The sequence below is a fragment of the Nocardioides sp. LHD-245 genome (genome assembly GCF_030929495.1).
Classification (GTDB): domain Bacteria; phylum Actinomycetota; class Actinomycetes; order Propionibacteriales; family Nocardioidaceae; genus Nocardioides.
Map to the genome: position 1 here is coordinate 113,031 of NZ_JAVFWN010000014.1, position 53,847 is coordinate 166,877.

The window sequence follows — 53,847 nt, forward strand, 5'->3', positions numbered from 1 at the left end:
TTGCCCCAGAACCAGACGCCGAGGATCTCGGCGACCCGCGGCGGCACCGGACGCGGGGACGGCCGCCACAGCGTGACCGCGGGCCGGACGTCGGCAGCGGCGAAGCCCAGGAACCGCCCCGGCAGCTCCTCGGTACCCAGCCCGGTGGTGGCGTCCGCCAGGGCGACCACGGCGTCGCGCGTCACCGGGTCGACGAAGAGCGACGCCTGGAAGCCCGGCATCGAGCCGGTATGGCCGACGAGGGTGCGGCCTCCGACGGTGAGCCGCCGGAGCCCCAGTCCGTAGTCCTCGGTGTCCGTGGTGGACTCGACCATCGCGGCGAGGGTGGCGGCGGGCAGCACGTCGGGGTGCCCGGTCACCAGGAAGTCCGCCCAGCGGAGCAGGTCGCCGGTCGTGCTCCACAGCTGTCCGGCGGGTGCCATCGCCCCGGTGTCGGTGTGCGGCTCGGCGCTCAGTGTGTGGGCGAAGTGGTCGACGCTGCGCCCCGGTGCGTGGTCGGCCGGCGGATGGTACGACGTGGCCGACATGGCGAGCGGGCCGAGGAGCCGCGCCCGCACGACCTCCCACCACGGGGCGCCGCGCAGCCGCGCGACGAGCTCGCCCAGCAGGGCGAACCCGAGGTTGGAGTAGTGGAAGTACTCCCCTGCCGCCGCGACCCGGCCGGTGCCGTCGTTCGCGGCCATCAGCTCCGCGAAGGAGCCGCCGTCGACCCGCTCCCACCACGCGCCCGACGGCTCGCTCTGCAGCCCGCCCGTGTGGGCCAGCAGCGCACGCACCGTCGTCGCGGCGTAGCCGGTCTCCGGCACGAACCGCCCGACCGGGTCGTCGAGGTCGAGCCGTCCCTCGTCACGCAGCTGCAGGACGAGCACCGCGGTCAGGGTCTTGGTGATCGACCCGATCCGGTACGCCGAGGCGCTGGTCACCTCGCGGTCCGGCAGCACGCTCACGCAGCCCTGCCAGGCCGGCACACCGCCGCGAGCCACCGCCGCCGCGACCGACGGCAGCCGACCCGCGGCCTGCAACGACGCCAACGCGTCGTCGTACGACGTCACGGCCGGTCGGTCCACGGCGTCAGTCGGCGTAGGCGTCGATCGGCGGGCAGGCGCAGACCAGGTTGCGGTCGCCGTAGGCCTGGTCGATCCGGGCGACCGGCGGCCAGTACTTGTCGGGCGAGATGCCCGCGGGGAAGACGGCGACCTCGCGGGAGTAGGCCCGGTCCCAGTCGCCGACCATCGCGCGAGCGGTGTGCGGCGCGTGGCGCAGCGGCGACGCGTCGACGTCCCACTCCCCGGCGGCGACCCCGTCGATCTCGCCCTTGATGGCGATCATCGCGTCGCAGAACCGGTCCACCTCGGCCAGGTCCTCGGACTCGGTCGGCTCCACCATGAGCGTGCCGGCCACGGGGAAGGACATGGTCGGCGCGTGGAAGCCGTAGTCGATGAGCCGCTTCGCAACGTCGTCGACGGAGACGCCGGTCTGTGCGGTGATGCCGCGCAGGTCGAGGATGCACTCGTGGGCGACCAGCCCGGACTCGCCGCGGTAGAGCACCGGGAAGTGCTCGCCGAGCCGAGCGGCGACGTAGTTGGCCGACAGCACCGCGACGGCCGTGGCGCGGGTCAGGCCCTCGCCGCCCATCATCCGGATGTAGGCCCAGGAGATGGGCAGGATGCCGGCCGAGCCGAACGGCGCCGCGCTGATCGCGCCGGTGCCCGCCCGCCGGGTCGCGTCGGGGTGCAGCGGGTGCGTCGGCAGGTACGGCGCCAGGTGGGCGCGCACCGCGACCGGGCCGACCCCGGGGCCGCCGCCGCCGTGCGGGATGCAGAACGTCTTGTGCAGGTTGAGGTGCGAGACGTCGCCGCCGAACCTGCCGGGCGCGGCGTAGCCGAGCAGGGCGTTGAAGTTCGCGCCGTCGATGTAGACCTGGCCGCCGTGCTCGTGGACGAGGTCGCACAGCTCGGTGATCGTCTCCTCGTAGACGCCGTGCGTCGACGGGTAGGTCACCATGATCGCGGCGAGCGTCTCGGCGTGCTGCTCGCACTTGGCCCGCAGGTCGTCGAGGTCGACGGTGCCGTCGTCGTTGGCCTTGACCACGACGACCTTCATGCCGGCCATCACGGCCGAGGCCGGGTTGGTGCCGTGCGCCGAGGACGGGATCAGGCAGACGTCGCGCTGACCCTGGCCGTTGGCGCGGTGGTAGTTGCGGATGGCCAGCATGCCGGCGTACTCACCCTGGGCGCCGGCATTGGGCTGGATGGACACGCGGTCGTAGCCGGTGACGTCGGCGAGCCAGCCCTCGAGCTGGTCGATCAGCCGCCGATAGCCGTCGGCGTCGGCCGCGGGGGCGAAGGGGTGGAGGTCGGCGAAGCCGGTGAGCGAGATGGGCTCCATCTCGGTGGTCGCGTTGAGCTTCATCGTGCACGAGCCGAGCGGGATCATCCCGCGGTCGAGCGCGTAGTCGCGGTTCGAGAGCCGCGCGAGGTAGCGCAGCATCGAGGTCTCGCTGTGGTGGGTGGTGAAGACCGGGTGGGTCAGGAAGTCGGTGGTCCGCTCCAGGTCGCCCGGCAGCGCGCTCGCGGCGGACCAGCCGCCGTTGCCCACCGGCTCGGCGCCGAACGCCTCGAGCACCGCGTCGACCGCGTTGCCGCCGCTCTCCCCCACGCTGATCGCGACCCGGTCGGCATCGACCAGGCGCAGGTGGACGTCGCGCTCGCGGGCCGCGGCGACGACCTCGGCCGCCCGCCCGGGGACCTCGGTGAGGACCGTGTCGAAGAAGGCGTCGTGAACGATCGTCACGCCCGCCGCGCGCAGCCGGTCGGCGAGCAGGGAGGCGGTCGCGTTGACCTGCGTCGCGATCCCCTTGAGCCCTTCGGGGCCGTGGTAGACGGCGTACATGCCCGCGGTCACGGCGAGCAGCACCTGGGCGGTGCAGATGTTGGACGTCGCCTTGTCGCGACGGATGTGCTGCTCGCGGGTCTGCAGCGCGAGGCGATACGCCGGGCGGCCCTCCGCGTCGACCGAGACGCCGACGAGTCGGCCGGGGAGCTGGCGCTCCAGGCCCTCGCGCACCGCCATGAAGCCGGCGTGAGGTCCGCCGTAGAAGAGCGGGACGCCGAACCGCTGGGCCGAGCCGACGACGACGTCGGCGCCGAGCGTGCCGGGTGCCTCCAGCAGCGTGAGGGCGAGCAGGTCGGCGGCGACGACGGCCAGTCCGCCGTGCTCATGCACGGCGTCGATGACCGGCTTGATGTCGGCGACGCGGCCGGACGCGCCGGGGTACTGGACGAGCACACCGGCGACCGGGCCCTCCGGGAGGCCGTCCGCGAGGTCGGCCACGAGGATCTCGATGCCGAGACCCTCGCACCGGGTGCGGACGACGTCGATGGTCTGCGGCAGGGCGTCGGCATCGACGACGAACGGGCCGGCCGCCTTGCGGTTGGCCCGGTGCGCGAGCGCGACCGCCTCGGCCGCCGCGGTGCCCTCGTCGAGCAGCGAGGAGCCGGCGGTGTGGAGACCGGCCAGGTCGGCGACCATGGTCTGGAAGTTGATCAGGGCCTCGAGGCGGCCCTGCGAGATCTCCGGCTGGTACGGCGTGTAGGCGGTGTACCAGCTCGGGTCCTCGAGAACGTTGCGCCGGATCACCGCGGGCGTGACGGTCGCGTGATAGCCGAGACCGATCATCGACTCGCCGGGGACGTTGGCCCCCGCCAGGGCGCGGAGCTCGGCGGCGGCCGTCTCCTCGTCGACGCCGGCGGGCAGGCCCAGCGGCTCGGCGGACCGGATCGACTTGGGGACGGCAGCTTCCATCAGCGCGTCGAGGGACGGGTAGCCGAGGCGGCCGAGCATGACCTCGACCTGAGCGTCGTCAGGGCCGATGTGACGCCGGACGAAAGGGGCAGGGCCGACGGGTGCGTTCATGGCAGGCAGGCTTCCTCAGGGTTCGAAGACAATCGAGCCCTCCCCCTCTGTCGGCGCACCGTCGCACCTCCAGAGTTGCCTGCTCCGCACGGTCCTGGCGCCTGAGAGGTTCCGGGGAGGGATTGCCCCTTCGGCGCAGGCACGGGGCCTGACTCTCCCGTGCAGCATCAAACAGCAGAGACAGGCTACCCCACGTTGCGGGCGGCACGGCGGGCGGCGAGCTCGTCGCCGGCGACCGGCGCGTCCTGCTCGGCCTCGTTGGCGTGCTCGCTCGGCAGCTGGGCGAGCGAGCCCTCGATCTCGCGCCACACCCCGCCGATCGCGATGCCGAAGACGCCCTGGCCACCCTGGAGGAGGTCGATGACCTCGTCGTTGCTGGTGCACTCGTAGACCGAGGCGCCGTCGCTCATCAGCGTGACCTGGGTGAGGTCGTCGGTGCCGCGCTCGCGCAGGTGGCTGACCGCCGTGCGGATGTTCTGCAGCGAGATGCCGGCGTCGAGGAGCCGCTTGATGATCTTGAGGATCAAGATGTCGCGGAAGCTGTAGAGGCGCTGCGAGCCCGAGCCCTTGGCGCCACGGACACTCGGCTCGATCAGGCCGGTGCGGGCCCAGTAGTCGAGCTGGCGGTAGGTGATGCCGGCCGCGTTGCACGCCGTCGGGCCGCGGTAGCCGAGGTCGCTGGGCAGCGGGGAGACGTCATCGGTGAACAGCAGGCCCTGCTCCTCGGCGGCAGCCGTCGCCGCGGTCGCGTCCTGACCGACCTTCTCGGGCTGCTGCTCGTTCACGGGGCCTCCACTGGGCTCAACGGGTCGGACGCCGGGCGTGGCGCTGCACTGCTGTACTTCGACTCTTCAAGGTACGGCGCGGGTGTCGGGCCGGTCAAAGACATGGCCGGGCGTGTCGCGAAAACCCTCACCCTGAGGCTGAGACTGAGCCGTCGCGACCACGCCCTCGATGCTCACCCCTCGGAGCCGAAGTCCTCCGGTGAGACGTGGTCGAGGAACTCGCGGAACGCCTCGACCTCGTCCTCCTCCTCGGCGGGCGCCGCCAGCCCCGCCTCGGCGAGCACGTCGTCTGCGCAGTAGATCGTGGTGCCGGTCCGCAGCGCGAGGGCGATCGAGTCCGAGGGGCGCGCGCTCACCTCGACGCCGGAGGCGAAGACCAGGGTCGCGTAGAAGACGCCGTCGCGGACGTCGGTGATCCGCACCTCGCTCAGCTCGTTGCCGGTCGCGGTGAGCACGTCGCGCATCAGGTCGTGGGTCAGCGGCCGGGGCGGCACCACCCCCTGCTGGGCGAACGCGATCGCGGTCGCCTCGACGGCGCCGATCCAGATCGGGAGGTAGCGCTCGCCCCCGACCTCCCGCAGCAGCACGATCGGCTGGTTGGAGGGCATCTCCACCCGGACACCCATCACGTCGACCTCGCGCATGCGTCCAGCCTACTGCGTCGAATTCGGCGGCTCAGATGCGCCGCAGTCCGGCCTTCACCAGCGTCGCGTGCAACCGCACGGACAGGGCGGCGATCTCGCTGACCGCCTCCTCCGCGCGCGCGCTCGCGGCGGCGTCGCGGCCCTTGCGGGGCGTGACGACCTGCTGGATCAGGCCGACCTCGCGATCGGCCGCGCTGCGGAAGGCGCGCAGGTGCCGGGGCTCGATGCCGTAGTCGGCCAGCTCGCGGGCGGTCTGGGCGATCACGAGCGCGTCCGTGTCGTAATGCCCGGTCGGCGACGGGCTGATCAATGCGAAGGACTCCAGCTGGCCCAGGAGGTCCTCGTCGATGTCGGCCACCTTGACCAGCTCCTTGCGCGAGAGCCGCAACCGGTCGGTACGGCGGAACGACTCCGGCGCCGGCAGCCCGTCGGACCCCAGCGCGACGGTGGGCACGGTGGGCATCACGGGCTCCGGCTCCGGCGGGGCCAGGCCGCGGTCCATGGCGTCGAGATGCTCACCGATCACCTTGAGCGGCAGATAGTGGTCGCGCTGCATCCGCAGGATGTAGCGCAGCCGCTCGATGTCGGACTCGGCGAACTTCCGGTAGCCGGACGGCGTGCGCTCCGGCTTGACGAGGCCCTCGGCCTCCAGGAACCGGATCTTCGGGATGCTGATGTCCTCGAAGTCCACCCGCAACCGGTCGAGCACCTGCCCGATGTTGAGCCGTGGCTCCCGCTCCCCCCGAGCGACGGCAGCCGTCATCAGACGCTTTCGTGCCCCGCGAAGAAGACCAGCCGGTACTTGCCGACCTGGACCTCGTCGCTGTCCTTGAGCTGGACCTTCTCGATCCGGTCCCGGTTGACGTAGGTGCCGTTGAGGCTGCCCGCGTCCTCGACGGTGAAGGTGTCTCCGTCGCGGCGGAACAGCGCGTGCCGGCGCGAGACCGTGACGTCGTCGAGGAAGATGCCGCTCTCGGGGTGCCGTCCGGCGCTCACCTCGTCGGCGTCGAGGAGGAAGCGGCTGCCGGAGCCCGGGCCCTTCTGGACGACGAGCAGAGCGTGCCCGACCGGCAGGGCGTCGACCGCCGCGGCGTCGACCGGGCTCAGCGCCCGGTCGGAGGTCTCGACGCCCGCGCCGCCACCGAACTGGATCGTGGCGGTGGCGTCGGTCACCGGCGCCGGGTCGGGCGCGACCAGGCGGTTCCCGCACTGCGAGCAGAAGCGGGCGTCATCGGGGTTCTGCCGACCACAGGCGGTGCAGAACGGCATCAGGAGCTCCTCACGGTGAGTCTGTCTCGAACCTACCGGATCAGGTGTCGAGCTGGGCCTCGTAGGCGGCGGCGTCGAGCAGTCCGTCGAGGTCCTGGGCCGACGCCGGGACGATCTCGAAGAGCCAGCCGGCGCCGTACGGGTCGTTGTTGACCAGCTCGGGCGTGGCGTCGAGGGCCTCGTTGACGGAGACGACCTCGCCGGTGACGGGCGCGTAGACGTCGCTGACCGACTTGGTCGACTCCAGCTCGCCGCAGGCATCGCCGGCGGTGACGGCGGCGCCGACCTCCGGGAGCGAGACGTAGACGATGTCGCCGAGCGCATCCTGGGCGTAGTCGGTGATCCCGACCCGCACCGAGCCGGCGACGTCGCCGGGCTGCCGCAGCCACTCGTGCTCGGCGGTGTACTTCAGGTCCGCGGGGTTGGTCATGGCCGAAGGCTACTGCCCCTGATCCGGGACCGCATGCGAAGGCTGGTCGCGCCGGACGACGGCCTCGATGTCGATCGTGCGCCGCTCCTCGACCTCGACGGTGGCGCCGTCGTCCTCGAGCTGCTTGCGCGGTCCGAGGGAGAAGTTGATGGCGCCCGCGAGGACGCCCGGCTCGCCGATCGCCTCGATCACGTAGGGACCCTCCACCCGCTCCCCGTCGATCTCGAAGCCGCCGTTGGTCTCGGCGAAGGACGTCTGCGCCACCACCCGCACACTGCCGTTGACCGCGATCGCCTCCGCCCCCACCGTGCGCAGCTCCTGGATCGTGTCGAGCAGCGACGCCAGCCGCACCCGGCCGTCGTCCTCGGTGATCCGCACCCGCAGGCCGGGTCCGGTCACCGGCACCAGCCCGGCGAGGATGTTGAGGTTGTCGACCTCGTCCTCGGCCTGGTCGATCGCCGTCTGTCGCTTGGTCGAGTCGTCGCGCAGGCCCCCGGCGACCTCCTCGAGCCGGTCGATCTCGGCCTCGGTGCGCTGCCGGGTGCCGGCCAGGCCGTCGAGCAGGTCGATCAGCTCCTGCTCCCGCAGGCCGGTGTAGTCGTCATCGACCCCGGTCAGCCGGACCTGGGTGACCGCGCCGAAGCCGAGCAGCGCCAGCAGCACCGCGGCGACCAGCTGCCGGCGCGACGGGCGCAGCAGGGCCGCCCGCAGACGGTCGGTCGGCGTGGCCGGTGTCGCCGGCGGTTCCGTATCGGGGGCCGGCAGGGTCGGGTCAGGCATGGAAGACATGTCGGCGGATCGCCGCCACGTTGGTGAAGATCCGGATCCCGAGCACGACGATGACGCCGGTGGACAGCTGACCACCGACGCCGAGCCGGTCGCCGAGGTAGACGATGCCCGCCGCGATCACGACATTGCTCAGGAAGGACACGACGAACACCTTGTCGTCGAAGATCCCGTCGAGATAGGCGCGCAGGGCCCCGAACACCGCGTCGAGCGCGGCGACGACCGCGATCGGGAGATAGGGCTCGACCGAGCGCGGGACGTCGGGCTGGAACACGAAGCCGAGGACCACGCCCACGACGAGTCCGAGCACCGCGATCACGGCATCTCACCTCCACGGCTCTGGGGTCGGTCGGGTACGTGCACCGCCGACCGTAGCTGGCGCAGCCCACCGGGCGCGGCAGGCAGGTGGAGCTCGTCGACATCCACCGTCTTCTGCTCGAACCCGTACTGGTTGCTCAGCGCCAGGAAGCGCTGACCGGCCTGGGTCTCGACGAAGTACGACCTGAGGGTCCGGGGGTCGCCGATCGCCAGGACGGTGAGCGGCGGGGCGACGCCCACACCGTTGACCTCGATCGCCTCGCCGACGTTGGTGATCCCGCCCCGGGGGTTGAGCCGCTGGCCGTTGACGGAGATCGCCTCCGCGCCGGCGTCCCACAGACCGTCGACGAGCATCGCGAGATCGGAGTCGCGCAGCTTCTCGTTCGCGCCGGCGTACGCCGGGTTGTCGACGGTGATCTTGACGCCGGGCCCGGTCACCGGCTCGAAGCCCGTGAGGGAGCCGAGCTGGGCGCGGCGGGCCTGCAGGTCGGCGTACCGGCGGCCGAGCGAGCGCAGCGTGTCCTCGGCGACCGCGTTGGCGGAGCGGAGCGCGGCGAGCTCGACCTGGAGCCGGCGCACGGTCGCTCGGCGGGCGTCGACCCGCTCGATCAGGCTGGCCCGGCTCGCGTCGTCGACGTCGGCGTTCTGCGAGGTCTGCACGGCGGCGACCGTCACCAGCATCGCGAAGAGGCCGACCACGAGGACCACAGCGACGCGGTAGCCGCGCTGGGGCCCGCGCTCGCCCGCGCCGGAGGCCCGCGCCGCCGCGACCTGGTAGTCGCGGTCGACCGCCTCCTGCGTGATCAGCGTCAGCAGGGGGGTGCGGGCCCGGTCGAGGGTGTCAGGCATGGGTGCGCCGCTCCGTCGTGACGAGCAGCGTGCGCACCTGCCAGGCATAGAGCACGCCGGCCCACCAGTACAGGCCGATCCCCCACAGGGCGAACGCCCAGCCGAAGACCTGGGCCAGGGTGGCGACCGTCCCGTCGCCGTCGCCGAGCAGCAGCAGCGGGAAGGCGTAGAGCAGGTTGAAGGTGGCGGCCTTGCCGAGGAAGTGCACCGGCAGCGCGCTGTAGCCGCGGGTCCGCAGCAACGGCACCAGACCCCACAGGAGCAGGTCGCGCAGCGGCAGGCACAGCGCAACCCACCACGGGATGATGTCGCGCATCGCCAGACCGACGACGACGGCCAGGATGTAGAGACGATCGGCGATCGGGTCCAGCAGCTCGCCGAGCTCGGAGGTCTGGTCGAGTCGCCGGGCCAGCCAGCCGTCGAGGAAGTCGGTGACGCCCGAGAGCATGAGGACGACCAGGGCCAGCACGTCGGCCTCGGGGCCGAGCACCAGCCACAGGAACAGGGGGACGCCGAGCACCCGCACGAAGCTGATCAGGTTGGGCAGCGTCAACACCCGGTGAGCAGCCACGGGCGACACTCTAGTCGCGGGCGGGGTCACAGGCTCGACGACTCCTCGGAGTGGGCCGCGTCGCGGATCTCGCCGACCAGCTCCTCGATCACGTCCTCGAGGGCGGCGACCCCGAGGGTGGTGCCGTCGGGGTCGACGACGCGCGCCATGTGGGCGCCCCGGCGCTGCAGCACCTCGAGCGCGTCGTGCAGAAGCGCGTCCCGGGTCACCGTCGCGAACGGCCGGATCCACCGGTCGGCGACCGGGCGCTGCCGCCGCTCCTCCACGGGCTCCAGCACGTCCTTGATGTGGAGGTAGCCGAGCAGCTCGGCCTCCTCCCCCGCGGAGACCACGGGGAAGCGGCTGAAGCCGGTGGCGGCGCACAACGCCTCCACGTCGGCCCCGGTGGACCCGCGTACGACGGTCGCGAGCGTGTCGGGCCGCATCATCACCTCGCCGACCGTCTTCTCGGTGAACCCGAGGGCGAAGGACAGCCGGTCGTACTCAGCCGCGGCCAACAGGCCCTCGCCGTGCGACTCCTCGACGAGCGCGGCGACCTCCTCGCGGGTGTAGGTGCTGCCGACCTCGTCCTTCGGCTCGATCCGCAGCAGGCGCAGGATGGCGTTGGCGATCGCGTTGATGCCCGCGATGATCGGCCGCAGCACGGTGACGATGCCGAGCATGGGCGGGCCGAGGATCAGCGCCGCCCGGTCCGGCCCGGCGATGGCGATGTTCTTGGGGACCATCTCGCCGAGCACCACGTGGAGGAAGACCACGACGGTCATCGCGATCACGAAGGCGACCGGGTGCAGCCACTCCTCGGGGACGCCCAGCTCGTGGAAGAGCGGCTCGATGAGGTGGGCGAGCGCGGGCTCGCCGACGGCGCCGAGGCCCAGCGAGCAGATGGTGATGCCGAGCTGGGCGCCCGCCATCATCTCCGAGACCCGCTCCATCGCGCTCAGCGTGATCCGCGCCATCCGCGAGCCGGCCTGGGCGCGCGGCTCGATCTGACTGCGCCGGGCCGAGATCAGGGCGAACTCCGCGCCGACGAAGAAGGCGTTGGCGGCCAGCAGGACCACCGCGAGCAGGACGCCACCGAGGTCACCCATCGGTCCCGACCTCCTCGAGCCGCATCGAGAGCCGGTCGATCCGCCGCCCGTCCATGTGGTCGACCGTCAGCACCGCGCGGCGCAGCGGCTCGTCGTCGTCCTCGCCCGTCGCCGGCAGGGGTACGACGGCGGAGTCGCCGCTCTGCGGGATCCGGCCGAGCAGCTTGAGCACGAGCCCGGCGACCGTGTCGTAGTCCTCGCTCTCCGGGAGCTGGACCTCCGTGAGGTCCTCGACCTCGTCGGGGCGCAGGAGACCCGACAGCGACCAGGTGCCGTCGCGGCGCAGCCGGCCGCGGTTGCCCAGCCGGTCGTGCTCGTCGGCGATGTCTCCCACGATCTCCTCGATGACGTCCTCGAGCGTCACGATCCCCGCGTGGTCGCCGTACTCGTCGAGGACGATCGCCATCTGGAAGCCGTCGGCGCGCAACAGTGCGAGCAGCGGGTCGAGGCGCAGCGAGTCGGGCACCAGGATCGGCTTGGCCATCAGGTGCTTGACCTTGGTGGTCGCCCGCTCGTGGAGCGGCAGCGCGACGGCGTTCTTGACGTGGACGGTGCCGACGACGGCATCGGAGTCGTCGAGGACCGGGAAGCGGGAGTTGCCGGACTCGCGGGCCAGGGCGATGACCGCGCTGGCCCGGTCGTTGACCTCGAGGGAGCGGGTCCGGACCCGGGGCGTCATGATCTCGCCGGCGGTGCGGGTGCCGAACTCGACGGAGCGCTCCATCAGCTCGGCGGTCTCGGCGTCGAGCGTCCCCTCGTCGGCGGAGTGCTGGATGAGCGAGGCGAGCTCGGTGGAGCTCCGGGCGGAGCGGAGCTCCTCCTGCGGCTCGACGCCGAGCCGGCGCACGATCGCGTTGGCGCTGCCGTTGAGGATCCGGATCGGTCCGCGGCACACCGCCGTGAAGGCCCGCATCGGGCGCTGGGTGAGGCGGGCCGTGGTCAGCGGCAGTGCGATCGCCACGTTCTTGGGCACCAACTCGCCGATGAGCATGGTCAGCAGGGTGCTCACGGTCAGGCCGAGCCCGACGGCGACCGGGCGCACCGCGCTGTCGGCCACGCCGGCTCCGGCGAGGGGGTCGCGGAGCAGCTCGGCGATCGCGGGCTCGGCGAGGAAGCCGATCGCGAGGTTGGTGATCGTGATGCCGACCTGCGCCCCCGAGAGCTGGGTCGACAGCGAGCGCAACGCCTTCTGCACTCCGGCGGCGGCGGCGTCACCGCCCGCGGCCGCGCGGTCGACCTGGCCGCGGTCGACGGTGACGAAGGCGAACTCGGCCGCGACGAACAGGCCGCACGCGAGCACCAGGAGGATGGCGAGCCCCAGCAGTAGCCAGGCGGTCATCGGGTTCTGCGGCTCCTGCCCACGGTTCGGTACCAGTCGATCAGCTCGGGAGCGTCCAGACTACCCGGACGCCGCGCCGCTCGCGCGGGCCCAGCGCCCGCCGGCGTCCAGCCGTCGAATCAGCCTCGCGGGCACGCCGCCGACGACCGCGTGGTCGGGGACGTCGCCGCGCACGACCGAGCCGGCCGCGACCACGACATTGCGCCCGATCGTGGTGCCCGGCAGGACCATCGCACCGTGCCCGATCCACGAGCCCGAGCCGATCCGCACCGGCCGGTGCGCGCCGAACTGACGGCCGATCGGCACGTCGGGGTCCTCGTAGCCGTGGCTGGCGTCCGAGACGAACACGTCCTGCCCGAACCACACGTCGTCGCCGATCTCGATCGACTCGTGGGCGGTGATGCACACCCGGGCGCCGAGGACGCAGCGCTCGCCGATGACCAGCCCGCGCGCGGGGAGGACGACCTGGGTCGGGCCGTAGCCCACCGAGAGGGTCGCGTACTTCCCGATCAGGGTGTCCCTGCCGACGTGGATCGCGGAGGCGTTGACGACCGCCGAGAGAGGGAAGGCGAGGCAGGCACCCGGCCCGAACGCGCCGAATCCGTCGGCCAGAGCGGTGCCCGGCGCCACGTCTCCCTGGTGCTCGGCCCACCGCCACGCGGCATGGACGGATCGGTTCAGGAGGCGGCGGAGCGGGCGCCGGAGATCGAGCACCGGGCGAGGTTACCCAACTGCAACCTCCGCGGGGCTCCGCCGGTTCGTCCGCCCCGCTCCCGGGGCCGTAAAATCCGGGAGTGCAGAAGCCCGTCATCGCCTATTTCGCCGACGACCCGACCCGGGTCTACCAGCTCCTCCAGTGGATCCCGGTGCTGGAGAGGCTCGATGACAGTCATCCTGTCGGCATCCTGACCCGCGACCCGCAGACCCGCGCGATCGTGGAGGAGCGCACCTCGCTGCCCGTGCTCCTCGCTCCCGGCTTCGCCGACCTCGCCGCGACGTACGACGAGCTCGACGCCAAGGTCGTCGTCTACTGCAACAACTCCATGCTCAACTTCAACTCGCTGCTCGACGGGCGGATGCTGCACGTGCACATCAACCACGGCGAGAGCGACAAGCAGTCGATGGTGTCCAACAACGCCAAGGCCTACGACCGGGTCTTCGTCGCCGGCGAGGCCGCCGTGCAGCGGCACCGCGCCGCGCTCATGGAGCTCGACGAGTCCCGCCTGGTCCGCATCGGCCGGCCGCAGCTGGACCTCCACCCCGCTCCCCTGCTGCCGACGAGCGAGCGCCGGACGGTCCTCTACGCACCGACCTGGGAGGGCGACGCCGACTACAACGACTACACATCGGTCGATGTCTTCGGTGTCGAGATCGCCCGCGCGATCCTGGCGGTGCCCGACGCCCGCCTGGTCTACAAGCCGCACCCGAAGGTGACCACGAGTCAGACCCCGGCGATCCGCGAGGCGCACCAGGCCATCCTCGACCTGGTCGAGCGGGCCGCCGAGCGCGAGCCGGACGCCGGACACGCCGCGATCTGGCACGGCGACATCCTCGCGGTCTTCCCGGGCTGCGACGCGATGGTGACCGACGTGTCCTCGGTCGGCCTGGACTGGCTCTACCTCCGGACGGACAAGCCGATCCTCATCACCGACCGGCACCACGACGCCGATCGGCTGCGCCGCGAGGTCCCGGTCAGCCGCTGTGCCGACGTCGTCGACGCCGACGGCCTGGCCGGGCTCACCGAGCTGATCGCCGATCGGCTCGACCACGACGAGCACCGGATCGCCAGGGCCGCGATGCGCCACCACTACTTCGACGACAACGGCGTCGGCGACAGCACGGTGCGCTTCGTCGAGGCGATCACCGACCTCGTCGCGCTGCGCGACCGGCTCCAGGGCAGGCTGCAGGAGGGAACTGTCGGGGCGGCCTGACAGGCTGGGAGCATGCCCGACACCCGCGAGGTCTACGCCGCCGAGGACCTGTTCGCCGGCTGGCTGGACGAGGCGGCGCGCACGCCGGGCGAGCCGCTGCGGGTCCAAGTCGGTCCCGCCCTGCAGGCGTTCGAGCCCGAGACCGAGCCGCGGTTCACCGACCCGGCCCACGTCCAGGAGTTCGTCGACCGCGTGCTGGCCCACCTCGTCGCCACCGGCAGCAGGTACGACGACGGCGCCGGTCTCGACCTCGCCGGGGTGCCGTTGGTGGTCCGTGCGCGACGGGGCCACACCCGCGCCCACTACGAGTACGACGAGCTGCCCGCCCGCGGCGTCGTCGCGATCCCGCCCCGCGAGGTCGGGGGCGCCTGGTCGCTGCGGGCGGCGGTCGTCCTGCACGAGGTCGCCCATCACCTGGCCGGGGCCGAGGGACACGGCTCGTCCTTCCGCACGACCTTCCTGCGACTGCTCGAGGACATCGGCCGGCCGGTGCAGGCCGACCTCCTCCACACGGCCTACCGGCTGCACGGCCTCGACACCGGCGTCGACGGCGAGGACCGCACCCTGCTCCGGATCGGACGGCTGCTGCGTCAGGCGGAGCGCACGTCCAACGCCGCCGAGCGCGAGGCGTTCTTCGCGAAGGCCCAGTCGCTGGCCACCCGCCACCAGATCGCGCTGGCCGTCGCCCGAGCCACCGCCGGGGCCGAGGAGAGCCGTGAGGACCCGACCTGGGAGACGGTGCTGATCGGCGAGTCCGGCAAACGGTCGCTGGCGCGCTACGTCCGGCTCCTCCTGGAGATCGCGCGGGCCAACGAGGTGCGCGTGGCGATCTACACCAGCAACACCAGGGTCACGCTCTACGGCTTCCCCTCCGACATCGCGGTCGTGCAGGCGCTCTACGCCACGCTGGTCACCCAGATGGTCGCCGACGGCGACGCCCACCTGCGCTCGGGCGCCCACAAGGCCGACCAGCGCGAGGTGTGGGACGCCCGCCGTCGCCGCTGGGAGCTGCGGCCGGTGCACGGCTCGACCGCCCGGGCGGCGTTCTACGAGGCGTGGGCCGATCACATCGGCGAGCGGCTCGCCGCCGCGCGCGCCGAGGCGAGGGCCTCGGCGATCGCCGCCGACGCCCCGGTGACCGCGGGCCCCACGTCGACCGAGCTCGCGCTCCGGGCGCGGGAGGTGGAGGTCGTCGACTACTTCGGACGCATGCAGCGCGACCACGGCATCCGCGGCACCTGGAAGGGAGCAGCCCAGGCCGGCCACGCCGCCCCGGGCTCCCGCGACGCCGGCACCTTGGCCGCGGCCCGGGCCCGCCTCGGCACCGAGCGCGCTCTCAACTCCCGCTGAGCCGGAAGCGGACGATCCACTCGCCATCGCGGCTGAGTATCTCCGTGCGCCGCCACACCCGGCTGCGGCTCGCGCTCTCCTACTGGGGCGCGTCCACGAAGATGTCGTACTCCAGCTCACCCGTGCCCCCGTACGACGACAGGTCGGTGACGCCCGCCTGGCGGAGCACCTCCACATCGAGGACCGCGTTGCCGGTGAACGCGCGGGACGGCCGGGCCAGGACCTCGACCGCGGCGTCGGCCATGATCTCCGGCCTTCGCGCCCGCTGCATGGCCGTGTCGCCGCCGAGCAGGTTCTGCACGGCGGAGGTGGCGATCAGGGTCTCCGGCCACAGGCAGTTGGCCGCGACTCCCGCCTCGGCGTACTCCGCCGCCCAGCCGAGGGTCAGCAGCGACATGCCGTACTTCGCCAGCGTGTACGCCGGGTGCTTGCCCAGCCACTCCGGCGCCAGGTTGATCGGCGGGCTCAGCGAGAGGATGTGCGGGTTCCGGCTCACCCGCAGGTGGGGCAGGCAGGCGCGGGTCAGCAGGTAGGTGCCGCGCAGCTGGATCTGGGTCATCAGGTCGAAACGCTTGACCGGCAGCGCCTCGGTGCTGTCCAGGGCGATCGCCGAGGCGTTGTTGACGCAGAGGTCGATCCCGCCGAAGCGCTCTACCGCGCGGGCGACGGCGTCCGCCACGGACTCCTCGTCGCGCACGTCTCCGACGACGGCGAGCGCCTGGCCGCCCGCGGCCTCGATCTCGGCGGCGGCGGTGTGGACCGTGCCCGGCAGCCGCGGGTCCGGGAGGTCGGTCTTCGCCAGGAGCACGACGTTCGCGCCCTCCCGCGCCGCCGCCAGCCCGATCGCCAGCCCGATCCCCCGGCTGCCGCCGGACATCATCAGGGTCCGCCCCGCAAGTCGCTGCTCAGTCATGGCGGCACCGTTACACAATTGCTACAGCCGCGCCAAGAGCGTTAGAGATAGGTCACAACACCAGCGCTCCAACTGTCGCGCTTCTGTAACATGCTCGCTGTCATGACCGCTCCCGACCTCAAGCCCGTCACCACCCGGTCCGCCCTGCTCACCCTGCTACTGGGCGCCGAGGTCCCCCGGTTGAGCACCCGGGAACTCGTGGCGGCCGCCTCCGTGGTGGGCTTCGCCGAGGCCACCGTGCGGGTCGCACTGTCGCGGATGACCACTGCCGGCGACGTCGTTCGGGACGCAGAGGGCGGCTACCGGCTCTCCGAACGCCTCGCCGCGCGGCAGCGGCGCCAGGAGGAGGCGGCCCATCCCTCGCTCCGGGACTGGGACGGCTCGTGGGATCTGGTCGTCGTGACGACCGCGGGGCGTACCGCCGGCGACCGGGCCGACCTGCGCACGAGCCTCGCCGAGCTCCGGCTCGCCGAGCTCCGCGAGGGGGTCTGGACCCGCCCGGCCAACCTCCACCTGACCTTGCCGGACGCCGTCGGCGCCGTGTGCGAGCGGTTCACCGGCGCCGCCCCCGACACCGGGCCCACCGCGCTGACGGCCCGCCTGTGGGACCTCGACGCCTGGGCGACGACCGCGCGCCGGCTGCTCGCCGCGACGGACACCGACGATCCCGTGCTCCGGTTCACCGCGTGCGCCACCTCGGGGCGGCACCTGCTGACCGATCCGGTGCTGCCCGCGGCCCTGCTGCCCGACGACTGGCCCGGCGACGCACTGCGGGCCTCGCATGTCGCCTACAAGCAGTGGGTGGTCGACATGCGGCGCAGCCTCACCGACGCCGGGGACCGACGCGACGCAGACTCGGGCTGAACCGGCCCAGCGCCAGCCGTCAGAGCCGGTCCCGGCGAGCCCGATCGCCGATCCGGACACCGAGGTCGTCCAACTCGTCGAGCACGTCGCCGGCACCCCAGACCTGGCCGCGCGTGCGGTCCGTCAACGGCCGCACGATCCCGGCCGACACCAGCCGCTCGACCGCACGATAGGCGCTCGCCCCCGGCATACGGAGGCGGTGCTCGACGTCCTCGGTCGTGAAGATCGGCTCGGCCACGAGGTCGTCGACGAGGCGCGCGGCCGCCGTACCGGCCCTGGGGCGGCCGGCCCGCTCATGCCAGCGCGCCGGCATCGCGGCCAGGAGGTCTGCCGTCCGGTGGGCCTCCTCGGCGGCGATCCGGGCCGACCGCGCGAAGGCCGACACGACCGGCCAGGCGTCACCGGCCCGGTAAGCGTCGAGGGCGGCGAAGTACCGCTCGCGCCGGGCGACGAGCGCCGACGCCGTCGGGATCACGACATGCCGGGCGACGCCCCGGTACCGGACGACCGCCGCGGCCACCGCACGGCCGATCCTGCCGTTGCCGTCGGTGAACGGGTGGATCGACTCGAACTGGGCATGGGCCACCGCGGCCTGGAGGACGACAGGCACGTCCACCCGGGTCGCGAAGCGGACCAGGTCGGCCATCAGGGGCTCGACCAGCGCCGCCGGAGGCGGCACGTAGAGCGCTCCTCGCGGCGAGTGGTTCGAACCGCCGATCCAGTTCTGCATGTCCCGCCAGCGCCCGGCGTACGCCGCCTCGCTCGGATCGGCGCTCATCAGCAACCGGTGCGCCCCGGTGATGCCGTCGACGTCGATCGCGCCGTCCAGCAGATGATCGACCGCTCCTCCTGCCGCCACCATCGACGTGGCCGACGCATTGGCCCGGCTTCCGTGGAGAGCTCGGGCGTAGTCCTCGATCGACGCCTCCTCGTGCTCGATCTTCGACGATGCGACCGACTCGGCCCGCAACAGCAGCGTCGCCAGCGGGCGGAGGTGGTCACCGCGGGTCGCGTCGAGAGCCGCGATCGCACGGACCGCCTCGTCGCATTCCGCCGCCAGCGCCGCCGGCACCAGCAGGTCGAGCTCGGCGATCTCCGGCGGGACCGAGGTCACGACCGCGCGCAGCCTCCGGTCGTCCGCCGTGCCGCCGCGGTGGGCCTGCCGCCAGGCGACCTCACGGGAACCGTGCGCGGGAACCGCGAGGCGGGACGCCGAGTCGCGGGCACCGGTGGTCATGCGATCAGGCTACTCGTATTCTCAGTTAGCCTCACTAAATGAGAATAACGGGGCGGTTGTTCTCAGTCCGCCGCCGGCGCCGGCTCGCTGCGGAACCGGTTGGGACGTCCCGCGATGCCGAGTGCGCGCCAGATCCGTCGCGAGACGGGGTTCATCAGTCCCGTCTCCTCGGCCAGCATCCGCACGTCGCCGAACATGTCGCGCAGGAACTTCCGCGACTCGGGGCTCCCCCACCAGACCTCGCGCACGACGTCCTTGGGGATCCCCATCTCGCGCACCGCCTTCGGCCCGGGGACGGCGATCGCGTCGCACAGCACGCGCATCAGGACCGGCATGAGCACTGAGGCGACACCGCGCTGGACGAGGTTGAGACCGGGCGCGCGGTGCTCGAGGAACTGGTGCGCGAAGCCGATGTGCCGGGCCTCCTCGGCCACATGGATCTGGCTGATCCGCTCCAGCAGAGGATGCATCGGAGCTCCGGAGCGCAGCATCACCTTCTGCACATAGTCGATCGGCTCCTCGCCGCCCAGCACGCCGATGAAGAAGATGAAGGGCAGGTGCTTGGCGGCGAACGGGAGGAAGGGACCGAGCGCCCGGAAGAGGCTGTGCGCGCCGGGGACATCCAGGCCGGTCCGGTTCACGAACTCCTGGAACATCTGGGTGTGGTGGCACTCCTCGGTCGCCTCATGCGTCGAGTAGCGGAACTCGGCGCGCCCGTTGGGCAGGCTGAGGCAGTACATCATCAGCCCGGCGATCAGCACCTGCTCGAACTGCAGGCCCACCTTGACGACATTGGTCTGGCGATAGAAGCCGACCTCGATCTGCCGGTCGAGCGGCAGCGAGCGGTACCACTCGGTGCGCCCGAGCGGGTCGACGTCCGGGAGGATCCAGCGCGGGTCCGTCGGATCGATCGCGTAGGCCGGATCGTCCCAGGGCACATCGACGAAGGCGTCGAAGTGGTGCTCGACCGATGCCTCGGACAGTGTCCGCAGCAGGTCCTGGTAGTCCGTCTGGTCCACACCGATGCCACCCATGCCTAGATGCTACCGCTGGTAACAGCTATCGCAAGGGGGTCGGCGATCATCGGGTCGGGTCGTCGCCCACCCGGACCAGCAGCTTGCCGAAGTTGCGGCCGACGAGCAGGCCGCGGAAGGCGTCCGGGACGCTCTCGAAGCCCTCGACGACGTCCTCGCGGTAGCGGACCCGGCCCTCGCGCACCCACGCGGCCATGTCGCGCCGGAAGGGCTCGGTCAGGGTCGGCTCGAACTCGCTCTGGATGAAGCCGCGCACGGTCAGACTCAGGGTCAGCACCCGGCGCAGGTAGGCCGGGAGTCGGTCGGGCCCCGGCGGCGCCTCGGTCGCGTTGTAGTCGGCGACCAGCCCGCAGACCGGGATCCGCGCGTACGGGTTGAGGCGGCGGTTCACAGCATCGGCGACCGCGCCGCCCACGTTCTCGAAGTAGACGTCGATGCCGTCCGGCGTCGCCGCGGCCAGGTCGTCGCGGAAGGTCGGCGAGCGGTGGTCGAGTGCGACGTCGAAGCCGAAGTCCTCGGTCAGGGCGCGGACCTTCTCCGCGCCGCCCGCGATGCCGACCGAGCGCGCGCCCTTGAGCTGCGCGATCTGCCCGACGGCCGAGCCGACCGGTCCGGTCGCGGCGGCCACCACCACCGTCTCCCCGGGCTGCGGGCGTCCGATCTCCAGGAGTCCCGCGTACGCCGTGAACCCGGGCATGCCGAGCACGCCCAGCGCGGTCGACACCGGCGCCTCGGCCGGATCCAGCCTGCGGGTGTGCCGGGCGTCCGCGACGGCATGCGTCTGCCAGCCCGTGTAGGCCAGCACGATGTCGCCGACGGCGCGGCGCTCGGAGCGGCTCTCCACCACCTCGCACACGGTCTGGCCGACCATGACGCCGCCGAGCGGCACCGGCTCGGCGTACGACCGGGCCTCGCTCATCCGGCCGCGCATGTAGGGGTCGAGGGAGAGGTAGACCGTGCGGAGCAGCACCTGACCGTCCGCGAGCGCGGGAAGGTCCTCGGTGACGAAGGCGAAGTCGCTGTCGGCCGGCTCTCCCACGGGGCGGGCGGCGAGGCGGATCTGGGTGGTCTGCACGAGTCGAACCTAGTGCCTGTCCTCAGGCCGTGAAGAAGGCGCGGGTCTCCTCGTCCGCGGGGAGGAAGGTCTCCAGCGCGAGCCCCTCCAGGGCGGCGTCGGTCGCGGTCGTCAGCTGCGCGGACGTGCTGAACATGCGCAGCACCCGGTCGTCGTACCGCAGCTCCATGGTGAGCACCGGACCGCTCGTGAGCGGGTCCAGCCGGGGTACGCCGCCCGCGAGCTCGACGATCTCGGCGACCAGCGCGTGGTGGCGCGGGTCGTGGGTGCGCTCGGCCCGCCCGACGGCTCGGTGGTAGAGGTGACCGGTCCACAGGTCGAGGTTGTCGATCCGGCTCGCCAGTCCGTCCTCGCGCAGGCACAGCCGCACGACGTTGATCGGCGGCTCCAGCAGCTCCGGCGAGCAGTCGGCCAGGAAGGGCGCGATCGCGGCGTTGGCGTCGACGACGTCCCAGTAGTCGTCGAGCAGCAGGGCCGGGTAGGGCAGGTGCGCGTCGAGCAGCCGGCGCAGGCCCTCCATGACCACCGCGAGCGAGCCGTCGTCCAGAGAGTGCTCGGAGTAGCGCGGCGCGTAGCCCGCCGCCAGCAGTAGGCGGTTGCGCTCGCGCAGCGGGACCTCCAGGTTCTCGGCGAGGTGCAGGATCATGTCCGGCGTCGGGTGCGCCCGCCCGGTCTCCACCCGACTGAGGTGCCGGGTGGACACGGTCGATCGGTTCGACAGCTCCTGCTGGCTGAACCGGCGGCGCTCCCGCCACGAACGGAGCAACGGACCCACCGGGGGGCTCTCCACCAACGCGGTCATGCCCGCAGCCTAGGCAGCGGAGGTCGCGGCGCCCATGACCTCGGAGGTCATGATGACGGCGGAGTCAGGACGTCGACCCGCAGCGGAGCACACAGCTCGATGAGCCACATCAGGTCGACACCGGTCGCGAAGGTCCGGCCGAAGCCACCATCGACGGTGAACGCGTCTCCGCAGCGATCACCGAAGAACACGTAGGCCCTGGCATCGTTGCACTGACGCGACATCCAGACGAGGCCGTCGAGCCCCGCGTCATGCGCCGCCTTCGCCCAGGCCACGGTGCCGGCGTACGTGGACGCGGGAGACGAGGTGACCTGGCCCGCGGTCAGACTGAGCCGGCGCAGGCCCAGGCCATGCAGCATCGCCACCCTCAACCGCCGGGACACCACGATCCGGCTCATGACCTTCGACGCATAGTCGTCATACCCGAGCAGGCCGCCACCCACCGGGACGTCGTGGAGCAGGGTCTCCGCCACCGCTCCCTCCTGTGCGGCCGCGGCGTAGAGCACCGGCACCGTGCCTCCGGCCTCGTCCTCGAAGAAGGCGAACCGGGTCGGCGAGCCCACGCCGGGGTTGAACTCGAGCGCGCCGCGGGTGTTGCTGTGCACCCGGTACAGCCGCTCGCCCGCCTCGATGCGAGCGACGGCGGGATCGAACGCATCCGGTGGTGCCGGCGTCACCACTCGACGCCCCACGCCCTTTCGGCGATCGTCAGCACGTCGCCCGGAGCGGACCGGATCAGATCGACCGGACGCCTTCCGTCAAGGTAGGTGGTCGGCCCGCACAGCCACTGCACGATGCCCGTCTCGGATCGCTCGTGGCGGCTGCCGAGCTCGACCAGGGCCGCGATGACCGGCAACGGCTGCCCGTCCTCGCCGAACTGGAATCCGGGATAGAGGACATGGCTGCCGCGCTTGATCGCCAGCAGCCGACCCGCCTTGCGTGCCTGGGCCGCGAGATTGCGCGGTGCCCGGGAGCGCGAGCCGAGCCGCTGGCCGGCCTCGCCCGGGGTCAGCAGCCCGAACTCCTCGGCGATGCGGTCGTACAGGTTCTGCTCGGCCTGGACCGCCCGGGCCAGGGCGGGCTCGGCATAGGTCTCCACCGACGCGAGCGCGAAGCCCAGCGCGCTCGCGCTCGCCCGGATGGTCCGGTCGCTCCTGATGAGGTCGTCCACGGTCGTCATCGTCGCCCCCTTCCATGCAGTTCGTGCACTATCAGGATAGCGCACGAACCGCACGTCCCCCAGGGCGATCCGTGGGCCCGAGCCGGCCCGGCCCCAGGTCGACCACTCCACCGGCTCTTGTCGGAGAGAACGAAGAAACCCTCGCTGACCTGCACTGATGCAGGCCCGCGAGGGCTTCGTCCTTCGGTCGGGCTGACAGGATTTGAACCTGCGACCCCCTGACCCCCAGTCAGGTGCGCTACCAAGCTGCGCTACAGCCCGATGCCCCGTTCGGCGTCACCGCCGGAGCGAACGGAACACTACCGCAGCCGCCCGGGCTTCCCGAATCGGCCTCCGCGGAGTCGTTCAGGAGGCGCCGTAGACCGGCTCGGGCGCCGGACCCGCGGCGAACAGCTCCCGCAAGGCGGGACCCACCTGTGCAGCCTCCCAGCGGACGCCGTTGTCGTGGGAGGCGCCGTGGCTCCAGCCGTTCTCGACGGTGATCACCGACCCGTCGATCTCCACGACCCGGCCGGTGACATCCCCCGCCTCCTCGGAGGCCAGCCAGGCGACGATCGGCGAGTTGTCCTCGGGCAGGGCCATGGCCGAGGTGTCGAAGGCACCCTCGGTCATCCGGGTCCGGGCCACGGGCGCGATCGCGTTCACCGTGACGCCGTACCTGCCCATCTCGGCGGCGGCGACGAGGGTGAGGCCGGCGATGCCCGCCTTGGCCGCGGAGTACGTCGCCTGGCCGATCGAGCCCTGGAGGCCGGCGCCGGACGAGGTGTTGACGACCCGGGCCGCGCGCTGGCGCCCCTCCTTGGCCTCGGCCCGCCAGTAGGCGCCGGCGTGCCGCAGCGGCGCGAAGTGGCCCTTCAGGTGGACGCGGACGACGGAGTCCCACTCGTCCTCGCTGGTGTTGACGAGCATCCGGTCGCGAACGAAGCCGGCGTTGTTGACGAGGATGTCGAGGCCGCCGTACACGTCGATCGCCTGCCGGACCATGGCCTCGGCCGCGGCGAAGTCGGCGACGTCGGCGCCGTTGACGACCGCCTCGCCGCCCATCGCCTCGATCTCGGCGACGACCTCGTGGGCCGGGGTCTCGGTGGTGCCCTCGCCCGCGAGGGACACGCCGAAGTCGTTGACGACCACCCGGGCACCGTGGCGGGCGAGCTCCAGCGCGTGGGCGCGCCCGATCCCTCGTCCGGCACCGGTCACGATGGCGACCCGCCCCTCCAGCAACCTGCTCACTTCGGTCTCCTCTGCCATGTCGTGGCGTCCACGCGGACGCGGGACGGACGTATGCTACCAAGCAAGTGCTTGGTATGGTGGCGGCATGACAGTCACCAGCGTGCTGCGGCCGGACGGGATCCGCGTCGTCACGATGAACGCTCCCCCGGTCAACGCCCTCACCGTGCAGGGCTGGTACGACGTGGCCGCCGCTCTCGACGCGGCGGGCGTCGACCTGGACACGAAGGTCGTCGTCCTGCGCGCCGAGGGCAAGGGGTTCAATGCGGGCGTCGACATCAAGGAGATGCAGCACACGACCGGCTTCGACGCGCTCCTCGGCGCCAACAAGGGCTGCTTCGCCGCCTTCAAGGCCGTCTACGAGTGCGCGGTCCCCGTGGTGGCGGCCGTCAACGGCTTCTGCGTCGGCGGCGGCGTCGGCCTGGTCGGCAACGCCGATGTGATCGTCGCCAGCGACGACGCCTACTTCGGCGTCCCCGAGGTCAACCAGGGCGCACTCGGGGCGGCGACCCACATGGCACGCCTGGTCCCGCAGCACATGATGCGCACGCTCTACTTCACCGCGCGCACCATCCCCGCCAAGGACCTCGTCCAGTTCGGCTCCGTCCTCGAGGTGGTCCCCCGCGACCGGCTCGACGACGCCGCCCTGAAGGTCGCCGGCGAGATCGCCGCCAAGGACACCCGGGTGATCCGGGCCGCCAAGGAGGCGCTCAACGGGATCGACCCGATCGACGTCAACAAGTCGTACCGCTGGGAGCAGGGCTTCACCTTCGAGCTCAACCTGATGGGCGTCAGCGACGAGCTGCGCGACGACTTCGCAGGAACGCACAAGGCCAACGAGCACAGTGTCGGCACCGACAAGAGCAAGGGAGCAGCCCAGTGAGCCGCAAGCCGCGCGACAAGCGGATGAGCATCGATGAGGTGATCGGCAGCCTGGAGAGCGGGATGACGATCGGCATCGGCGGCTGGGGACCCCGGCGCAAGCCGATGGCCCTGGTCCGCGCGCTCTACAACTCCGACCTCACCGACCTGACCGTCGTCAGCTGGGGCGGCGCCGACGTCGGCCTCCTCGCCCGGGCCGGCAAGATCCGCCGGCTGGTCTACGCGTTCGTGTCGCTCGACTCGGTCCCCCTCGAGCCGAACTTCCAGCGCGCCCGCCAGAGCGCGTCGATCCCCGAGATCGTGGAGCTCGACGAGGGCATGTTCCAGACCGGCCTCAAGGCCGCCGCCGAGCGGCTGCCGTTCCTGCCGATGCGCGCCGGCCTGGGCTCCGACGTCCTGGTCAACAACCCCTGGATCACGACCGTCACCAGCCCGTACGACGAGGGGCACGGTCACGAGGAGCTCGTCGCCGTCCCGGCGCTGCGGCTCGACGCCGCGCTGGTCCACCTCAACCGCGCGGACCCGCACGGCAACGCGTCGTACCTCGGGCCCGACCCGTACTTCGACGACCTCTTCGCGATGGCGGCCGACAAGACCTACGTCAGCGTCGAGCAGGTCGTCGACACCGCCGGCCTGACCGTCGACACACCCGTCCAGCGCCTGCTGCTCAGCCGGATGATGGTGACCGGCGTCGTGGAGACGCCGAACGGCGCCCATTTCAGCACCTGTACGCCGGACTACGAGCGCGACGAGAGGTTCCAGCGCGCGTACGCCGCCGCCGCGTCCGGCTCAGACGAGGACTGGCACGCGTTCCACGACCGCTTCCTGGCCGGTGACGAGGCGTCGTACCAGGCCGCCGTCCAGGCCTTCACCGAGGAGACGACCAAGTGAGCGGCAGCGATGGAGCGGGGAACGAGCTCAGCGGCGCTGGCCGCGAGCGCGGGAGTGGCGCGAGCGCAGAACGCACGATGAGTGACTCGACCCGCGCGGACGTGTGCGCCGCCGCGATCGCGGATGCCTTCAGCGAGGACGGCGAGGTCTTCGCCAGCCCGATGGGCCTGCTGCCGACGCTCGGCGTCCGGCTGGCGAAGCTGACCTCCAACCCCGACCTGGTGATCAGCGACGGCGAGTCCGTCCTCCTCGGCGGCACCCCGCCGCTCGGTGGCAAGGACGTGATCGAGGGCTGGATCCCGTTCCGCAGGGTCTTCGACGTCATCGCCTACGGCAAGCGGCACGTGATGATGGGCGCTACCCAGGTCGACCGGGAGGGCAACCAGAACATCTCCGCGATCGGCCCGTTCGCGCAGCCGAAGCGCCAGCTGCTCGGGTCGCGTGGCGCCCCCGGCAACACGGTCGGCCACCGGACGTCGTACTGGGTCCCCAAGCACTCCCCCCGCGTGTTCGTCGAGCAGGTCGACACCGTCTCCGGCGTCGGTCCGCGGCGGGCGCGCGCGGCCGGGTCCGCGGCGTCCCGCTTCAACGACATCCACCGGGTCGTCAGCAACCTCGCGGTCTTCGACCTGGGCGGCCCCGACGACACGATGCGGCTGGTGTCGGTGCACCCGGGGGTGAGCGTCGACGAGGTCGTCGACGCCACCGGGTTCGCGCTCGAGGTCTCCGCCGAGGTGCCCACCACACGCGAGCCGTCCACCGAGGAGCTGCTCCTCATCCGCGAGATGATCGACCCGAAGGGCCTGCGGTTCAAGGAGGTCCCGGATGCGTGAGCAGCGGCTCCGCACCGCGTTCACCGACCTGGTCGGAGTCCCGCACCCGGTCGTCCAGACCGGGATGGGCTGGGTCTCCGGGCCGCGCCTGGTGTCCGGCACCGCCGACGCCGGCGGTCTCGGCATCCTCGCGTCCGCGACCATGACCTTCGCCGAGCTGGAGCAGGCGATCATCGAGGTCAAGGCCCGTACCGACCAGCCGTTCGGCGTCAACCTGCGCGCCGACGCCGCCGACGCGGGTGACCGCTGCCAGCTCCTCATCGACCATGGCGTCAAGGTCGCCTCCTTCGCCCTCGCGCCCAAGCCGGAGCTGATCGCCAAGCTCAAGGAGCACGACATCGTCGTGATGCCCTCCATCGGCGCGGCCAAGCACGCCAAGAAGGTGGCCGGCTGGGGCGCGGACGCGGTGATGGTCCAGGGCGGCGAGGGAGGCGGCCACACCGGCGCCGTCCCGACCACCCTGCTGCTGCCGACCGTCCTCGACGCCGTGGACATCCCGGTCATCGCCGCGGGCGGCTTCTTCGACGGACGTGGCCTCGCCGCGGCCCTGTCGTACGGCGCGGCGGGAGTCGGCATGGGCACCCGCTTCCTGCTGACCCGCGACTCCGCCGTCCCGGACGCCGTCAAGGAGCTCTACCTGTCGAAGGGGCTGACCGACACGGTCGTCACGGCCAAGGTCGACGGCATGCCCCACCGGATGCTCCGCACCGACCTCGTCGCATCGCTCGAGGAGACCTCCGCCGTACGCCGGCTCAGCCCCACGATGCGCCGCACGCTGGAGTTCAAGAGGTCCTCCGGCATGTCGTGGACCGGCTTGCTCAAGGACGGCCGCGCCATGAAGAAGGCGCAGGGCCGCACGCTCGGCCAGATGGCCCTCGCCGCCAACACGCCGACCATGCTCCGCGCCGGCCTGGTCGAGGGCGACACCTCCGCCGGTGTGCTCGCCAGCGGACAGGTCGTCGGTGTGATCGACGACCTGCCGTCGTGCGAGGAGCTGATCGAGCGGATCGTCGTCCAGGCGGCCGCGGAACTGAAGCGCGCGTCGTCGTACCTGGTCTGACGACCTGCCCGAGGGCGCGGCCGGTCAGTCCGGTCGCGTCCTCGCCACGTCCTGCTGCGCGCGCCGCTCGTGGAGTCGCTGCTCGGCGGCCTCCAGGAACTCCAGGCACGGCGCGTCGCTCGCCGGGTGCTTCTCCCGGAGGTGGAAGACCCAGCGGTCCATCGCGGCCATGAACCCGTTGTCGGCGCCCGGGCGATAGGCCGACCACGGCCGGTGCCCCTTCGCCGTGCACTCCGTGCAGGTGACCTTGTAGACGAACTGCTCCTGCGCACCGACCTCGATCCGCACCCGCGCGAGCGGGCCGGCCTGCGCGGCCGCCTTGCGCTCGCGAGCGGATCGGCTCGCCACCATGTGAACCCCTGACGTCGTCGGAAGCGTCGAGCCTAGCCCCACCCGCGACACCTGTCGGACCACTCCCCTAGGGTCGGTCGGGTGAGCCGCCGATGAGCAAGATGGACGCAGTCCGCGCGATGCGCGAAGCCCGGTACGCCGAGGCCCAGGCCCGTGCCGGCGGCACGGCCCCGGCGCCGAGGAAGGCCAAGCCCGCCAAGGCGGCCCCTGCCGCGCCCACGCCCCCCGCGGCGCGGGCCGACAGCCCCGACGACGCCGACGACGGTCTGTGCGGCCACCGCAACATGAGCGGCCGCACCTGCACCCGCGAGCGGGGACACGCGGCCAAGAGCCACCGCTACTCGTGACGGCTCAGCACGACCGCTGGTAGGTCCACGCCCGCCCCATGACCCGGTAGGCCAGGATCTCGTTGACCTCGATCATCCGGTCGTTGGACTCGGCGTTCCAGGTGTCGATGGTGGCCAGCGCCGGCTCGGCCTCGCGCAGCCAGCGCAGCATGTCGGTCTTGAGCAGCAGGCCGAGACGGTGACCGCGGTGCGCCCGCGTGACGGACGTGTCGTGCTGGTCACCCCAGGTCGGCTCGGTCCGGGAGACGGCGACGACGGTCTGGGCCGCGAGCTCCCCGGTCGCGAGGTGGCGGGCCACCACCCGGTAGAGCTGGTCGCCGTGCGCGTCGACAGCGGTCTCGTAGGCCCGCATCCGCTCACCGCTGAACACCTCGTCCTCGTAGTCGAGGTCGTCGGTCGGCGCGTCGTTGATGGCCGAGGCCATCTCGGCGAGCGCCTCGAGGCCGTCGTCGGGGGTCGGGCCGAGGCGGCGCTCCAGGACGTAGCCGGCGGCGTGGGGCAGCGCCTCGTCGTAGCGGCGGTCGAGCGTGGCCCAGTCGATCTCGGCGAGCACCTGACGGCGGTTGATCTCGGCGGATCTCCGGTCCAGTCCGTGCACCTTGGCGAAGCCGTCGGCGGCCTCGGACTCCCAGGCGTCGACGGCGATGCTGGTCCGACCCGCACTGCGCGCCTCGGCCTCGAGCCGGTGGAGCAGCACAGTTCCGTGGCCCCGGCGCCGGTGGTCGGGGTGGACACCGACCTCGAGCCACGCCAGGTGCAGGTTGTCGTACTCGCTGGTCGAGATCGCGGCCCAGCCGACGACGTCCTCGCCCACGCGGGCGAGGTACGGCGTCCCGGGCTCGCCGTCCCAGCCGTGGCGCCACCGGGCATCGGCCCTCGCGGTTGTCATCGCGCGCTCCCAGGGGGCGTCGACCGCGCCGATCGCGTTGACCAGGTCGGTCCAGGCCGCGAGATCCTCGGTGTGGTCAGGGCCGAACGGGTGGATCTCCATGGGAGCAGCATGCGGTGCCGGAGCCGCCGGTTCCACTGGATATCCTGACGGTGTGAACGAGACGACGCCCACCGGACCCGGCAACGCAGGGACCACGCGCCGGCGTCACCTGATGGACCCGAACGCTCCCCGCAAGGCGCCCGATCCGAAGGACATCGAACGCCTCCAGCGCGTGCAGCGCCGGGTCGTCTCGGTGCTGGTGATCACCACGATCCTGCACCTCTCCGTCGGCTTCGTGATCGCGGCCGACCACGTCGCCGACGACCGGACCGACGCCCGGATCGGCCTCAACCTGATCGCCGCCGCCTTCATGGTCGGCGGCATCGCGGCCACGCTGGCGATCAACGGACGCTCCTGGAAGTCGCCCTGGCTCCTGCTCGGCCTGATCCCGGGCATCGTCGGGATCTGGTGGACCGTGCTCTGAGGCACCGCCGTCGCGCCGCTGTCAGGCGGCGTAGTCGTCGGCGAGGACGACCGCGCGCTCAGCGAGCAAGTGGTACTCGGTCTGGCTGAGAGCGGTCGTGCCCGTGCCGGTGACGAGGCGGTACAGGCCGTGGGGCGTGCCCCAGACCCACCGGTCCGGGCCGAGTTGGAACACCGAGTAGCCGAGGTGTGTCTTGGCACGGTGGTGATGGCGCGCCAGCGGGGTGTCGTTGTGGTCACCGGTCTGACCGGGCGGACCATGACCGTCGTAGGGCACGGTGTGGTCGTGATCAGGTGAGCGGCCAGCCCGGCCGAACAGCCCGGTGGCGTGCGGGAACCTGTCGCCCAGGACCCGCAGCTCGGTGCGTCGCCTGATGTCGGTGGGGTACTCGTAGCCGTTGACCGACCTGCCGGCGTGCAGGTCGATGACCGGGGTGACGGTGACGTGGGTGTGACGAGCAAGGAGGTCGCGGACCTGGTCGAGGAGTCGCGGGCCGAGTCGCTCGACCCTGGCCATCGGACCGAGGCCGCCGTCGGTGTCGTGGCTGAGGTGGACCACGATCTCCGCCGCCGCGGGTGCCGGTGCTGACGTTGGCGACTCGTCCTCGTCGCCCGTGTTGCTCTCACCGCCGGCGTGGAGGAAGGCGAGGACGGCGGCGGGATCGGCGAGCATCGCGAACGCCTCGGCCCGCCAGTGGTCCATGCCCGGCGACTCGTCGCCGTCGGGTACGTCGGGGGCCTGCGCGGCCAGCGCGGCGGCGAGGTCCTCGACCATGGCGTGATGGGCCACGGCGTCGGCCTCGTCGATGCGGGCGAAGATCGCGGCAACGCCTGCGGTGCTGTCGTCCGCGTCGACCTGGTCACCGGGCCGGGGCTGGGGGTACCAGACGCCCTTCTTGTCCCGGTTGGCCTTGATCCGCTCGGCATGAGCGGCGGGGTCAGCCTCGATGACTTTGGCCTCGGCGATCGCGAGGATCCGCGATGGGGCCTCGTCCAACGTGGCAGCGACCGCCGTGTCGACGACCGAGGCCTGGTCGCGGTCGAGCCTGCGCGACATCCGGGCGACCCGGCGCACGACCCACACGTCACACCGACCAGCCTGGACCCCGGCCCACACCGTCGGGAGGCGGTGACGCAGGTCCAGGACGTCGGCCAACGCGTTGCGGGTGGCCAGCACGCCCTCGTGGCGGGCGATCGCCATCTCGACCAGCGCGAGGTCCGCAACGCCAGGAGTGCCGTCCCCGCCGAGGGTGACGAGTCGCGGGCCGCCGTACCGGACCGGGACCGCACCGGGCTGGTCCTGCGGATCCCCGGAATGCAGGTCGGCCCACGCGAGCAGCAGTCCGAGTTGGGCGACCTCGGCCGAGCGCCGCGTGCGCACACCGTCTTCGGCCGCGTGGAGCAACTGCTCCGCGGTGGCATCGGCGAGGTCCGAGATCATGCCTCGATCCTACTCGAACACCCGTTCGACTCCAAGCTTCTCCACAGGCCTCGCGACCACCACTCGCGGAGCCTGGCATCAGCCCTCGGCGACGTAGTCGTGCGTGACCGCCTCGATGTTGTTGCCGTCGAGGTCGCGCATGAAGACGCCGTAGTAGCCGGGGTGGTACTCCGGGAAGGGGCGCGGCGCGTGGAGCACCTCGGCGCCGACCGCGACAGCGGCCTCGTGGAAGGCGTGGACGGCCGCGACGTCGGGCGCCCGGAAAGCGACGTGGACCTCGCGCTGGGTCGCCGGCATGTCGTCGTAGCTGCTCAGCCAGAACGCCGGGGCGCCCTCGACTCCGTAGCCGCAGGCGACGCCGAAGTCCATCACCCGGCCGTAGCCGAGCGGGGCCAGCACGGAGTCGTAGAAGGACTTGGCCGCGTCGAGGTCGGCGCAGTTGATGCCGAGGTGATCGATCATGGACACATCGAAGCACCGGCCTCCGACAGCGCCCGAGCGCCGCCGTCGGAGCTAGCTCACGCGCTCAGAGCCGCTCGATGATGGTGACGTTGGCCTGCCCGCCGCCCTCGCACATCGTCTGCAGGCCGTAGCGACCCCCGGTGCGCTCGAGTTCGGCGAGCAAAGTGGTCATCAGGCGGGCACCGGTCGCGCCGATCGGGTGCCCCAGGGCGATGCCGCCGCCGTTGACGTTGACCTTCTCGTGCGGCGCGCCGGTCTCCTTCATCCAGGCGAGCGCGACGGACGCGAACGCCTCGTTGCACTCGAAGACGTCGATGTCGTCGATGCTCAGACCGGACCTGGCCAGGGCGTGCTTGGTCGCCGGGATCGGGCCGGTCAGCATCCAGACCGGGTCGTCACCGCGGACCGAGAGGTGCACGATCCGGGCCCGCGGAGTGAGCCCGTGGTCCTTCACCGCCTGCTCGGAGGCGACCAGGATCGCGGCGGAGCCGTCGCAGATCTGGGAGGCGACGCCGGCGGTGATCCGGCCCCCTGGAGCGAGCGGCTCGAGGCCGGCCATCTTCTCCAGCGAGGTGTCGCGCGGGCACTGGTCGGTGTCGACGACGGTGCCGTCATCCAGTGTGAGAGGCGCGATCTCGGCCCGGAACCGCCCGGCATCGATCGCGGCGCGGGCCCGCTCGTGCGAGGCGAGGGCGAAGCGCTCCATGTCCGCGCGCGAGATGTCCCACTTCTCCGCGATCATCTCGGCCGCGCGGAACTGGCTGACCTCCTGGTCGCCGTACCTCTTGACCCAGCCCGGCGACTCGGCGAAGGGGGTGGTGAAGCCGTACTGCTGGCCCACCAACATGGCAGCGGAGATCGGGATCGCGCTCATGTTCTGCACGCCACCGGCGACCACGAGGTCCTGGGTGCCGGACATGACCCCTTGTGCGGCGAAGTGCACGGCCTGCTGCGAGGACCCGCACTGGCGGTCGATGGTGACGCCGGGGACGTGGTCGGGCAGGCCCGCGACCAGCCACGCCGTCCGGGCGATGTCGCCGGCCTGCGAGCCGATGGTGTCGCAGCAGCCGAGGATGACGTCGTCCACGGCCCCCGCGTCGATCCCGGTGCGCTCGACGAGCGCCCCGAGGGAGTGGGCGGCCAGGTCGGCGGAGTGGACGCCGGCCAGCGCGCCGCCGCGCTTGCCCACGGCGGTGCGCACCGCATCGACGATGAAGGCCTCGGCCATGATCAGGTCTCCTTGTGTTGGTAGGGGCTCAGGCGTGCTGGCTGCTGACGGAGATGACCTCGCCCGTCAGGTACGACGAGTAGTCGCTGGCGAGGAAGACCATCACGTTGGCGACCTCCCAGGGTGCCGCCGCCCGGCCGAACGCCTCACGCTGCTTGAGCTCGGCGAGCAGCTCGGGCGAGGTCACCTTCTCCAGGAACGGGTGCATCGCCAGGCTGGGCGAGACCGCGTTGACCCGGATGCCGTGGGGCGCGAGGTCGAGGGCGGAGCAGCGCGTCAGCGCCATGACACCCGCCTTCGCGGCGGCGTAGTGGGCCTGGCCCTCCTGCGCACGCCAGCCGATGACGGAGGCGTTGTTGACGATGACGCCCTTCTTGCCCGCGGCGACGAACCGCCGGCCGACGGCGCGGGTGGCCCGCATGGTGCCGGTGAGGGTGATGTCGATGACCCGGTTCCAGGTCTCGTCGGTCACCTCGAGGATCGTGTCGGTCCCGCCGAGCCCCGCGTTGTTGATCATGATGTCGACGCCGCCGAGGTCGTCGGCGGCGTCGAGCAGCGCCGTGATGTCGGCCTCCTGGGTCACGTCGCAGACCAGCGGGCGGACCCGCTCGGCACCGAACTCCGCCGCCAGCGTCTCCTCTGCCTCCGCCAGCCGGCGGGCGTGGGTGTCGCTGAAGACGACCGCCTTCGCGCCCTCCTCGAGTGCCCGGCGGACGACGGCCGCGCCGATGCCCGCGCCCGCGGCCGCGGTCACGACGACCACCTTGCCGGCGAGCAGGTCGTGGCCGGGGACGTAGTCCGGGGTGGGCTGCTCGGGTCGCATCGCAGTCATGGATTCAGGCTCCCTTGGGTTCGCGGGGAAGGCCGAGCACCCGCTCGGCGAGGATGTTGCGCTGGATCTCGTCGCTGCCGCCGTAGATCGTGTCGGCGCGCGAGAAGAGGAAGAGCCGCTGGTGGTCGTCGAGGTCGTACGGCGTCCCGGAGTCCCGCGCGAGCAGGCCGTCGCGCCCGGCGACGTCCATCGCCACCTCACCCAGTGTCCGGTGCCAGCCGGCCCAGGCGAGCTTGAAGATCGATCCCGCTCCCCCGCCCGCTGCCGAGTCCTGGCCGCCTTCGACGAGGGCGAGCGCGCGCAGGGCGTAGCTGCGGATCACGGCGAGCTCGGCCTTCAGCGTCGCGAGCCGGTCGCGGACGACCGGGTCGTCGATGGCGCCGTTCTGCTTGGCCCGGGTCACCACGCTGTCGAGCTCGCGGGCGAAGCCGACGGTCTGACCGAGCGTCGAGACACCGCGCTCGAAGCCGAGCAGGCCCATCGCGACGCCCCAGCCGCGGCCGGGCTCGCCGACGACGAGGTCGGCCGCGGTCCGGGCGCCGCTGAAGAACACCTCGTTGAACTCCGAGCCACCGGTCAGCTGCTCGATCGGGCGCACCTCTACCCCGTCCTGGCGCAGCGGGACGAGCAGGAACGAGAGCCCGTGGTGGCGGGTGGAGCCCCCCTCGGTGCGGGCGACGACGAAGCACCAGTCGGACAGGTGCGCGAGCGAGGTCCACACCTTCTGACCGTCGATCACCCACTCCCCGGCCGACTCGTCGAGGCGCGCCCGGGTCTGGACGTTGGCGAGGTCGGAGCCGGCGCCGGGCTCGGAGTAGCCCTGCGCCCACAGCTCGCGGACCGCGACGATCTCGGGCAGGAACCGCCGCTGCTGCTCGGGTGTGCCGAACGCGATGAGCGTCGGGCCGAGCAGCTGCTCGCCGAGATGGTTGACGCCGGCGGGTGCGTCGGACCGGGCGTACTCCTCGTGGAAGATCACCTGCTGCCACAGCGAGAGACCGCGTCCGCCGTGCTCGACCGGCCAGCCGACCGCCGTCCAGCCGTGCTCGGCGAGGTGGCGGTTCCAGGCGAGCCGCTCGTCGTGAGCCTGGTGCTCGCGCCCGGGGCCGCCCAGGCCGCGCAGCGAGGCCCAGTCACCGGCCAGGTGGTCGCCCAGCCATTCCCGGATCTCGGAGCGGAAGGCGCGGTCCTCCGGGCCCTCGGTGAGGTTCATGGCTGGTACTGTACCAAGCAAATGCTTGGTTAGGGCGACGGCCCCGCCTACATTTCTCGTACGACGACTCCACCGCCGATGAGGAAACAAGAACTGACATGGATCTCCAACTGAGCGAGTCCGAGTCGGCCTTCCAGGCCGAGGCCCGGAACTGGCTGGCCGCCAACGTCCCGGCGGAGCCGCTGCCCTCCCTCGACACCCCGGACGGCTTCCGGCTGCACCAGGAGTGGGAGGCGAAGCTCGCCGCGGCGCGCTGGTCGGTCGTGTCCTGGCCGGCGGCCTACCACGGTCGCGAGGCCTCTCTGGTCGAGTGGGTCGTCTTCGAGGAGGAGTACTACCGCGCCGGGGCGCCCGGCCGGGTCTCCCAGAACGGCATCTTCCTGCTCGCGCCGATCATCTTCGAGCACGGCACCACCGACCAGCAGGACCGCTTCTTGCCGAGCATGGCCACCGGCGAGCGGATCTGGGCCCAGTGCTGGAGCGAGCCCGAGGCCGGTTCCGACCTCGCCTCACTGAGGTCGACCGCGCGGCGCGACGACGCGCGCGGGGGCTGGGTGCTCAACGGCCAGAAGATCTGGTGCTCCCGCGCTGCCCTGGCCCACTGGGGCTTCGGCCTGTTCCGCAGCGACCCGGAGGCCCAGAAGCATGCCGGCCTGACGTACTTCCTGTTCCCGCTCGACGCCGAGGGCGTCACCGTGCGCCCGATCGCCCAGCTCGACGGCGAGGCCGGCTTCGCCGAGGTCTTCTTCGACGACGTCTTCGTCCCCGACGCCGACGTGCTCGGCGAGCCCGGCGACGGCTGGCGGGTCGCGATGAGCACCGCGGGCAACGAGCGCGGCCTCTCGCTGCGCTCCCCCGGCCGGTTCACCGCCGCCGCCGACCGACTGCTCGCGCTGTACGACGAGCGGCCGGATCCGCGCGCCGCCGACCGGGTCGTCGACGCCTGGCTCAGGGCCGAGGCCTACCGCCTGTACACGTGGGGCACCGTGACGAGGCTGCGTGAGGGCGGCGACGTCGGTGCGGCGGGCTCGGTCAACAAGGTCTGGTGGAGCGAGCTCGACATCGCCCTCCACGAGACCGCTCTCGACCTGCTCGGCCCCGACGCCGAGGTCGAGTCCACCTGGCTCGACGGCTACACCTTCTCGTTGTCCGGCCCGATCTACGCCGGCACCAACGAGATCCAGCGCAATATCGTCGCCGAGCGGATCCTCGGACTCCCGCGCGAGCCGAAGGGAGTGCAGAAGTGAGGTTCGAGCTCACCACCGACCAGCAGGACTTCGCCGCCTCGCTGGAGTCGCTGCTGGCCGCCGCCGACCCCGTGGCCGTCGCTCGCGCCTGGGCCGAGGGCGACCATGCCCCCGGGCTGCGGCTGTGGCAGCGTCTCGCCGATCAGGGCGTCTCCGCCCTTCTCGTCCCCGAGGACGCCGACGGCATGGGCGCGACGCCGGTCGAGCTGGTCGTCGCGTTCGAGGCGCTGGGCCGCCACGCCGTGCCGGGCCCCTGGGTCGAGGCCGCGGCCTATCTCGCCACCGAGCTGTCCGGCGAGGCCCGGGCAGCCGTCGCCGCCGGCACCGTCGTCACGGTCGCGGTCCCGCCCCACACGCCGTACGCGCTCGACGCCGACGTCGCGCAGACCGTCTACCTCGCCGGCAGCGACGGCGTGCGTACGGCGACCGCGGGCGAGCCCCGCGCGTCCGTGGACCGGACCCGGCGGCTGTTCCCGCTCACGCCCGGACCGGTGCACGACACCGCCGACCGCGCGCAGGAGGCCTTCGACCTCGCGGTGCTCGCGACCTCCGCCCAGCTGCTCGGCGCCGGCGAGCGGGTGCTCGCCGACGCGGTGACCTACGTCAAGCAGCGCAGGCAGTTCGGCCGCGAGATCGGCTCCTACCAGGCGATCAAGCACCAGCTCGCCGACGTGCGGATCGCCCTCGACTTCGCGCGGCCGCTCGTGTTCGGCGCCGCGCTCGACCCGACCCCGCGGTCGGTCTCGGCCGCCAAGGTGGCCTGCGCCGACGCGGCCTATCTCGCCTCGCGCACCGGCCTGCAGGTGCATGGCGCGATCGGCTACACCCAGGAGTTCGACCTCAGCATCTGGATCACCCGGATCCGGGCGCTCGTCACCGCCTGGGGCACGCCCGCCTTCCACCGGGCCCGCATCCTCGAGACGCTGCGGACCTCCTGATGCACTTCGACCTGAGCGAGGAGCAGGCCGAGCTGGCGGCGACCGTGCGCGGGCTGCTCGACAAGCGCGCGGACTCGTCCGCGGTCCGGGCGGCGTCGATCTCGCCCACCGGCCACGACGAGGCGCTGTGGGCGACGCTGTGCGAGCAGATCGGCGTCGCGGCCCTCGCCGTGCCGGAGGAGTACGACGGCGCCGGAGCGAGCTTCTTCGAGACCGCCGTGGTGCTCGAGGAGGTCGGCCGCACCCTCGCCCCGAGCCCGCTCCTGGCGACCACGGTCGCCACCGAGGCGCTGCTCGTCGGCGGCGACGACGAGGCCAGACGACGGCTGCTGCCCCGCGTCGCGGCAGGTGAGATCGCCACGATCGCGCTCACCGACGAGCCGGTGCTCGACGGCGACCGCGCGGCGATCGTGCTCGCCGTGCGCGGCGACGACCTGGTCGAGGCGACCGGCGCCACCGCCACCTGGGTGGAGTCGATGGACCAGAGCGTCCGGCTGGCCCGGCTCGACCTGTCCACCGCCGAGCTCACCGTGATCGGCGACGGTGCCGCCGCGCTGGCCCGGGCCGAGCTGGTCGGCAGCGCGTCCGCCGCCGCCCTCGCGGTGGGCCTCGCCGACCGCGCGCTGCGGATGACCGTCGACTACAGCAAGGAGCGGGTCCAGTTCGGCCGCCCGATCGGGTCCTTCCAGGCGCTCAAGCACCGGATGGCCGACCTGCTGGCGCGCGTCGAGATGTCCCGCTCCGCCTGCTGGGCCGCGGCCTACGCCCTGGCCGACCCCGCCGCGGATCCAGCGGAGGCCGCGTTCCTGACGCACGCCGCCGCGTCGTACGCCCTCGAGACCGCGGCGCTGGCCGCGAGCGAGTGCGTCCAGCTGCACGGCGGCATCGCGATCACCTGGGAGCACGACGCCCATCTGGTGTTCAAGCGGGCGCACGCCCTCGGGCAGCTGTACGGCGCGCCGCACCGGCACCGGGCGGCCATCACACTCTGACGGCCGCCGCGCGGTGCCGGCCGGGATCAGCCCACCGGGCTCGTGCAGCGGGTGCCGCTCACGACCGCCGGCGTGCGGTCCAGCGGCAGCGGGCACGGCAGCACGGTGACCATGACGGGCCTGCTGTGCTTCCTGCCCTTCTTCACCTTGACCCGGTACCAGCGGGTCCCCGGCGGCCCGGCCTCGGTGACCACCGCGCCACCTCCCCGCGTCCGCAGTGTGGCGACCCGCTGCCAGGGCCCGGCCGGAGCCGTCCGGACCTGGAGCACGACCTTGCGCACCCGCCGGGTGCTCGCCACCAGCTGGTAGCTCTCGCCGAAGCCCACCGCGCTCGCCGTCGCGGCCAGCCGGACGCGCTGCTTGCGCCCCTTCTTGGGGCGGCCGTCCAGGAGCCGTGCCGCCACCGGCCTGCCGGCGGTCCGCGCCGCCGCGAGCAGCGACTCGATGGAGGCGTCGAAGGGGGTCGCGAGCAGTATCGAGCGCCCTTCGATCAGCCGGGAGGTGACCGCCCAGATGAAGCCGGTGTCGGCGCTCGCCATCCGCAGGAACCACGGGCCGCCGCTCGAGCCCTGGTTCATCGGGCACGACAGCTGGGCGTCGGTGCTCTGCGGCAGCGGGGTCGACGAGCCGGTGCACTCCTGCCGGGACTGCCCGTCGTACGGCGGCTCGGCGGGCCAGCCCACGATCCGCACGCCGTCCTCCCGGGCGGGGTAGTTCCACGCCAGGCCGTTGCCGCCGACGACGTCGACGAGGTTGCGCCCGTTCAGCGGTGCCACAGCGACCATCGCCTGGTCCCGGGCGAACGCGTCGCACTGCTGGATCCACTCGCTGTGCGTCACCGCGTGGGTGCCGACCCACGAGCCGTAGGGCGCCGCCCGGTGGTCGTAGGCGGGGACGAACAGGAAGTTCGTGAAGTAGGTGCCGGCCCGGCAGCCGCCCAGGAAGCCGGAGACGCCGCCGGAGTTCACGCAGTGACCGGCGGTCACCACGAGGTTCCGCTCCGGCGTGTTCACCGCGGCGGCCGAGCAGACATAGGTCGACGCGCCCTCGCTGAAGAAGAGCTTGCCGGTGCTGCGCGGGCTCGGATCCGCGGCCCGCCGCGCCGTCGGCGCACCCGCCGCCCCCGACACCGCCGATGCCACCGGGAGCGGCGTCCCCGTCGGGTCGAGGTCCAGCGGCACGGCCTGCCGCATCCGCTTCGCGGTCCAGAAGTCGCGGACCCCGTCGGGCGCGAGGGCCCGCACCACCGGTGCCGGGTCCTGGCCGGCACGTGGCGTCGGCGTCGGTCCCGCCGCGGCCGGGGTCGCCGCCGGCAGGCCGACGAGCCCGGCGACCAGGGCGGCCGCCACGACGACCGTGCCGAGCGACGTGCGCATCCTCATCGATCCCCCGACCGTGTCGTCGTCCTCGATCAGGGGCTCAACGTGCCGAGCCGGGGCAGGTCACGAGTCGGTGGTGCGGTAGCGCCCCTTGAAGTAGAGCAACGGCTCGACGACCGCGGCATCGTCGGCGTGGGCCTCGAGGTGCTCGACCCGGCCGACCACGATGAAGTGGTCGCCGCCCTCGTAGACCGCGTGGATGGTGCAGTCCAGGTGCGCGAGGGTCCCGGCGATGACGGGTGAGCCGGTCGCCTTCGCCGGGGTCCAGTCGATGCCGGCGAACTTGTCGACGCCCTTGGTCGCCATCTGGCCGGAGACGTGCTCCTGGTCGGCGGCGAGGATGTTGACGCAGAACCGCCCGGCACGCTGGATCAGCGGCCACGCGCGCGACGAGCGGGCCGGGATGAAGGTGACCAGGGGCGGGTCCAGCGAGACGCTCGAGAAGGACTGGCAGGTCAGGCCCACCGGCTCGCCGTCGCTCATCGTCGTGATGACGGCGATGCCGGAGGCGAAACAGCCGAGCACGTCGCGGAACCGGCGCGCCGCGGCCTGGGCCTCGGGGTCGTCGTGGACCGCGACCTCTTCGCCCGGACGCAGCTCGAAGTCGACCTCGGCGTCACCCAGCCAGGACTGGATCAGCTCCGGGTGCGGCCACGTCGTCCGCGCGTCGGGACTGATCCCCTCGGGAAGGGCATCCCCCGACGGGTTCTGGTTCTCTGCCGGCACGGCTCCCACGGTAGTGGCCCCCATCGTGACGTCCCGTCAGCGCCCGCCGCTGAAGTCATGACCCCAGTACGACACCGCGGTGGACTCGCGCGCGACCCAGCGGGCATCGTCGACGGTCATGCCCTCGGTACCGAACTCGACGTCGAAGCCGCCGGGCGACCTCACGTAGAACGAGATCATCTCGTCGTTCATGTGCCGACCGAGGGTCGCCGACAGCGGCGCCTTGTGCTTGCGGACCCGCTCCAGCGCGCGGCCGACGTGGTCGAGCTCGTCGACCTCGAGCATCACGTGCACGCACTTGCTCGGGTTGGGCATCGGCAGGAACGCCAGCGAGTGGTGGCGCGGGTTGACGCCGAGGAAGCGCAGCCAGACCTTGCTGCCCGGCTCCTTGCCGACGAACTCGCCCGGCATGCTCATCGAGTCGCGCAGCCGGAAGCCGAGCACCTCGGTGTAGAAGCGCAGCGCCTCGACGTCGTCGAGCACCGGCACGACGATGTGGCCCATGCCCTGCTCGGCGGTGACGAACGTGGCGGCGTACGGCGTCACGACGGGCCGAGCCTCGTAGGTGATGCCGTGGAAGAGCTCGAAGACGTTGTCCCACGGGTCGCGGAACCGGACCAGCTCCTGGACCCGGCGCTCGGCGAGCTCGTCGGCGGTGCCCTCCTCGAACTCGACGCCGGCCTTCTGCAGGTGCTCGCGGGCGGCCTGCAGCGCCTGGTGGTCGGCGAGCTCCCAGCCGGTGCAGTCGAGCTGGTCGACGTCGCTCGGGAACACGACCACCCGGGCGGAGACCTCGTCGATGCGCCAGTACTGGTGCTCGGGGTTGGGCCCGCGGCCCTCGGCGAGGCCGAGGACCTTGCCGGCGAAGGTCTTCCAGGCGTCCAGGTCGGTGCTGGCGACCCGGATGTAGCCCATGGACCTGATGTCGATCGTCATGAACGCTCCTCGTGGCGGGCCAGGAAGGCCGTGCAGATCTCGGCGAACTCCTCCGCCGCCTCGATCTGCGCCCAGTGGCCGCAGTTGGGGAAGACGTGCAGCTGCGCCTTGGGGATCTGCTTGAGGGCGACCAGGGCGCCGTCGAGCGGGTTCACTCGGTCCTCGCGACCCCAGGTCAGCAGGGTGTGCTTGCGCAGTCGGTGCGCCTCGCGCCAGAGCATGCCGTCCTCGGCCCACTCCGGGTTCCAGAACGACGCGCCCATCGAGCGCATCGCCTCGAGCGAGCCGGGCGCCGTGGCGTCGGCGTACCGCTCCTCGACGAGCTCGTCGGTGACCAGCGCCTGGTTGACGACCATCGTCGAGATGAACGCCCGCAGCGCCTCGCGGCTGGGGTTCATGCTGAAGTCCATCAGCCGTTGGACGCCCTCGGTCGGGTCGGCGTGGAGCAGGTTCAGGGACAGGCCACCGGGACCCATCAGGACCAGCCGGCCGACCCGGTCGGGGTGCTCCAGGGCGAAGCGCATCGCCGTGCCGCCGCCCAGGGAGTTGCCGAGCAGGTGGATCCGCTCGATCTGCAGTTCGTCGAGGAAGCGCAGCAGGTACGACGCGGAGTGCCGGAAGTAGTTGGCCCCGACCGCCGGCTTGTCCGACCCGCCGAAGCCCGGCTGGTCGACGAGCAGGGTGCGGAAGCTCGCCGCGAACCGTGGCAGCGCCGAGCCGAAGTTGCTCCAGGCCGAGGCGCCCGGGCCGCCGCCGTGCAGGAGCACGAACGGAAGCCCGCCGCCGACCGTCGAGCCGCCCTCGGGTCCGGCCTCGTAGTAGTTGAGGGTGATGTCACCGGCCTTCGCGGACCGGCGCGTCGCCTCCTTCGAGAAGTCCGCCATCAGTACATCCCTGGGTCGACCTTGTGGCCGAACTGCTGGGCGCCGTACATCTGGAGCGCGCGCTCGGGGTCGTTGGCCGCGTGCACCCGGCCGGCGTGGGCGTCGCGCCACGCCCGCTGGAGGTAGGTGCCCTCGGCGAGCGCCCGGCCGCCGGATGCCTCGAACAGGGCGTCGATCGCCTCGATCGCCCGGGCGGTGCCGAGCACCTGGTCGCGCCGCACGCGCAGCCGCAGCTCGAGCGGGATCTGCTCGCCGCGGGCCACGTGCGCCTGCTCCTCGCGGACGTTGTTCATCAACAGCGCCCACGCCGCGTCGATCTCCGACGACGACCGCGCGATCCGGACGGCGGCGAACGGGTCGAGCGACGCCTTCTCGCCGAGGTAGGCCGCCCGGACCCGCTTCTGCTGCATCTCGACGTGCTCGGCGTACGCGCCCCTGGCCATCCCGATGATCGGCGTGGCGATGGTCGAGGTGAAGATCGAGTGGAACGGCAGCTTGTAGAGGTCGCTGGTGTTGACCGCCTGGCCGGGGCCCTTGCACTGGCCGGTCTCCCCCATCGAGAGCGTGAACTCCTCGGGGATGAAGGTCTCCTCGACCACGATGTCGTTGGACCCGGTGCCGCGCAGACCGACGACATTCCAGACGTCGACGACCTGGTACTTCTCGCGCGGGACCATGAAGGTGCGGAAGTCGACCACCTGCCCCTCGGCGTTGAACACGAGGCCGCCGAGCAGGACCCAGGCGCAGTGGTCGGAGCCGGACGAGAAGCTCCACTTGCCCGAGAGCGTGAAGCCGCCCTCGGTCACGACCGCCTTGCCCGTCGGCGCGTAGGACGACGAGAGCCGCACGCTCCCGTCGTCCCCCCACACGGCCTGCTGGGCACGGTCGTCGAAGAGGGCGACCTGCCACGGGTGGACACCGACCACGCTGGACACCCAGCCGGTCGAGCCGTCGGCCGAGGCGATGTCGCGCACGGCGGTGTAGAAGGCGACCGGGTCGGCCTCCATGCCGCCGTACCGCTTCGGCTGGAGGAGGCGGAAGAAGCCGGTCTGCTCGAGCTCCTTGATCGAGGCGTCCGGGATCACCCGGAGCCGGTCGCCCTCCTCCGCGCGCTCCCGGAAGGTCGGGAGCAGGTCACGCACGCCGTCGAGGACGGCGGTCACCTCGGGGGCGAAGTCCTGGTTCATGGGAGCTCCTGTGTCTGCGACAGAGTGGGTGAGCACCCAGATTAGAACAGGTTCTACTTTTGGGGCAAGCCGACGCGGAAGGATAGTAGAACCTGTTACAGTTTTGGCCATGAAGGACTCCTACGACGTCGTCGCGGTCGGCGCCGGCGGTGCCGGCATGTCCGCAGCTCTCGCGGCCGCCCACCAGGGTCTCGACACCGTCCTGGTCGAGGCGAGTGGGCACTTCGGCGGCTCGACGGCGCGCTCCGGCGGCGGCGTGTGGATCCCCGGCAACTACGCGCTGCAGGAGGCCGGCCAGGTCGAGGCCGGTGACCGCGAGGCCGCGAAGACCTACCTCGACGCGATCGTCGGCGACGTGGTGCCCAAGGTCCGTCGCGACACCTACCTCGACCGTGGACCCGACGTGCTCGACTTCCTGCGGGAGAAGACGCCGCTGCGCTTCACCTGGGTCCCCGAGTACGCCGACTACCTGCCGGAGCGCCCCGGCGGCCGGCCGCGGGGGCGCAGTGTCGAGCCGGTGCCGATGGACGCGCGCTTCCTCGGCGACGAGCTCGACCGCCTCCATCCGCCCTACACGAAGGCGCCCGCCAACCTGATCGTCACCCAGGCCGACTTCCGCAAGATCAGCCTCGGCCTGCGCACGATCCGGGGCCCGCTGACGATGCTCAAGGTGATGCTGAAGCGGCTGCTGGCGATCGTGACCGGCAAGAAGATGTTCGCGATGGGCAACGCGATCGCGATCGGCCTGCGCAAGGGGCTCGCCGACGCCGGGGTGCCCGTCGAGTACGACACGGCACTGCTCGACCTCCTCGTCGAGGACGGCCGGGTCGTCGGTGTCGTCGTGGAGCGCGACGGCGAGCGCCGCACGGTCCGGGCCGCCCGCGGGGTCGTCCTGGGCTCGGGCGGCTTCGAGCACAGCCAGGAGCTGCGCGAGAAGTTCCTCCCCCAGCCGACCTCGTCGGCCTGGTCGACCGGAGCGGCGTCCAACACCGGCGCCGGGCTGCTGGCCGGAACGGCGGCCGGAGCGGCGACCGACCTGCTCGACGACGCCTGGTGGGGCCCGACCATCCCGCTGCCCGGCCGGGCCTGGTTCTGTCTGGCCGAGCGCAACCTGCCCGGCTCGATCATCGTGAACTCCGCGGGCGCGCGCTACATGAACGAGGCGCTGCCGTACGTCGAGGCGACGCACGAGATCTATCGCGGCCAGGCCACCGGTGTCGACCACGTGCCGTCGTACATGATCTTCGACCAGACCTACCGCAACCGCTACCTGTTCGCCGGCGTCGCCGGGCGCCAGCCGTTCCCCGGGCGCTGGTACAAGGAGGGCGTCGTCACCCGCGCCGACACGCTGGGCGAGCTCGCCGCCGCCGTCGGGCTGCCCGAGGGCTCGCTCGACGCCACGGTGGAGCGGTTCAACGGCTTCGCCCGCTCGGGCGTCGACGAGGACTTCCACCGCGGCGAGTCGGCCTACGACAAGTACTACTCCGACCCGACGGTCAAGCCGAACTGCTCGCTGGCCCCGATCGCGAAGGGTCCCTTCTACGCCGTCAAGATCGTGCCGGGCGACCTCGGCACGAAGGGCGGCCTGGTGACCGACGAGCGCGCGCGGGTGCTGCGCGAGGACGGCTCGGTCATCCCGGGCCTGTACGCCGCGGGCAACGTGTCGTCCGCCGTCATGGGCAACACCTACCCGGGGCCGGGCGGCACGATCGGACCTGCGATCGTGTTCGGGTATCTCGCCGCCGAGGACATCGCGTCCGCGGAGGGCTCCGCCGAAGAGAGGGGCTGCTGATGCCTATCGACCCGTCCGTCGCGATCGGGGCCGACCTCGGCTCCCGCACCTTCTCCTGGACCGAGTCCGACGTCCTGCTCTACCACCTCGGCATCGGGGCGGGCGCCCGCCCCGGCGACAACCTGTCCCCCGCCACGCTGCGGTACACCCTCGACGACGCGGCCCTGCAGGTGCTGCCGTCCTTCGGCGTCGTCGCGCCGACCTTCCACGAGACCGACCCGCCGCCCCTGGACCTGCCGGGCTGCGACATCAACCTGGCCCAGGTCGTCCACGGCTCGCAGTCGATCTCGACCTCCGGCCCGCTCCCGACGTCCGGGACCGCGACCGTGCGCACGACGATCACCGACATCTGGGACAAGGGCAAGGCGGCCGTCATCTGGCAGGAGGGCGTCGCCACCGCCGGGTCCGAGGGCGCCGGCGAGGAGCTGTGGCGGGTGCGCTCGTCGATCTTCGTCAAGGGCGAGGGCGGCTGGGGCGGTGACCGCGGCTCCGCGGCCGCGGTGGTCGTCCCGGAGCGCGAGCCGGACCACGTGTCGTCCTACGCCGTCACGCCGCAGCAGGCCCTCCTCTACCGGCTCTGCGGCGACCGCAACCCCCTGCACGCCGACCCCGGCTTCGCCAAGGCCGCGGGCTTCCCGGCCCCGATCCTGCACGGCCTGTGCTCCTACGGCATCGTGCTGCGCGAGCTCGCCGACGGACTGCTCGGCGGCGACGCCGCCCGGGTCGGCGGGTTCGCGGGCCGCTTCGCCGGCGTGGTGTTCCCCGGCGAGACCATCCGGGTCGCCGGCTGGCGCGAGGAGGACGCGATCATCGGCTCCGCCACGATCGAGGGAGGCGAGCGGGACGGTGCGCCCGTCCTCGCCGACTGCGTGCTGTCGCCCTCCTGACGGCGGCTGGACATTGCGGTTTGGTCCCAAACCGCAACAATTGCGACCGGAGGCATGCAGTCTCTGCCCAATTGGGACCCGTTCTCGCACGAGAGGATCACCATGCCCACTCGCACCGGACGTACCGCCTGGAACGGCGGCCTGCAGGACGGCACCGGCCAGGTCGAGCTGACCTCGTCGGGCGCCGGCACCTTCGACGTCTCGTTCCCCAAGCGCGCCGCGGACGACGCCGACGGCACGACCAGCCCCGAGGAGCTGATCGGCGCCGCCCATTCGGCGTGCTACGCGATGTCGCTGTCGAACGAGATCGCCAAGGCCGGCGGGACCCCGATCGCGCTCGACGTGTCCGCCGACGTGACGCTCGGGCCCGACCCGGCCGGCGGCTTCCAGCTCACGGGGATCACGCTGACCGTCCGGGCCGAGGTCGACGGCCTCGACGCCGCGGGCTTCGATGCCGCAGCCGGGGCGGCCAAGGTCGGCTGCCCGGTCAGCAAGGCACTCACCGGCGTGCCGATCACGCTCGACGCGGCCCTCGAGGGCTGATGCCGGGACGCTCGGCTCAGGATCGGGCGCCCTCGGCCTTCGCGCGCAGCGCGGCGACCATCGCGTCCGGGTCCTGGGCGGAGTAGACCGCCGAGCCGGCGACGAAGACGTCGGCCCCGGCCTCGGCGCAGCGCTCGATCGTCTCCAGCGAGACGCCGCCGTCGACCTGGAGCCAGGTCTCGACGCCGTGCTTGTCCATCAGCGCGCGGGCGCGACGGATCTTGGGCAGGCACAGGTCGAGGAACCGCTGGCCGCCGAAGCCGGGCTCGACGGTCATGATCAGCACCATGTCGAGCTCGGCCAACAGATCCTCGTAGGGCTCGATCGGGGTCGCGGGCTTGAGCGCCATCGACGCCCGAGCGCCGGCCGAGCGGATCTCCCGCGCGAGCCGGACCGGGGCCTTGGCGGCCTCCACATGGAAGGTCACCGAGCCGCAGCCCGCCTCGACGTACGCGGGGGCGTTGCGATCGGCGTCGTCGATCATCAGGTGGGCGTCCAGCGGCACCGGGCTCACCCGGGCCAGCGCCTCGACCATCGCCGGGCCGAAGGTCAGGTTCGGCACGAAGTGGTTGTCCATCACGTCGACGTGCACCCAATCGGCGCCCGGGATCCGGGCCACCTCCTCCCCGAGCCGCGTGAAGTCGGAGTTGAGGATCGACGGGGTGATCTGGATGTGGCCCACGGACGGCCAGTCTAGGGGTGGCCGCGGTTCGGGCATGATCGAGGCCGTGCCCACCGACCACCACGCGCCGTCCGCCGACGACCGAGCGGTCCGCTCGGTCGTCGACCGCTTCTTCGCCGCCTTCGTCAGCGGAGCGCACGCCGAGGAGCGTGCCGCCGACCTGCGCGCGGTCCTGCTGCCCGAAGCGGTGCTGGTCGGTCTCGCCGGAGGCGAGCCCGCGACGTACGACGTCGAGTCCTTCATCGCACCCCGGGTCGCGCTGCTCGGCGGTGGCACCCTGGACGAGTTCCGAGAGTGGGTGCTCGACGCCCGGATCGACCGCTTCGGGGACATCGCCCAGGTCTGGTGCACCTACGCGAAGTCATGGCGGCAGGACGGGGCCGCCGCGACCGGCGGCGGGACCAAGTCGCTCCAGCTCGTGCGGACCGTCGCCGGCTGGCGGATCAGCGCCGTCGTCTGGGACGACGATCGCCCGGCCGGCGGGTGAGGGCGCACGGATCTCGCGATACCGCTTCGCCGTGGCGCCCACCGGCCGATGCTGGGGGTGGGAACACCACGTCTCCAGGGGAGGCACACGATGCCGATGATGAACAGTGAGGCTCGCAAGCGCGCCGACCACGCAGCAGCGACGGACCCTCGGGCAGAGGTCCGACGGCTGGCCGAGGCCTGGGACCGCGAGGCCGACCACGAGGACGCGCGGGGAAACGGGTTCGCCGCCGTGATCCTGCACGCCCATGCCCGTGAGCTGCGGGCCGCGCTCGACGAGCTCCTGATCGCCTGAGATCGATCCGCGCCGCGACGGGCCGGTCCCGGGGTGAGGCGATCCCTACTCCTCGGCCGGCTCCTCGGGCAGGTCGTCGCGGTCGGCCCAGGCGATCAGCGGGGCGATGTCGAAGGCGTGGTCGTCGATGTCGTGGTGCAGGTCGCCCAGCTCCGCGAACCGGGCCGGGACGGTGCGGATGGTGAAGTCGCGCGGATCGGCGTCGTCGACCTCGTCCCACCGGATCGGCGTCGAGACCCGGGCGTCCGGCAGGCCGCGCACGGAGTACGCCGCGGCGATGGTGTGGTCGCGGGCGTTCTGGTTGTAGTCCACGAACACGGCGGCCGGGTCACGGTCCTTCTTCCACCACGTGGTGGTGACCAGCTCGGGCACCCGTCGCTCGACCTCACGGGCGAAGGCGAGCGCCGCGCGGCGGACGCCCTTGTGGTCGTGCTCCGGCCGGATCCGGACGTAGACGTGCAGGCCCTTGCTGCCGCTGGTCTTCGGGTACCCGACGGCCCCCAGCTCGTCGAGCACCTCGTGCGCGACGTGGGCGACGCGGCGGACGTCGTCGTACGTCGACGCGGGGCCCGGGTCGAGGTCGATCCGCCACTCGTCGGGCTGCTCGGTCGCCCCGCGGCGGCTGTTCCAGGGGTGGAACTCGACCGTCGACATCTGCACCGCCCAGATCACCGAGGCCAGCTCGGTCACGCACAGCTCGTCGGCGGTCCGCTTCCAGCGCGGGAAGAACAGCTGGACGGTCTCCACCCAGTCCGGGGCGCCGGCGGGGAGGCGCTTCTGGTGCACCTTGTCGCCGTCGAGGCCCTTGGGGAACCGGTGCAGCATGCACGGCCGCTCCCACAGGGCGTTGACGATGCCCTCGCCGACGGCGAGGTAGTACTCGACCAGATCGAGCTTGGTGGCGCCGCCCTTCAACATCGGATTGGCCGGGAAGTACACCCGGTCGGGGTTGCTCACTCGCACGACCCGGCTCTCGACCTCGATCTCGACCGCGGGGGACGCCATGGCTGTCGAGGGTACCGGTCAGCCGACGCGGCCGAGCGCGACCAGCGCGAGGAGCAGCGCGGCCAGGGTCGCGTCGTCGGCGATCTCGCCGCGAGCGACGCGCGCGAGCAGCTCGCCGAGGGGCATCCGGTGGACCGCGACGATGCCGTCCTCGAGCATCGCGTCGTCGCCGACATGGGTGAGGCCGCGCGCGAGGTAGACCACCTGGGGTGCGTCCGCGACGCCGATGAGCGCGTTCATCCGGCCGAGCTCCCGCCACTCCGACGCCGCGAGGCCGGTCTCCTCGCGCAGCTCGCGCCGGGCCGCGACCAGCGGGTCCTCGCCGTCCGTGCCGCCGGCCGGCACCTCCAGCGACGACCGGTCGCCGGTCGTGTAGCGGTCGACCTCGACCAGAACCACCTCGTCGGCGTCGGTGAGGGCGACGACGAAGACGGCCGGGTTCCTGACCTGGACGACGCCGTAGATCCCGTCGCTGCCGTCGGGCCGGGTCACCTCGTCCTCGCGGACCCGGATCCACTGGTTCTCGTACGCGATCCGGGTCGAACGGCGCTGCCAGGTCTGCATCGGATCAACCTAGTCGTAGCGTGAGCGGGTGGACTTCGACCAGCCGCCCGTCGTCCGGGTCACCGCCGACCCCGACGAGCTCGACGCCGACGAGTGGCCGATGACGATCCCGGCCGTCGCACAGGTGATCCACGACGGACTCGAGCTGGCCAAGGGCGTGACCTTCGTCGTCGGTGAGAACGGATCCGGCAAGTCCACACTGGTCGAGGCCGTGGCCGTGGCCTACGGACTGTCGCCCGAGGGCGGGACCGCCCAGGGACGGCACACGACCCGGGCGACCGAGTCACCCCTGCACGCCGCGCTGCGGCTCCAGCGCGGGCTGGGCGCGGGCCGCTGGGGGTTCTTCCTGCGCGCCGAGACGATGCACGGCTGGTACACCTTCCTCGAGGCCAACCAGAACCCGTGGGCCCGGCAGCCGGACTCGGCGTACCACGAGATGAGCCACGGCGAGTCCTTCCTCGAGGTGCTCCGTACCCGCTTCGACTCCCCCGGCTTCTACTGCCTGGACGAGCCCGAGGCCGCGCTGTCCTTCTCCTCCACGCTCGGGCTGATCTCCGTCCTGGACCGGGTCGTCGGCGAGGGCGGTCAGGTGCTCTGCGCGACCCACTCGCCGGTGCTCGCGGCGATGCCGGGCGCGACGATCCTCGAGGTCGGCGACTGGGGGCTGCGCCGTACGACGTGGGAGGAGCTCGAGCTCGTCCAGCACTGGCGCCGCTACCTCGACGACCCGCGGCGCTACCTGCGGCACGTCCTGGACTGAGGGGCTCGTGAACCCGCCTGTCACGCGCCACGGTCTTCGGAGCGTCAGGTGGGTGTGACCGACGATCGGCAGGCCGAGGAGTTCACCGCCTTCGTGCGGGCGACCGGCGCCCAGCTCCACCAGGCGGCGATGCTGCTGACCGGCGACCACCACCTCGCCGAGGACCTCACCCAGGCGACGTACGCCAAGGTGTTCACCCGGTGGCGCCGGGTCACGGCGGCCGAGAGCCCGCTCGCCTACGCCCGCACGACCCTGCTCAACACCTTCCTGTCCCACCGGCGGCTGCGGCGCAACGGCGAGCGGCCCCGCGACCTGAGCGACGCCGAGATCGGACCTCCCCACGCTCCCGGCGCCGACCCGGAGCTGCGCGTCGACCTGCTCGCGGCGCTCACCGGGCTCGCGCCGCTCGACCGCGCCGTGCTCCTCCTGCGCTACTGGGAGGACCGCAGCGTCGCCGACACCGCCGCCGAGCTCGGAATCACCGACTCGGCCGTGCGCACCCGCGCGCGCCGTGCCCTGTTGCGGCTGCGCCCCCTGATCGCCCCCGTCTCCGAGAGGAACCTCCCATGACCGACCACGACCCCGTCGACCGACCCGACCGGCTCGACCGGCTAGACACGCTCGTCGGCCCCGCGCTGCGCGAACGGCTCCGCGACGAGCGGCCCGACCTCGAGCATCTCGCCATCGCCTCCCTCGGCGCCGGCCAGCGGATGAGGCGCCGTCGCCGGGTGGCCCTGTCCGGCACCGCCGCGGGCGTGGCCGTGGTGGCCGCCGTCTCCGTCGCTGCCGGTGTGCTGTCCGGGCCCGGCACGGCCGCCCGCGACGACGCCGTGGCGAGCACTCCCACCGCCACCGCGACGGTGACCGTGCCCGGCGCCGACCCCGTCGCGCCGGCCGTCCCGACCGGCCCCGCCTTCCCCGTCGTGGTGGACGCACCCGGCTGGACCTGCGAGTACTTCGCGATCGACGAGAAGGCCTGGTGCACCCGCGGCGAGCTCGGCGTCTCCGTCGTCGCCCGCCCCCGGTCGTCGTACGACGACTGGAAGGGCAGCGCCGACAAGGAGGGCTCCGCGCTGTGGATGAGCCCGCTGCACGGCAACTACTTCGTCACGCTGCAGGGCGGGGAGGACGGCCTGTCCCCGGCCGACCTGACGGCGTTCGTGGCCGGGATGACCTTCGCGCCCCACTGGGAGCGGCCGTAGCGGCCAGCCCGAGCGCCGCCAGCCCGATCAGCACCGCGGCGGGCAGGCCGAGCCCGCCGACGCCGTAGCGCGCGACGATACCGGACGCGAGCGCCGCGCCGACGGCGATGCCGCCGTTGAACAGCACCGGGATCAGCGCTCCCGCGAGGGCCCGGTGTCCCGGTCCACCGAGGCGCAGGATCACCGTCTGCGCGAGTGGCGGGAGCGCGCCGGACGCCATCCCCCAGAGCGCGACGAGCCCCAGGCTGCCGTGGTTGCCGACGGCCAGCACCGCCACCGCGGTCAGGATCGTGGCCGCCACGAGACCGCGCACCGTGCGGTCCACCCGCCCCGCGAGGACGACCCCGGCCGCCGAGGCCAGGCCGAAGACCAGCAGGGCCGCCGCGGGCGGTCCGCTCAGCCTCGTGATGTACGTGTAGGCCCCGTAGTGGCCGACCAGGACCAGGGCCACGAGGACGGTCACCACGACCATCGGGCGCAGCGAGCCCCCGCGCGCGTCCTCGGCGATGTGGTCGGCACCCCGGGCGGGTGACGTCGGGACGACACGCAGCACCAGCGCCGCCGCCGCCAGGCTCGCGCCAGCCAGCACCCCGAAGGACGCGCGCCAGCCGACCAGGTCCGCGACCAGGCGTCCGACCGGCGTCCCCAGGACCATCCCGAGGGTCGCGCCCCCGAGCACGACAGAGGTCGCCCGGCCCAGCAGCCGGTCGGGCACGAGGTCCGCCACGTGTGCGTTGACCGTCGACCAGAGCAGACCGACCGCGGCGGCGCCCAGGGTGCGTGCGACCAGCACGGCGGCGTACGACGGCGCAAGGGCCGTGCCCGCGGCGGCGATCGCGAACACCGCCAGACTCCCGACGATCACGCCGGTACGCGGCAGGCCCCGGGTGAGCCGGACCAGCGGGATGCTCGCCACCACGACGACGGCCGCCCAGATGCTGACCAGCAGGCCGGCCGCGGACTCGGACACGGCGAGCCCGCGGCTCGTCGGGCCGAGGACCGCGGTGGGCAGCATCTCGCCGGTCACCATGACGAGGGTCGCGCCGCCGAGGACGAGCAGGACGGGCCAGGGCAGGCCCTCCGAACCTGCTGCGGACGGCGTCGCGGATGGTCCGGGGGCGGGGGTGGTGGAGGTCATGTCCTCGACGCTAGAGTTTCACACTGATGTCAATGTCAAGGTCCGGCGACGAGGATGTGAGGCAGCAGACATGAGGACGCAGATATGGACCCAGCCGTGAGGATCGGCGAGCTGGCCGAGCGGACCGGGGTCCCGACCCGGCTGATCCGCTACTACGAGCAGCAGGAGCTGCTCAGCGCGGACCGCCTCCCCAACGGCTACCGGACCTACGGTGAGGCGCACGTCGAGCGGATCGAGCGGATCGCCGGCCTGGTCCAGGCCGGCGTCCCGACCCGGCTGGTCAAGGTGCTCCTCGAGGCCGAGGAGGCATGTGCGCGAGAACAGGTCACCTGCTCGGCCGAGGTGGCCGTCCTGCTCGCGCAGGAACTGGTCGGCCTGGAGAAGCGGATCGCCTGCCTGAGTCGCAGCCGTGACACCATCCGGCAGTTCCTCGCCAAGGTCGGCGCCGGCGCCGACCTGTCCACGGCGTAGTCCGCCGGGACGCACTTCAGGACGTTGCGGTTTGGTCCCAAACCGCAACGATCCGGGCCGAATTCGTGCGGTTTGTGCCCAATCGGCGTGACGCGTCGCGCCTCAGCGCCAGCCGAGACCCGGAGCCACGTGCGTCAGGATCGACTCGATGACGTGGGCGTTGTAGTCGACGCCCAGCTGGTTGGGGACCGTCAGCAGGAGCGTGTCGGCCTCGGCGACAGCCTCGTCGCCGCGCAGCTGCTCGATGAGCTGGTCCGGCTCCGCGGCGTACGAGCGGCCGAAGATCGCGCGCATGTCGTCGATCTGGCCGACCTGGTCGTCCTCGGGACGGCCGCCGAAGTACATCCGGTCCTCGTCGGAGACGAGCGGGAAGATGGAGCGGCTGACGGACACCCGCGCCTGGTGCGCGTGGCCGGCGGCGGCCCAGGCCTCGCGGAACACCCGGATCTGGTCGGCCTGCTGGACGTGGAACGGCTGGCCGCTCTCGTCCTCCTTGAGGGTCGAGCTCATCAGGTTCATGCCGAGCTCGGCGGCCCAGCGGGCGGTGCCGTTGGAGGCGGCGCCCCACCAGATCCGGTCGCGCAGACCCTCGGAGTGCGGCTCCAGTCGGAGCAGACCCGGCGGGTTGGCGAACATCGGCCGCGGACTGGGCTGGGCGAAGCCGTCGCCCTTGAGCACCTCGAGGAGGACCTCGGTGTGCCGGCGGGCCATGTCTGCCTCGGTCTCGCCCTCCGCCGGCGCGTACCCGAAGTAGCGCCAGCCGTCGACGACCTGCTCGGGTGACCCGCGCGAGATGCCGAGTTGCAGCCGGCCGCCCGAGATCAGGTCGGCGGCGCCGGCGTCCTCGGCGAAGTACATCGGGTTCTCGTAGCGCATGTCGATCACGCCGGTGCCGATCTCGATCCGGCTGGTCCGCGCCCCGATCGCGGCGAGCAGGGGGAACGGGCTGGCGAGCTGCCGGGCGAAGTGGTGCACGCGGAAGTACGCGCCGTCCGCGCCGAGCTCCTCCGCGGCGACCGCGAGGTCGATCGACTGGAGCAGGGTGTCGGAGGCGGTCCGCACCTGGGAGTGCGGGCTCGGCGTCCAGTGGCCGAACGAGAGGAACCCGATCTTCTTCATGACTGGTTGAACCGTCAACCAACGTGGGGCATTCCCTGACTGCCTGAATCCCC

The 53,847-nt window shown here is 72.2% G+C and carries 60 protein-coding genes, 1 tRNA gene and 1 riboswitch (1 of these 62 cut by a window edge); of the genes, 21 read left to right on the plus strand and 40 right to left on the minus strand.

The features are described from left to right. The 14 genes from RB608_RS20500 to RB608_RS20565 form a co-directional block, all read right to left on the minus strand. A protein-coding gene (locus tag RB608_RS20500; protein ID WP_308089909.1) for a serine hydrolase domain-containing protein crosses the window boundary here: on the minus strand, positions 1-1,067 show its 5' portion. Its footprint begins 256 nt before the window's first position; the window shows 1,067 of its 1,323 coding nt (coding positions 1-1,067); its start codon is at positions 1,065-1,067; the stop codon falls past the left edge of the window. Positions 1,068-1,071: 4 nt separating this feature from the next. Then, positions 1,072-3,915: an aminomethyl-transferring glycine dehydrogenase gene (gene gcvP, locus RB608_RS20505; protein WP_308089910.1), complete on the minus strand. Its 2,844-nt coding sequence runs from the start codon at positions 3,913-3,915 to the stop codon at positions 1,072-1,074. 79 nt (positions 3,916-3,994) lie between these two features. Next, a riboswitch (glycine riboswitch) is annotated at positions 3,995-4,085 on the minus strand. A gap of 15 nt (positions 4,086-4,100) precedes the next feature. Then, positions 4,101-4,700 (minus strand): MerR family transcriptional regulator, encoded by a 600-nt coding sequence (locus RB608_RS20510; RefSeq protein WP_308089911.1) that lies wholly within the window; start codon positions 4,698-4,700, stop codon positions 4,101-4,103. A 173-nt stretch (positions 4,701-4,873) separates the two neighbouring features. Then, a complete protein-coding gene (locus tag RB608_RS20515; RefSeq protein ID WP_308089912.1) occupies positions 4,874-5,344 on the minus strand; it encodes a bifunctional nuclease family protein in 471 nt (156 codons plus the stop codon). 31 nt (positions 5,345-5,375) lie between these two features. Beyond that, complete coding sequence (locus RB608_RS20520) at positions 5,376-6,107, minus strand: MerR family transcriptional regulator (RefSeq protein WP_308089913.1); 732 nt, start codon at positions 6,105-6,107, stop codon at positions 5,376-5,378. After that, entirely contained in the window at positions 6,107-6,613 is a 507-nt protein-coding gene (locus RB608_RS20525) for an FHA domain-containing protein (protein WP_308089914.1), read from the minus strand. Before RB608_RS20525 ends, RB608_RS20520 begins: the two co-directional genes overlap by 1 nt. Before the next feature lie 40 nt (positions 6,614-6,653). Then, positions 6,654-7,043: a glycine cleavage system protein GcvH gene (gene gcvH / locus RB608_RS20530; RefSeq protein WP_308089915.1), complete on the minus strand. Its 390-nt coding sequence runs from the start codon at positions 7,041-7,043 to the stop codon at positions 6,654-6,656. 9 nt (positions 7,044-7,052) lie between these two features. Further along, positions 7,053-7,823: a DUF881 domain-containing protein gene (locus RB608_RS20535; RefSeq protein ID WP_308089916.1), complete on the minus strand. Its 771-nt coding sequence runs from the start codon at positions 7,821-7,823 to the stop codon at positions 7,053-7,055. Continuing rightward, positions 7,816-8,148 (minus strand): small basic family protein, encoded by a 333-nt coding sequence (locus RB608_RS20540; protein ID WP_282399605.1) that lies wholly within the window; start codon positions 8,146-8,148, stop codon positions 7,816-7,818. Before RB608_RS20540 ends, RB608_RS20535 begins: the two co-directional genes overlap by 8 nt. Next, the gene (locus RB608_RS20545; protein ID WP_308089917.1) at positions 8,145-8,996 is read right to left on the minus strand and encodes a DUF881 domain-containing protein; all 852 of its coding nucleotides are present in this window, start codon (positions 8,994-8,996) and stop codon (positions 8,145-8,147) included. The genes RB608_RS20540 and RB608_RS20545 overlap by 4 nt, the downstream gene beginning before the upstream one ends. Next, positions 8,989-9,567 (minus strand): CDP-alcohol phosphatidyltransferase family protein, encoded by a 579-nt coding sequence (locus RB608_RS20550; protein WP_308089918.1) that lies wholly within the window; start codon positions 9,565-9,567, stop codon positions 8,989-8,991. The genes RB608_RS20545 and RB608_RS20550 overlap by 8 nt, the downstream gene beginning before the upstream one ends. Before the next feature lie 26 nt (positions 9,568-9,593). Beyond that, entirely contained in the window at positions 9,594-10,655 is a 1,062-nt protein-coding gene (locus RB608_RS20555; protein WP_308089919.1) for a hemolysin family protein, read from the minus strand. Continuing rightward, the gene (locus tag RB608_RS20560; RefSeq protein ID WP_308089920.1) at positions 10,648-11,994 is read right to left on the minus strand and encodes a hemolysin family protein; all 1,347 of its coding nucleotides are present in this window, start codon (positions 11,992-11,994) and stop codon (positions 10,648-10,650) included. The genes RB608_RS20555 and RB608_RS20560 overlap by 8 nt, the downstream gene beginning before the upstream one ends. Positions 11,995-12,054: 60 nt before the next feature. Next, on the minus strand, positions 12,055-12,708 hold the full coding sequence (locus tag RB608_RS20565; protein ID WP_308089921.1) for an acyltransferase: 654 nt from the start codon (positions 12,706-12,708) through the stop codon (positions 12,055-12,057). 80 nt (positions 12,709-12,788) lie between these two features. Between RB608_RS20565 and RB608_RS20570 the strand changes: the two genes are divergently transcribed. Both RB608_RS20570 and RB608_RS20575 read left to right on the plus strand, forming a co-directional pair. Further along, complete coding sequence (locus RB608_RS20570; protein ID WP_308089922.1) at positions 12,789-13,925, plus strand: CDP-glycerol glycerophosphotransferase family protein; 1,137 nt, start codon at positions 12,789-12,791, stop codon at positions 13,923-13,925. Between the two features lie 12 nt (positions 13,926-13,937). After that, positions 13,938-15,275, plus strand: coding sequence for a DUF2786 domain-containing protein (locus RB608_RS20575; RefSeq protein WP_308089923.1), 1,338 nt, complete (start codon positions 13,938-13,940; stop codon positions 15,273-15,275). A 79-nt stretch (positions 15,276-15,354) separates the two neighbouring features. Here RB608_RS20575 and RB608_RS20580 read toward each other — a convergent pair whose 3' ends face one another. Then, a complete protein-coding gene (locus RB608_RS20580) occupies positions 15,355-16,188 on the minus strand; it encodes an NAD(P)-dependent oxidoreductase (protein WP_308089924.1) in 834 nt (277 codons plus the stop codon). Between the two features lie 102 nt (positions 16,189-16,290). Between RB608_RS20580 and RB608_RS20585 the strand changes: the two genes are divergently transcribed. Further along, positions 16,291-17,052, plus strand: coding sequence for a PaaX family transcriptional regulator C-terminal domain-containing protein (locus tag RB608_RS20585; RefSeq protein WP_308089925.1), 762 nt, complete (start codon positions 16,291-16,293; stop codon positions 17,050-17,052). A 19-nt stretch (positions 17,053-17,071) separates the two neighbouring features. Here the strand turns inward: RB608_RS20585 and RB608_RS20590 are convergent, their stop codons facing one another. The 8 genes from RB608_RS20590 to RB608_RS20625 form a co-directional block, all read right to left on the minus strand. Next, a complete protein-coding gene (locus RB608_RS20590) occupies positions 17,072-18,289 on the minus strand; it encodes a Fic family protein (RefSeq protein WP_308089926.1) in 1,218 nt (405 codons plus the stop codon). 62 nt (positions 18,290-18,351) lie between these two features. Further along, positions 18,352-19,323 carry a diiron oxygenase gene (locus tag RB608_RS20595; protein ID WP_308089927.1) on the minus strand — a complete coding sequence of 324 codons (972 nt, stop codon included), beginning with the start codon at positions 19,321-19,323 and terminating at the stop codon, positions 18,352-18,354. Positions 19,324-19,369: 46 nt separating this feature from the next. After that, a complete protein-coding gene (locus tag RB608_RS20600) occupies positions 19,370-20,398 on the minus strand; it encodes an NADP-dependent oxidoreductase (protein ID WP_308089928.1) in 1,029 nt (342 codons plus the stop codon). A gap of 22 nt (positions 20,399-20,420) precedes the next feature. Then, a complete protein-coding gene (locus RB608_RS20605; protein ID WP_308089929.1) occupies positions 20,421-21,200 on the minus strand; it encodes a helix-turn-helix transcriptional regulator in 780 nt (259 codons plus the stop codon). 47 nt (positions 21,201-21,247) lie between these two features. Beyond that, entirely contained in the window at positions 21,248-21,892 is a 645-nt protein-coding gene (locus RB608_RS20610) for an RES family NAD+ phosphorylase (RefSeq protein ID WP_308089930.1), read from the minus strand. Beyond that, positions 21,874-22,380 (minus strand): hypothetical protein, encoded by a 507-nt coding sequence (locus RB608_RS20615; RefSeq protein WP_308089931.1) that lies wholly within the window; start codon positions 22,378-22,380, stop codon positions 21,874-21,876. Before RB608_RS20615 ends, RB608_RS20610 begins: the two co-directional genes overlap by 19 nt. A 187-nt stretch (positions 22,381-22,567) precedes the next feature. After that, positions 22,568-22,641 (minus strand) — tRNA-Pro (locus RB608_RS20620). Positions 22,642-22,725: 84 nt separating this feature from the next. Beyond that, complete coding sequence (locus tag RB608_RS20625; protein WP_308089932.1) at positions 22,726-23,610, minus strand: SDR family oxidoreductase; 885 nt, start codon at positions 23,608-23,610, stop codon at positions 22,726-22,728. A gap of 85 nt (positions 23,611-23,695) precedes the next feature. Here RB608_RS20625 and RB608_RS20630 point away from each other — a divergent pair, with 85 nt between their 5' ends. The 4 genes from RB608_RS20630 (at position 23,696) to RB608_RS20645 (ending at position 27,273) form a co-directional block, all read left to right on the plus strand. After that, positions 23,696-24,490, plus strand: coding sequence for an enoyl-CoA hydratase family protein (locus RB608_RS20630; RefSeq protein ID WP_308089933.1), 795 nt, complete (start codon positions 23,696-23,698; stop codon positions 24,488-24,490). Next, positions 24,487-25,380 carry a CoA-transferase gene (locus RB608_RS20635; protein WP_308089934.1) on the plus strand — a complete coding sequence of 298 codons (894 nt, stop codon included), beginning with the start codon at positions 24,487-24,489 and terminating at the stop codon, positions 25,378-25,380. The genes RB608_RS20630 and RB608_RS20635 overlap by 4 nt, the downstream gene beginning before the upstream one ends. A 77-nt stretch (positions 25,381-25,457) precedes the next feature. Continuing rightward, positions 25,458-26,213, plus strand: coding sequence for a CoA-transferase (locus RB608_RS20640; RefSeq protein ID WP_308089935.1), 756 nt, complete (start codon positions 25,458-25,460; stop codon positions 26,211-26,213). Then, positions 26,206-27,273: a nitronate monooxygenase gene (locus tag RB608_RS20645; protein ID WP_308089936.1), complete on the plus strand. Its 1,068-nt coding sequence runs from the start codon at positions 26,206-26,208 to the stop codon at positions 27,271-27,273. Before RB608_RS20640 ends, RB608_RS20645 begins: the two co-directional genes overlap by 8 nt. Positions 27,274-27,297: 24 nt before the next feature. Here the strand turns inward: RB608_RS20645 and RB608_RS20650 are convergent, their stop codons facing one another. Then, a complete protein-coding gene (locus RB608_RS20650) occupies positions 27,298-27,624 on the minus strand; it encodes a hypothetical protein (RefSeq protein ID WP_308089937.1) in 327 nt (108 codons plus the stop codon). Between the two features lie 92 nt (positions 27,625-27,716). Here RB608_RS20650 and RB608_RS20655 point away from each other — a divergent pair, with 92 nt between their 5' ends. After that, the gene (locus RB608_RS20655) at positions 27,717-27,971 is read left to right on the plus strand and encodes a hypothetical protein (protein WP_308089938.1); all 255 of its coding nucleotides are present in this window, start codon (positions 27,717-27,719) and stop codon (positions 27,969-27,971) included. 4 nt (positions 27,972-27,975) lie between these two features. On the opposite strand, the gene RB608_RS20660 is transcribed toward RB608_RS20655, so the two are convergent. Continuing rightward, positions 27,976-28,962 (minus strand): GNAT family N-acetyltransferase, encoded by a 987-nt coding sequence (locus RB608_RS20660; protein ID WP_308089939.1) that lies wholly within the window; start codon positions 28,960-28,962, stop codon positions 27,976-27,978. Positions 28,963-29,014: 52 nt separating this feature from the next. Between RB608_RS20660 and RB608_RS20665 the strand changes: the two genes are divergently transcribed. Next, positions 29,015-29,386: a hypothetical protein gene (locus RB608_RS20665; RefSeq protein ID WP_308089940.1), complete on the plus strand. Its 372-nt coding sequence runs from the start codon at positions 29,015-29,017 to the stop codon at positions 29,384-29,386. A gap of 21 nt (positions 29,387-29,407) precedes the next feature. Here the strand turns inward: RB608_RS20665 and RB608_RS20670 are convergent, their stop codons facing one another. From RB608_RS20670 to RB608_RS20690, 5 genes are all read right to left on the minus strand, one after another. Next, positions 29,408-30,826, minus strand: coding sequence for a hypothetical protein (locus RB608_RS20670; RefSeq protein ID WP_308089941.1), 1,419 nt, complete (start codon positions 30,824-30,826; stop codon positions 29,408-29,410). Between the two features lie 78 nt (positions 30,827-30,904). Next, on the minus strand, positions 30,905-31,288 hold the full coding sequence (locus tag RB608_RS20675; protein ID WP_308089942.1) for a VOC family protein: 384 nt from the start codon (positions 31,286-31,288) through the stop codon (positions 30,905-30,907). Between the two features lie 64 nt (positions 31,289-31,352). Next, the gene (locus RB608_RS20680; protein WP_308089943.1) at positions 31,353-32,516 is read right to left on the minus strand and encodes an acetyl-CoA C-acetyltransferase; all 1,164 of its coding nucleotides are present in this window, start codon (positions 32,514-32,516) and stop codon (positions 31,353-31,355) included. 28 nt (positions 32,517-32,544) lie between these two features. After that, positions 32,545-33,348 carry an SDR family oxidoreductase gene (locus tag RB608_RS20685; protein WP_392391027.1) on the minus strand — a complete coding sequence of 268 codons (804 nt, stop codon included), beginning with the start codon at positions 33,346-33,348 and terminating at the stop codon, positions 32,545-32,547. Between the two features lie 4 nt (positions 33,349-33,352). After that, positions 33,353-34,561, minus strand: coding sequence for an acyl-CoA dehydrogenase family protein (locus RB608_RS20690; protein WP_308089944.1), 1,209 nt, complete (start codon positions 34,559-34,561; stop codon positions 33,353-33,355). Positions 34,562-34,659: 98 nt separating this feature from the next. Between RB608_RS20690 and RB608_RS20695 the strand changes: the two genes are divergently transcribed. The 3 genes from RB608_RS20695 to RB608_RS20705 are packed head-to-tail and all read left to right on the plus strand — an operon-like array spanning position 34,660 to position 37,738. Next, complete coding sequence (locus RB608_RS20695) at positions 34,660-35,808, plus strand: acyl-CoA dehydrogenase family protein (RefSeq protein ID WP_308089945.1); 1,149 nt, start codon at positions 34,660-34,662, stop codon at positions 35,806-35,808. After that, positions 35,805-36,746 carry an acyl-CoA dehydrogenase family protein gene (locus tag RB608_RS20700; RefSeq protein ID WP_308089946.1) on the plus strand — a complete coding sequence of 314 codons (942 nt, stop codon included), beginning with the start codon at positions 35,805-35,807 and terminating at the stop codon, positions 36,744-36,746. Before RB608_RS20695 ends, RB608_RS20700 begins: the two co-directional genes overlap by 4 nt. Further along, positions 36,746-37,738 (plus strand): acyl-CoA dehydrogenase family protein, encoded by a 993-nt coding sequence (locus RB608_RS20705; RefSeq protein ID WP_308089947.1) that lies wholly within the window; start codon positions 36,746-36,748, stop codon positions 37,736-37,738. The genes RB608_RS20700 and RB608_RS20705 overlap by 1 nt, the downstream gene beginning before the upstream one ends. A gap of 26 nt (positions 37,739-37,764) precedes the next feature. Here the strand turns inward: RB608_RS20705 and RB608_RS20710 are convergent, their stop codons facing one another. Genes RB608_RS20710 through hsaA form a run of 5 tightly spaced genes read right to left on the minus strand, consistent with a single transcriptional unit; the run spans position 37,765 to position 42,850 of the window. After that, positions 37,765-39,120 carry a hypothetical protein gene (locus RB608_RS20710; protein ID WP_308089948.1) on the minus strand — a complete coding sequence of 452 codons (1,356 nt, stop codon included), beginning with the start codon at positions 39,118-39,120 and terminating at the stop codon, positions 37,765-37,767. A gap of 60 nt (positions 39,121-39,180) precedes the next feature. Then, positions 39,181-39,843: a flavin reductase family protein gene (locus RB608_RS20715; protein ID WP_308089949.1), complete on the minus strand. Its 663-nt coding sequence runs from the start codon at positions 39,841-39,843 to the stop codon at positions 39,181-39,183. Between the two features lie 36 nt (positions 39,844-39,879). Further along, the gene (hsaC, locus tag RB608_RS20720) at positions 39,880-40,779 is read right to left on the minus strand and encodes an iron-dependent extradiol dioxygenase HsaC (protein WP_308089950.1); all 900 of its coding nucleotides are present in this window, start codon (positions 40,777-40,779) and stop codon (positions 39,880-39,882) included. After that, positions 40,776-41,663 carry a 4,5:9,10-diseco-3-hydroxy-5,9,17-trioxoandrosta-1(10),2-diene-4-oate hydrolase gene (gene hsaD / locus RB608_RS20725; protein ID WP_308089951.1) on the minus strand — a complete coding sequence of 296 codons (888 nt, stop codon included), beginning with the start codon at positions 41,661-41,663 and terminating at the stop codon, positions 40,776-40,778. The genes hsaC and hsaD overlap by 4 nt, the downstream gene beginning before the upstream one ends. Continuing rightward, the gene (gene hsaA / locus RB608_RS20730; RefSeq protein WP_308089952.1) at positions 41,663-42,850 is read right to left on the minus strand and encodes a 3-hydroxy-9,10-secoandrosta-1,3,5(10)-triene-9,17-dione monooxygenase oxygenase subunit; all 1,188 of its coding nucleotides are present in this window, start codon (positions 42,848-42,850) and stop codon (positions 41,663-41,665) included. The genes hsaD and hsaA overlap by 1 nt, the downstream gene beginning before the upstream one ends. Before the next feature lie 109 nt (positions 42,851-42,959). Here hsaA and kstD point away from each other — a divergent pair, with 109 nt between their 5' ends. From kstD to RB608_RS20745, 3 genes are all read left to right on the plus strand, one after another. Then, positions 42,960-44,642, plus strand: a complete 1,683-nt coding sequence (gene kstD / locus RB608_RS20735) for a 3-oxosteroid 1-dehydrogenase (RefSeq protein WP_308089953.1) — start codon at positions 42,960-42,962, stop codon at positions 44,640-44,642. After that, on the plus strand, positions 44,642-45,529 hold the full coding sequence (locus tag RB608_RS20740) for a MaoC/PaaZ C-terminal domain-containing protein (RefSeq protein ID WP_308089954.1): 888 nt from the start codon (positions 44,642-44,644) through the stop codon (positions 45,527-45,529). The genes kstD and RB608_RS20740 overlap by 1 nt, the downstream gene beginning before the upstream one ends. Positions 45,530-45,631: 102 nt before the next feature. Next, complete coding sequence (locus RB608_RS20745) at positions 45,632-46,072, plus strand: OsmC family peroxiredoxin (RefSeq protein WP_308089955.1); 441 nt, start codon at positions 45,632-45,634, stop codon at positions 46,070-46,072. Positions 46,073-46,088: 16 nt separating this feature from the next. On the opposite strand, the gene rpe is transcribed toward RB608_RS20745, so the two are convergent. Next, complete coding sequence (gene rpe / locus RB608_RS20750) at positions 46,089-46,790, minus strand: ribulose-phosphate 3-epimerase (RefSeq protein ID WP_392391028.1); 702 nt, start codon at positions 46,788-46,790, stop codon at positions 46,089-46,091. Positions 46,791-46,800: 10 nt separating this feature from the next. Here rpe and RB608_RS20755 point away from each other — a divergent pair, with 10 nt between their 5' ends. Together RB608_RS20755 and RB608_RS20760 are read left to right on the plus strand one after the other, a co-directional pair. Continuing rightward, positions 46,801-47,241 (plus strand): DUF4440 domain-containing protein, encoded by a 441-nt coding sequence (locus RB608_RS20755; protein WP_308089957.1) that lies wholly within the window; start codon positions 46,801-46,803, stop codon positions 47,239-47,241. Between the two features lie 99 nt (positions 47,242-47,340). Then, complete coding sequence (locus RB608_RS20760) at positions 47,341-47,535, plus strand: hypothetical protein (protein WP_308089958.1); 195 nt, start codon at positions 47,341-47,343, stop codon at positions 47,533-47,535. Between the two features lie 45 nt (positions 47,536-47,580). Here the strand turns inward: RB608_RS20760 and ligD are convergent, their stop codons facing one another. Both ligD and RB608_RS20770 read right to left on the minus strand, forming a co-directional pair. Continuing rightward, positions 47,581-48,540, minus strand: a complete 960-nt coding sequence (gene ligD / locus RB608_RS20765; protein ID WP_308089959.1) for a non-homologous end-joining DNA ligase — start codon at positions 48,538-48,540, stop codon at positions 47,581-47,583. Positions 48,541-48,558: 18 nt separating this feature from the next. Then, positions 48,559-49,104, minus strand: a complete 546-nt coding sequence (locus tag RB608_RS20770; RefSeq protein ID WP_308089960.1) for an NUDIX hydrolase — start codon at positions 49,102-49,104, stop codon at positions 48,559-48,561. Positions 49,105-49,132: 28 nt separating this feature from the next. Here RB608_RS20770 and RB608_RS20775 point away from each other — a divergent pair, with 28 nt between their 5' ends. The 3 genes from RB608_RS20775 to RB608_RS20785 are packed head-to-tail and all read left to right on the plus strand — an operon-like array spanning position 49,133 to position 51,066. Further along, positions 49,133-49,864: an AAA family ATPase gene (locus tag RB608_RS20775; protein ID WP_308089961.1), complete on the plus strand. Its 732-nt coding sequence runs from the start codon at positions 49,133-49,135 to the stop codon at positions 49,862-49,864. Positions 49,865-49,912: 48 nt separating this feature from the next. Further along, positions 49,913-50,434 carry a SigE family RNA polymerase sigma factor gene (locus tag RB608_RS20780; protein ID WP_308089962.1) on the plus strand — a complete coding sequence of 174 codons (522 nt, stop codon included), beginning with the start codon at positions 49,913-49,915 and terminating at the stop codon, positions 50,432-50,434. Continuing rightward, positions 50,431-51,066, plus strand: a complete 636-nt coding sequence (locus RB608_RS20785; protein WP_308089963.1) for a hypothetical protein — start codon at positions 50,431-50,433, stop codon at positions 51,064-51,066. The genes RB608_RS20780 and RB608_RS20785 overlap by 4 nt, the downstream gene beginning before the upstream one ends. Here RB608_RS20785 and RB608_RS20790 read toward each other — a convergent pair. Continuing rightward, positions 50,972-52,204: an MFS transporter gene (locus RB608_RS20790; protein ID WP_308089964.1), complete on the minus strand. Its 1,233-nt coding sequence runs from the start codon at positions 52,202-52,204 to the stop codon at positions 50,972-50,974. The two genes, RB608_RS20785 and RB608_RS20790, sit on opposite strands and share 95 nt — an antisense overlap. 84 nt (positions 52,205-52,288) lie before the next feature. Here RB608_RS20790 and RB608_RS20795 point away from each other — a divergent pair, with 84 nt between their 5' ends. Next, positions 52,289-52,675 carry a MerR family transcriptional regulator gene (locus RB608_RS20795; RefSeq protein ID WP_308089965.1) on the plus strand — a complete coding sequence of 129 codons (387 nt, stop codon included), beginning with the start codon at positions 52,289-52,291 and terminating at the stop codon, positions 52,673-52,675. 102 nt (positions 52,676-52,777) lie between these two features. Here the strand turns inward: RB608_RS20795 and RB608_RS20800 are convergent, their stop codons facing one another. Then, a complete protein-coding gene (locus RB608_RS20800; protein ID WP_308089966.1) occupies positions 52,778-53,794 on the minus strand; it encodes an LLM class flavin-dependent oxidoreductase in 1,017 nt (338 codons plus the stop codon). Positions 53,795-53,847 lie beyond the last annotated feature (53 nt).

What these genes read in the sequence shown, in the direction of transcription:
- RB608_RS20675 (WP_308089942.1), bottom strand. Translation starts at nt 31,288, where the DNA reads ATGATCGATCACCTCGGCATCAACTGCGCCGACCTCGACGCGGCCAAG.
- RB608_RS20670 (WP_308089941.1), bottom strand. Translation starts at nt 30,826, where the DNA reads ATGATCTCGGACCTCGCCGATGCCACCGCGGAGCAGTTGCTCCACGCG.
- rpe (WP_392391028.1), bottom strand. Translation starts at nt 46,790, where the DNA reads ATGCCCGAACCGCGGCCACCCCTAGACTGGCCGTCCGTGGGCCACATC.
- RB608_RS20555 (WP_308089919.1), bottom strand. Translation starts at nt 10,655, where the DNA reads ATGGGTGACCTCGGTGGCGTCCTGCTCGCGGTGGTCCTGCTGGCCGCC.
- RB608_RS20585 (WP_308089925.1), top strand. Translation starts at nt 16,291, where the DNA reads ATGACCGCTCCCGACCTCAAGCCCGTCACCACCCGGTCCGCCCTGCTC.
- gcvP (WP_308089910.1), bottom strand. Translation starts at nt 3,915, where the DNA reads ATGAACGCACCCGTCGGCCCTGCCCCTTTCGTCCGGCGTCACATCGGC.
- RB608_RS20760 (WP_308089958.1), top strand. Translation starts at nt 47,341, where the DNA reads ATGAACAGTGAGGCTCGCAAGCGCGCCGACCACGCAGCAGCGACGGAC.
- RB608_RS20615 (WP_308089931.1), bottom strand. Translation starts at nt 22,380, where the DNA reads ATGACGACCGTGGACGACCTCATCAGGAGCGACCGGACCATCCGGGCG.
- RB608_RS20685 (WP_392391027.1), bottom strand. Translation starts at nt 33,348, where the DNA reads ATGACTGCGATGCGACCCGAGCAGCCCACCCCGGACTACGTCCCCGGC.
- RB608_RS20770 (WP_308089960.1), bottom strand. Translation starts at nt 49,104, where the DNA reads ATGCAGACCTGGCAGCGCCGTTCGACCCGGATCGCGTACGAGAACCAG.
- RB608_RS20545 (WP_308089917.1), bottom strand. Translation starts at nt 8,996, where the DNA reads ATGCCTGACACCCTCGACCGGGCCCGCACCCCCCTGCTGACGCTGATC.
- RB608_RS20520 (WP_308089913.1), bottom strand. Translation starts at nt 6,107, where the DNA reads ATGACGGCTGCCGTCGCTCGGGGGGAGCGGGAGCCACGGCTCAACATC.
- RB608_RS20640 (WP_308089935.1), top strand. Translation starts at nt 25,458, where the DNA reads ATGAGTGACTCGACCCGCGCGGACGTGTGCGCCGCCGCGATCGCGGAT.
- hsaD (WP_308089951.1), bottom strand. Translation starts at nt 41,663, where the DNA reads ATGGCGGACTTCTCGAAGGAGGCGACGCGCCGGTCCGCGAAGGCCGGT.
- RB608_RS20705 (WP_308089947.1), top strand. Translation starts at nt 36,746, where the DNA reads ATGCACTTCGACCTGAGCGAGGAGCAGGCCGAGCTGGCGGCGACCGTG.
- RB608_RS20745 (WP_308089955.1), top strand. Translation starts at nt 45,632, where the DNA reads ATGCCCACTCGCACCGGACGTACCGCCTGGAACGGCGGCCTGCAGGAC.
- RB608_RS20645 (WP_308089936.1), top strand. Translation starts at nt 26,206, where the DNA reads ATGCGTGAGCAGCGGCTCCGCACCGCGTTCACCGACCTGGTCGGAGTC.
- RB608_RS20650 (WP_308089937.1), bottom strand. Translation starts at nt 27,624, where the DNA reads ATGGTGGCGAGCCGATCCGCTCGCGAGCGCAAGGCGGCCGCGCAGGCC.
- RB608_RS20790 (WP_308089964.1), bottom strand. Translation starts at nt 52,204, where the DNA reads ATGACCTCCACCACCCCCGCCCCCGGACCATCCGCGACGCCGTCCGCA.
- RB608_RS20660 (WP_308089939.1), bottom strand. Translation starts at nt 28,962, where the DNA reads ATGGAGATCCACCCGTTCGGCCCTGACCACACCGAGGATCTCGCGGCC.
- RB608_RS20515 (WP_308089912.1), bottom strand. Translation starts at nt 5,344, where the DNA reads ATGCGCGAGGTCGACGTGATGGGTGTCCGGGTGGAGATGCCCTCCAAC.
- RB608_RS20800 (WP_308089966.1), bottom strand. Translation starts at nt 53,794, where the DNA reads ATGAAGAAGATCGGGTTCCTCTCGTTCGGCCACTGGACGCCGAGCCCG.
- kstD (WP_308089953.1), top strand. Translation starts at nt 42,960, where the DNA reads ATGAAGGACTCCTACGACGTCGTCGCGGTCGGCGCCGGCGGTGCCGGC.
- RB608_RS20535 (WP_308089916.1), bottom strand. Translation starts at nt 7,823, where the DNA reads ATGCCTGACCCGACCCTGCCGGCCCCCGATACGGAACCGCCGGCGACA.
- RB608_RS20560 (WP_308089920.1), bottom strand. Translation starts at nt 11,994, where the DNA reads ATGACCGCCTGGCTACTGCTGGGGCTCGCCATCCTCCTGGTGCTCGCG.
- hsaC (WP_308089950.1), bottom strand. Translation starts at nt 40,779, where the DNA reads ATGACGATCGACATCAGGTCCATGGGCTACATCCGGGTCGCCAGCACC.
- ligD (WP_308089959.1), bottom strand. Translation starts at nt 48,540, where the DNA reads ATGGCGTCCCCCGCGGTCGAGATCGAGGTCGAGAGCCGGGTCGTGCGA.
- RB608_RS20605 (WP_308089929.1), bottom strand. Translation starts at nt 21,200, where the DNA reads ATGACCGCGTTGGTGGAGAGCCCCCCGGTGGGTCCGTTGCTCCGTTCG.
- hsaA (WP_308089952.1), bottom strand. Translation starts at nt 42,850, where the DNA reads ATGAACCAGGACTTCGCCCCCGAGGTGACCGCCGTCCTCGACGGCGTG.
- RB608_RS20785 (WP_308089963.1), top strand. Translation starts at nt 50,431, where the DNA reads ATGACCGACCACGACCCCGTCGACCGACCCGACCGGCTCGACCGGCTA.
- RB608_RS20595 (WP_308089927.1), bottom strand. Translation starts at nt 19,323, where the DNA reads ATGGGTGGCATCGGTGTGGACCAGACGGACTACCAGGACCTGCTGCGG.
- RB608_RS20655 (WP_308089938.1), top strand. Translation starts at nt 27,717, where the DNA reads ATGAGCAAGATGGACGCAGTCCGCGCGATGCGCGAAGCCCGGTACGCC.
- RB608_RS20695 (WP_308089945.1), top strand. Translation starts at nt 34,660, where the DNA reads ATGGATCTCCAACTGAGCGAGTCCGAGTCGGCCTTCCAGGCCGAGGCC.
- RB608_RS20630 (WP_308089933.1), top strand. Translation starts at nt 23,696, where the DNA reads ATGACAGTCACCAGCGTGCTGCGGCCGGACGGGATCCGCGTCGTCACG.
- RB608_RS20590 (WP_308089926.1), bottom strand. Translation starts at nt 18,289, where the DNA reads ATGACCACCGGTGCCCGCGACTCGGCGTCCCGCCTCGCGGTTCCCGCG.
- gcvH (WP_308089915.1), bottom strand. Translation starts at nt 7,043, where the DNA reads ATGACCAACCCCGCGGACCTGAAGTACACCGCCGAGCACGAGTGGCTG.
- RB608_RS20580 (WP_308089924.1), bottom strand. Translation starts at nt 16,188, where the DNA reads ATGACTGAGCAGCGACTTGCGGGGCGGACCCTGATGATGTCCGGCGGC.
- RB608_RS20690 (WP_308089944.1), bottom strand. Translation starts at nt 34,561, where the DNA reads ATGAACCTCACCGAGGGCCCGGAGGACCGCGCCTTCCGCTCCGAGATC.
- RB608_RS20740 (WP_308089954.1), top strand. Translation starts at nt 44,642, where the DNA reads ATGCCTATCGACCCGTCCGTCGCGATCGGGGCCGACCTCGGCTCCCGC.
- RB608_RS20795 (WP_308089965.1), top strand. Translation starts at nt 52,289, where the DNA reads ATGGACCCAGCCGTGAGGATCGGCGAGCTGGCCGAGCGGACCGGGGTC.
- RB608_RS20680 (WP_308089943.1), bottom strand. Translation starts at nt 32,516, where the DNA reads ATGGCCGAGGCCTTCATCGTCGATGCGGTGCGCACCGCCGTGGGCAAG.
- RB608_RS20710 (WP_308089948.1), bottom strand. Translation starts at nt 39,120, where the DNA reads ATGAGGATGCGCACGTCGCTCGGCACGGTCGTCGTGGCGGCCGCCCTG.
- RB608_RS20525 (WP_308089914.1), bottom strand. Translation starts at nt 6,613, where the DNA reads ATGCCGTTCTGCACCGCCTGTGGTCGGCAGAACCCCGATGACGCCCGC.
- RB608_RS20575 (WP_308089923.1), top strand. Translation starts at nt 13,938, where the DNA reads ATGCCCGACACCCGCGAGGTCTACGCCGCCGAGGACCTGTTCGCCGGC.